Annotated in this window: 55 protein-coding genes and 2 riboswitches (1 of these 57 cut by a window edge); of the genes, 36 read left to right on the forward strand and 19 right to left on the reverse strand. The window is 40.3% G+C overall.

The window, feature by feature from the left end; translation table 11 throughout:
- The first annotated feature begins 173 nt into the window (after positions 1–173).
- The 11 genes from bioW (at position 174) to ACSVDJ_RS01810 (ending at position 10,780) form a co-directional block, all read left to right on the forward strand.
- Entirely contained in the window at positions 174–941 is a 768-nt protein-coding gene (gene bioW, locus ACSVDJ_RS01760; RefSeq protein ID WP_439170422.1) for a 6-carboxyhexanoate--CoA ligase, read from the forward strand.
- A gap of 16 nt (positions 942–957) precedes the next feature.
- Positions 958–2,127: an 8-amino-7-oxononanoate synthase gene (gene bioF / locus ACSVDJ_RS01765; RefSeq protein WP_439170421.1), complete on the forward strand. Its 1,170-nt coding sequence runs from the start codon at positions 958–960 to the stop codon at positions 2,125–2,127.
- Between the two features lie 18 nt (positions 2,128–2,145).
- A complete protein-coding gene (locus ACSVDJ_RS01770) occupies positions 2,146–3,345 on the forward strand; it encodes a cytochrome P450 (RefSeq protein WP_439170420.1) in 1,200 nt (399 codons plus the stop codon).
- A 68-nt stretch (positions 3,346–3,413) separates the two neighbouring features.
- Positions 3,414–3,511: riboswitch (TPP riboswitch) on the forward strand.
- Positions 3,512–3,725: 214 nt separating this feature from the next.
- A complete protein-coding gene (locus ACSVDJ_RS01775; RefSeq protein WP_439170419.1) occupies positions 3,726–4,490 on the forward strand; it encodes a thiazole synthase in 765 nt (254 codons plus the stop codon).
- A gap of 15 nt (positions 4,491–4,505) precedes the next feature.
- Positions 4,506–5,618, forward strand: a complete 1,113-nt coding sequence (gene thiH, locus ACSVDJ_RS01780) for a 2-iminoacetate synthase ThiH (protein WP_439170418.1) — start codon at positions 4,506–4,508, stop codon at positions 5,616–5,618.
- Positions 5,619–5,628: 10 nt separating this feature from the next.
- Positions 5,629–6,249 (forward strand): thiamine phosphate synthase, encoded by a 621-nt coding sequence (locus ACSVDJ_RS01785; protein WP_439170417.1) that lies wholly within the window; start codon positions 5,629–5,631, stop codon positions 6,247–6,249.
- The gene (thiS, locus tag ACSVDJ_RS01790) at positions 6,246–6,449 is read left to right on the forward strand and encodes a sulfur carrier protein ThiS (protein WP_439170416.1); all 204 of its coding nucleotides are present in this window, start codon (positions 6,246–6,248) and stop codon (positions 6,447–6,449) included. Before ACSVDJ_RS01785 ends, thiS begins: the two co-directional genes overlap by 4 nt.
- A 4-nt stretch (positions 6,450–6,453) precedes the next feature.
- Positions 6,454–7,467: a ThiF family adenylyltransferase gene (locus ACSVDJ_RS01795; protein ID WP_439170415.1), complete on the forward strand. Its 1,014-nt coding sequence runs from the start codon at positions 6,454–6,456 to the stop codon at positions 7,465–7,467.
- A 166-nt stretch (positions 7,468–7,633) separates the two neighbouring features.
- Positions 7,634–8,854: an MFS transporter gene (locus tag ACSVDJ_RS01800; RefSeq protein ID WP_439170414.1), complete on the forward strand. Its 1,221-nt coding sequence runs from the start codon at positions 7,634–7,636 to the stop codon at positions 8,852–8,854.
- 220 nt (positions 8,855–9,074) lie between these two features.
- Complete coding sequence (locus ACSVDJ_RS01805) at positions 9,075–9,899, forward strand: ABC transporter permease subunit (RefSeq protein ID WP_439170413.1); 825 nt, start codon at positions 9,075–9,077, stop codon at positions 9,897–9,899.
- Positions 9,896–10,780: an ABC transporter permease subunit gene (locus ACSVDJ_RS01810; RefSeq protein ID WP_439170412.1), complete on the forward strand. Its 885-nt coding sequence runs from the start codon at positions 9,896–9,898 to the stop codon at positions 10,778–10,780. The genes ACSVDJ_RS01805 and ACSVDJ_RS01810 overlap by 4 nt, the downstream gene beginning before the upstream one ends.
- Before the next feature lie 34 nt (positions 10,781–10,814).
- Here the strand turns inward: ACSVDJ_RS01810 and thiD are convergent, their stop codons facing one another.
- From thiD to ACSVDJ_RS01825, 3 genes are all read right to left on the reverse strand, one after another.
- Positions 10,815–11,639 carry a bifunctional hydroxymethylpyrimidine kinase/phosphomethylpyrimidine kinase gene (gene thiD, locus ACSVDJ_RS01815; protein ID WP_439170411.1) on the reverse strand — a complete coding sequence of 275 codons (825 nt, stop codon included), beginning with the start codon at positions 11,637–11,639 and terminating at the stop codon, positions 10,815–10,817.
- Positions 11,640–11,763: 124 nt separating this feature from the next.
- Positions 11,764–12,183, reverse strand: a complete 420-nt coding sequence (locus tag ACSVDJ_RS01820; RefSeq protein ID WP_439170410.1) for a universal stress protein — start codon at positions 12,181–12,183, stop codon at positions 11,764–11,766.
- Between the two features lie 15 nt (positions 12,184–12,198).
- Entirely contained in the window at positions 12,199–13,662 is a 1,464-nt protein-coding gene (locus tag ACSVDJ_RS01825) for a SulP family inorganic anion transporter (RefSeq protein WP_439170409.1), read from the reverse strand.
- 155 nt (positions 13,663–13,817) lie between these two features.
- Here ACSVDJ_RS01825 and ACSVDJ_RS01830 point away from each other — a divergent pair, with 155 nt between their 5' ends.
- From ACSVDJ_RS01830 to ACSVDJ_RS01840, 3 genes are all read left to right on the forward strand, one after another.
- On the forward strand, positions 13,818–14,360 hold the full coding sequence (locus tag ACSVDJ_RS01830; RefSeq protein WP_439170408.1) for a recombinase family protein: 543 nt from the start codon (positions 13,818–13,820) through the stop codon (positions 14,358–14,360).
- A gap of 34 nt (positions 14,361–14,394) precedes the next feature.
- Positions 14,395–15,237: a polysaccharide deacetylase family protein gene (locus tag ACSVDJ_RS01835; RefSeq protein WP_439170407.1), complete on the forward strand. Its 843-nt coding sequence runs from the start codon at positions 14,395–14,397 to the stop codon at positions 15,235–15,237.
- Positions 15,238–15,335: 98 nt separating this feature from the next.
- Positions 15,336–16,055 carry a YebC/PmpR family DNA-binding transcriptional regulator gene (locus tag ACSVDJ_RS01840; protein ID WP_439170406.1) on the forward strand — a complete coding sequence of 240 codons (720 nt, stop codon included), beginning with the start codon at positions 15,336–15,338 and terminating at the stop codon, positions 16,053–16,055.
- Between the two features lie 36 nt (positions 16,056–16,091).
- Here ACSVDJ_RS01840 and ACSVDJ_RS01845 read toward each other — a convergent pair whose 3' ends face one another.
- Positions 16,092–16,541 (reverse strand): DUF3278 domain-containing protein, encoded by a 450-nt coding sequence (locus ACSVDJ_RS01845; RefSeq protein WP_439170404.1) that lies wholly within the window; start codon positions 16,539–16,541, stop codon positions 16,092–16,094.
- A 1-nt stretch (position 16,542) separates the two neighbouring features.
- On the reverse strand, positions 16,543–16,737 hold the full coding sequence (locus tag ACSVDJ_RS01850; protein WP_439170403.1) for a helix-turn-helix transcriptional regulator: 195 nt from the start codon (positions 16,735–16,737) through the stop codon (positions 16,543–16,545).
- Positions 16,738–17,027: 290 nt separating this feature from the next.
- Between ACSVDJ_RS01850 and ACSVDJ_RS01855 the strand changes: the two genes are divergently transcribed.
- The 3 genes from ACSVDJ_RS01855 (at position 17,028) to ACSVDJ_RS01865 (ending at position 20,007) form a co-directional block, all read left to right on the forward strand.
- On the forward strand, positions 17,028–17,876 hold the full coding sequence (locus ACSVDJ_RS01855; RefSeq protein ID WP_439170465.1) for a flagellin N-terminal helical domain-containing protein: 849 nt from the start codon (positions 17,028–17,030) through the stop codon (positions 17,874–17,876).
- Between the two features lie 322 nt (positions 17,877–18,198).
- Entirely contained in the window at positions 18,199–19,629 is a 1,431-nt protein-coding gene (locus ACSVDJ_RS01860; protein WP_439170402.1) for an MDR family MFS transporter, read from the forward strand.
- Positions 19,630–19,650: 21 nt separating this feature from the next.
- Positions 19,651–20,007, forward strand: a complete 357-nt coding sequence (locus ACSVDJ_RS01865) for a DMT family transporter (protein WP_439170401.1) — start codon at positions 19,651–19,653, stop codon at positions 20,005–20,007.
- A gap of 51 nt (positions 20,008–20,058) precedes the next feature.
- On the opposite strand, the gene ACSVDJ_RS01870 is transcribed toward ACSVDJ_RS01865, so the two are convergent.
- Complete coding sequence (locus ACSVDJ_RS01870) at positions 20,059–21,108, reverse strand: LuxR C-terminal-related transcriptional regulator (RefSeq protein WP_439170400.1); 1,050 nt, start codon at positions 21,106–21,108, stop codon at positions 20,059–20,061.
- 135 nt (positions 21,109–21,243) lie between these two features.
- Here ACSVDJ_RS01870 and ACSVDJ_RS01875 point away from each other — a divergent pair, with 135 nt between their 5' ends.
- From ACSVDJ_RS01875 to ACSVDJ_RS01895, 5 genes are read left to right on the forward strand one after another with little or no spacing between them, the layout of a single operon-like run.
- Complete coding sequence (locus tag ACSVDJ_RS01875) at positions 21,244–22,236, forward strand: ABC transporter substrate-binding protein (protein ID WP_518619858.1); 993 nt, start codon at positions 21,244–21,246, stop codon at positions 22,234–22,236.
- The gene (locus ACSVDJ_RS01880) at positions 22,211–22,966 is read left to right on the forward strand and encodes an ABC transporter permease (RefSeq protein WP_439170398.1); all 756 of its coding nucleotides are present in this window, start codon (positions 22,211–22,213) and stop codon (positions 22,964–22,966) included. The genes ACSVDJ_RS01875 and ACSVDJ_RS01880 overlap by 26 nt, the downstream gene beginning before the upstream one ends.
- Positions 22,966–23,640 carry an ABC transporter ATP-binding protein gene (locus ACSVDJ_RS01885; RefSeq protein WP_439170464.1) on the forward strand — a complete coding sequence of 225 codons (675 nt, stop codon included), beginning with the start codon at positions 22,966–22,968 and terminating at the stop codon, positions 23,638–23,640. The genes ACSVDJ_RS01880 and ACSVDJ_RS01885 overlap by 1 nt, the downstream gene beginning before the upstream one ends.
- Positions 23,624–24,334 (forward strand): class I SAM-dependent methyltransferase, encoded by a 711-nt coding sequence (locus ACSVDJ_RS01890; RefSeq protein WP_439170397.1) that lies wholly within the window; start codon positions 23,624–23,626, stop codon positions 24,332–24,334. Before ACSVDJ_RS01885 ends, ACSVDJ_RS01890 begins: the two co-directional genes overlap by 17 nt.
- A complete protein-coding gene (locus ACSVDJ_RS01895) occupies positions 24,331–25,443 on the forward strand; it encodes a saccharopine dehydrogenase family protein (RefSeq protein ID WP_439170396.1) in 1,113 nt (370 codons plus the stop codon). The genes ACSVDJ_RS01890 and ACSVDJ_RS01895 overlap by 4 nt, the downstream gene beginning before the upstream one ends.
- An 88-nt stretch (positions 25,444–25,531) precedes the next feature.
- On the opposite strand, the gene ACSVDJ_RS01900 is transcribed toward ACSVDJ_RS01895, so the two are convergent.
- Together ACSVDJ_RS01900 and ACSVDJ_RS01905 are read right to left on the reverse strand one after the other, a co-directional pair.
- Entirely contained in the window at positions 25,532–26,881 is a 1,350-nt protein-coding gene (locus ACSVDJ_RS01900; protein ID WP_439170395.1) for an MATE family efflux transporter, read from the reverse strand.
- A 74-nt stretch (positions 26,882–26,955) separates the two neighbouring features.
- Positions 26,956–27,786, reverse strand: a complete 831-nt coding sequence (locus ACSVDJ_RS01905) for a MerR family transcriptional regulator (RefSeq protein ID WP_439170394.1) — start codon at positions 27,784–27,786, stop codon at positions 26,956–26,958.
- 162 nt (positions 27,787–27,948) lie between these two features.
- Here ACSVDJ_RS01905 and ACSVDJ_RS01910 point away from each other — a divergent pair, with 162 nt between their 5' ends.
- The 3 genes from ACSVDJ_RS01910 to ACSVDJ_RS01920 all read left to right on the forward strand — a co-directional run bounded on the left by ACSVDJ_RS01910 (position 27,949) and on the right by ACSVDJ_RS01920 (position 30,101).
- The gene (locus ACSVDJ_RS01910) at positions 27,949–28,770 is read left to right on the forward strand and encodes a DNA alkylation repair protein (protein ID WP_439170393.1); all 822 of its coding nucleotides are present in this window, start codon (positions 27,949–27,951) and stop codon (positions 28,768–28,770) included.
- A gap of 4 nt (positions 28,771–28,774) precedes the next feature.
- Positions 28,775–29,335 carry a signal peptidase I gene (gene lepB, locus ACSVDJ_RS01915; protein ID WP_439170392.1) on the forward strand — a complete coding sequence of 187 codons (561 nt, stop codon included), beginning with the start codon at positions 28,775–28,777 and terminating at the stop codon, positions 29,333–29,335.
- A 178-nt stretch (positions 29,336–29,513) separates the two neighbouring features.
- The gene (locus ACSVDJ_RS01920; RefSeq protein ID WP_518619864.1) at positions 29,514–30,101 is read left to right on the forward strand and encodes a DUF2238 domain-containing protein; all 588 of its coding nucleotides are present in this window, start codon (positions 29,514–29,516) and stop codon (positions 30,099–30,101) included.
- Here ACSVDJ_RS01920 and ACSVDJ_RS01925 read toward each other — a convergent pair.
- The 6 genes from ACSVDJ_RS01925 to ACSVDJ_RS01950 form a co-directional block, all read right to left on the reverse strand.
- A complete protein-coding gene (locus ACSVDJ_RS01925) occupies positions 30,091–30,405 on the reverse strand; it encodes a DMT family transporter (protein ID WP_439170390.1) in 315 nt (104 codons plus the stop codon). The two genes, ACSVDJ_RS01920 and ACSVDJ_RS01925, sit on opposite strands and share 11 nt — an antisense overlap.
- Positions 30,405–30,746, reverse strand: coding sequence for a DMT family transporter (locus tag ACSVDJ_RS01930; RefSeq protein ID WP_439170389.1), 342 nt, complete (start codon positions 30,744–30,746; stop codon positions 30,405–30,407). Before ACSVDJ_RS01930 ends, ACSVDJ_RS01925 begins: the two co-directional genes overlap by 1 nt.
- 54 nt (positions 30,747–30,800) lie before the next feature.
- Positions 30,801–30,900, reverse strand: a riboswitch (guanidine-I (ykkC/yxkD leader).
- Positions 30,901–31,015: 115 nt separating this feature from the next.
- A complete protein-coding gene (locus tag ACSVDJ_RS01935; protein ID WP_439170388.1) occupies positions 31,016–31,996 on the reverse strand; it encodes a FecCD family ABC transporter permease in 981 nt (326 codons plus the stop codon).
- On the reverse strand, positions 31,993–33,012 hold the full coding sequence (locus ACSVDJ_RS01940) for a FecCD family ABC transporter permease (protein ID WP_439170387.1): 1,020 nt from the start codon (positions 33,010–33,012) through the stop codon (positions 31,993–31,995). Before ACSVDJ_RS01940 ends, ACSVDJ_RS01935 begins: the two co-directional genes overlap by 4 nt.
- 1 nt (position 33,013) lies before the next feature.
- On the reverse strand, positions 33,014–33,964 hold the full coding sequence (locus ACSVDJ_RS01945) for an ABC transporter substrate-binding protein (protein ID WP_439170386.1): 951 nt from the start codon (positions 33,962–33,964) through the stop codon (positions 33,014–33,016).
- Positions 33,965–34,069: 105 nt separating this feature from the next.
- Positions 34,070–34,861 (reverse strand): helix-turn-helix domain-containing protein, encoded by a 792-nt coding sequence (locus ACSVDJ_RS01950; RefSeq protein ID WP_439170385.1) that lies wholly within the window; start codon positions 34,859–34,861, stop codon positions 34,070–34,072.
- A 394-nt stretch (positions 34,862–35,255) separates the two neighbouring features.
- Between ACSVDJ_RS01950 and ACSVDJ_RS01955 the strand changes: the two genes are divergently transcribed.
- The 7 genes from ACSVDJ_RS01955 (at position 35,256) to ACSVDJ_RS01985 (ending at position 41,518) form a co-directional block, all read left to right on the forward strand.
- Positions 35,256–35,795 carry a nitroreductase family protein gene (locus tag ACSVDJ_RS01955; protein ID WP_439170384.1) on the forward strand — a complete coding sequence of 180 codons (540 nt, stop codon included), beginning with the start codon at positions 35,256–35,258 and terminating at the stop codon, positions 35,793–35,795.
- Between the two features lie 211 nt (positions 35,796–36,006).
- On the forward strand, positions 36,007–36,864 hold the full coding sequence (locus ACSVDJ_RS01960) for a DMT family transporter (protein ID WP_439170463.1): 858 nt from the start codon (positions 36,007–36,009) through the stop codon (positions 36,862–36,864).
- 77 nt (positions 36,865–36,941) lie between these two features.
- Positions 36,942–37,736 carry a DUF3221 domain-containing protein gene (locus ACSVDJ_RS01965; protein ID WP_439170383.1) on the forward strand — a complete coding sequence of 265 codons (795 nt, stop codon included), beginning with the start codon at positions 36,942–36,944 and terminating at the stop codon, positions 37,734–37,736.
- Positions 37,737–37,791: 55 nt separating this feature from the next.
- Positions 37,792–39,183, forward strand: coding sequence for a YcdB/YcdC domain-containing protein (locus tag ACSVDJ_RS01970; protein ID WP_439170462.1), 1,392 nt, complete (start codon positions 37,792–37,794; stop codon positions 39,181–39,183).
- A 129-nt stretch (positions 39,184–39,312) separates the two neighbouring features.
- Positions 39,313–39,852, forward strand: a complete 540-nt coding sequence (locus ACSVDJ_RS01975) for a sigma-70 family RNA polymerase sigma factor (RefSeq protein WP_439170382.1) — start codon at positions 39,313–39,315, stop codon at positions 39,850–39,852.
- The gene (locus tag ACSVDJ_RS01980) at positions 39,853–40,251 is read left to right on the forward strand and encodes a PadR family transcriptional regulator (RefSeq protein WP_439170381.1); all 399 of its coding nucleotides are present in this window, start codon (positions 39,853–39,855) and stop codon (positions 40,249–40,251) included.
- Positions 40,244–41,518: an FtsW/RodA/SpoVE family cell cycle protein gene (locus tag ACSVDJ_RS01985; protein ID WP_439170380.1), complete on the forward strand. Its 1,275-nt coding sequence runs from the start codon at positions 40,244–40,246 to the stop codon at positions 41,516–41,518. The genes ACSVDJ_RS01980 and ACSVDJ_RS01985 overlap by 8 nt, the downstream gene beginning before the upstream one ends.
- A 193-nt stretch (positions 41,519–41,711) precedes the next feature.
- Here ACSVDJ_RS01985 and ACSVDJ_RS01990 read toward each other — a convergent pair whose 3' ends face one another.
- Together ACSVDJ_RS01990 and ACSVDJ_RS01995 are read right to left on the reverse strand one after the other, a co-directional pair.
- The gene (locus tag ACSVDJ_RS01990; RefSeq protein ID WP_439170379.1) at positions 41,712–42,359 is read right to left on the reverse strand and encodes an MOSC domain-containing protein; all 648 of its coding nucleotides are present in this window, start codon (positions 42,357–42,359) and stop codon (positions 41,712–41,714) included.
- A 208-nt stretch (positions 42,360–42,567) separates the two neighbouring features.
- On the reverse strand, positions 42,568–43,359 hold the full coding sequence (locus ACSVDJ_RS01995; protein ID WP_439170461.1) for a TIGR00266 family protein: 792 nt from the start codon (positions 43,357–43,359) through the stop codon (positions 42,568–42,570).
- Positions 43,360–43,826: 467 nt separating this feature from the next.
- On the opposite strand from ACSVDJ_RS01995, the gene ACSVDJ_RS02000 reads away from it, so the two are divergent.
- On the forward strand, positions 43,827–44,213 hold the full coding sequence (locus ACSVDJ_RS02000; protein WP_439170378.1) for a MerR family transcriptional regulator: 387 nt from the start codon (positions 43,827–43,829) through the stop codon (positions 44,211–44,213).
- A gap of 66 nt (positions 44,214–44,279) precedes the next feature.
- Here the strand turns inward: ACSVDJ_RS02000 and ACSVDJ_RS02005 are convergent, their stop codons facing one another.
- The 3 genes from ACSVDJ_RS02005 to ACSVDJ_RS02015 all read right to left on the reverse strand — a co-directional run bounded on the left by ACSVDJ_RS02005 (position 44,280) and on the right by ACSVDJ_RS02015 (position 46,697).
- Positions 44,280–44,705: a hypothetical protein gene (locus tag ACSVDJ_RS02005; RefSeq protein WP_439170377.1), complete on the reverse strand. Its 426-nt coding sequence runs from the start codon at positions 44,703–44,705 to the stop codon at positions 44,280–44,282.
- 88 nt (positions 44,706–44,793) lie between these two features.
- A complete protein-coding gene (locus ACSVDJ_RS02010) occupies positions 44,794–46,014 on the reverse strand; it encodes a CynX/NimT family MFS transporter (protein ID WP_439170376.1) in 1,221 nt (406 codons plus the stop codon).
- On the reverse strand, positions 46,011–46,697 hold the full coding sequence (locus ACSVDJ_RS02015; RefSeq protein ID WP_439170375.1) for a FadR/GntR family transcriptional regulator: 687 nt from the start codon (positions 46,695–46,697) through the stop codon (positions 46,011–46,013). Before ACSVDJ_RS02015 ends, ACSVDJ_RS02010 begins: the two co-directional genes overlap by 4 nt.
- A 142-nt stretch (positions 46,698–46,839) precedes the next feature.
- On the opposite strand from ACSVDJ_RS02015, the gene ACSVDJ_RS02020 reads away from it, so the two are divergent.
- The 3 genes from ACSVDJ_RS02020 to ACSVDJ_RS02030 form a co-directional block, all read left to right on the forward strand.
- Complete coding sequence (locus ACSVDJ_RS02020; RefSeq protein ID WP_439170374.1) at positions 46,840–48,039, forward strand: class I SAM-dependent rRNA methyltransferase; 1,200 nt, start codon at positions 46,840–46,842, stop codon at positions 48,037–48,039.
- Positions 48,040–48,283: 244 nt separating this feature from the next.
- Positions 48,284–49,186 carry an ABC transporter ATP-binding protein gene (locus tag ACSVDJ_RS02025; protein WP_439170373.1) on the forward strand — a complete coding sequence of 301 codons (903 nt, stop codon included), beginning with the start codon at positions 48,284–48,286 and terminating at the stop codon, positions 49,184–49,186.
- A gap of 1 nt (position 49,187) precedes the next feature.
- Positions 49,188–49,829, forward strand: partial view of an ABC transporter permease gene (locus ACSVDJ_RS02030; RefSeq protein ID WP_439170372.1) — the 5' portion only. The gene runs 96 nt beyond the window's last position; 642 of the gene's 738 nt are visible here — the first part of the coding sequence; the start codon lies at positions 49,188–49,190; its stop codon lies beyond the right edge, outside the window.

Consider the following 49,829-nt stretch of genomic DNA (forward strand, 5'->3'; position numbering starts at 1 on the left):
AAAGCTGACTTTTAGACAGCTTTTTTTGTGTGGATGAAAGAAGAGCGGCTAAATTCGTAACCAATTCTATTCACTAGATGAACCATTTCTCTCAATAAATATTGAAAAATGTAAACTTAAATATTATCATAGTTTACATATATCAATTTTGGTTAACTATCGGGGGTGAAAGAATGCAGGAGGAAGTGTTTTATAGTGTTCGAATGAGGGCGGCTAAAGGTGGGGCTCATGAGCAAGGTGGCAAGCATATTTCAGGTGGGGAGATGCTGTCAACTTATGAAAATATGAGACAAGCGGTCAATCATTTACTAGACAAGGCATTAACTCATTCCAGAGGAAATCCGGATTTTGTGCAAATTCAATTTGATGCTATTGACGAGCCGATTAAACGAATCGAACCATTGTTGACCCGGAAGAATAAAGTGGAGTCAGTGGAAACGGGACAAATATTGGCGCGTGAGCTGTTAGAGCAATCTGGAATCAAAAGAGCAGTGATCGACAAAGTGTATGAAAAGCTGATGAGTGATCATGGGATGAGAGGGGCTATATTGGTTGATGTTCATTCGGGTGAACGAATCGATGATCGTCAGCAACAGGGTGTGCGTGTATCACGCATGGACTGGGTGAAGGCTAATTTTGAAAAATGGGCAGACCAATTTCATGAGCCGAGCCATTTGCGAGTGAAGGAAGCACTCGTGCTGGCTACAAAGGTGAGTGCGCATCCAGCGACTATCGCCGAATTATGTTGGTCTGATGATCCTGAATATATAACGGGGTATGTGGCCAGTAAAACGTTAGGCTACCAGCGTATCTCACATTTAAAAGAGCATGGAGATGAGCAAGGCTGTCGTATTTTTTTCGTTGATGGATCATATGATATAGGTTCTTACATACACTTCTTAGAAAAACAACCGGTTCTTATTCAATGGAAGGAAGAATAATAAGGGGGATTCGGTTATGGCACTAAACGAATGGTTAGGTAGTCGTCTCGATGAAACAAAGGCATCTAATTTGTATCGTCAACTGCGAACGATGAGTACAGCTCCTCATTCAGAAAGGATAATGGAAGGACAAAGGCATCTAATTTTTTCGTCTAATGATTATTTAGGGTTAGCTAATGAACGATGTTTAGTGTATGCTGCGGAAACAATTTTACATGAATTTGGAGTAGGTAGTAGTGGTTCCCGGTTAACGACAGGTCATACGGAGTGGCATCAAAAACTAGAAGAACGGATTGCCGACTTTAGGCAGACAGAAGCGGCGCTTTTATTTTCAAACGGCTATTTAGCGAATATCGGCGTGCTTTCTTCCTTGCCTGAAAAAGGAGATGTGATTCTTAGCGACCAATTCAATCATGCCAGCATTATTGATGGTTGCCGATTATCAAAAGCCGACACAGTCGTTTATGACCATATCAATATGCCGCATCTCGAACAGCGGCTACAAGAAACTCAAGTATACGAAAGACGCTTTATCGTGACGGATGGTGTGTTCAGTATGGATGGTACGATTGCGCCGATGGATCAAATTATGTCTTTAGCGAAACAATATCAAGCTTTTGTGATTGTCGATGATGCTCACGGCACAGGTGTGCTAGGTGAAAAAGGGCAAGGGACGAGTGAATTTTTTAATGTGCAGCCAGATGTCATGATCGGTACGTTAAGTAAAGCGGTGGGGACAGAAGGTGGCTTTGTTGCTGGCTCAAAGGTGTTGATCGATTTTTTGCTCAATCATGCGCGTACTTTTATTTTTCAAACGTCGATTCCTCCGGCTATTTGTGCAGCTTCTTATGCTGCATTTGAGCTGATCGAACAGGGGCGTACAAAGCGACAACAATTATTTGCGAAAATAATAGAAATCAAAACAAGTTTAGAAGAAATGGGCTTTATCGTAAAAGGAGGCGACACACCCATCATTCCAATTATTATTGGAGAAAATGATGTGGCTCTTGCTTTTGCGAAAAAATTAACAGAAAGCGGCATTTACGCACCTGCTATTCGCCCGCCCACTGTACCGGCAGGAGAAAGTCGCATTCGCCTAACCGTCACTGCGGATCATACAGATGAAGATATCCAAACTTTGTTACAAACATTTCATCTCATTGGAAAAGAGTTATGCGTCATTTAATCAATTGGAGGGTCAAATATGGCAAATGATGTACTCGTTTCACCCGCAATTTTAGCTTTGCCTCAGTCAATAGAAAATCCATACCCCATTTATAATGAGCTACGATCACAGAGCCCTATAATGAAAGGAGTGGCTCTTAAACAACCAGGGTGGTATGTGACTGGATATGAAGAGGCGATAACGATATTGAAAGAAGGTCGCTTTGAAAATCGAATTCCGTTGCCTCAAACAACGAAAAAATTTGAACAGCTAAAAAACGTTCAAAACGATATGATGCTTTTTAAAAATAATCAAGATCATCGGCGGTTACGCTTGTTAATCAGCCAATTTTTCACGCCGACTGCACTGACTGATTTATGTCCTTACATAGAACAAACAACTCATGACTTACTAGATGAGGTGCAGGATCAAAAGCGAATGGATATCATTACGGATTTTGCGTTTCCGTTAGCTAGTTTGATTATTGCCAAAATCATCGGGATACCTAAAGAAGAACGCGATCAATTTAGAGGTTGGGCGATTCGTTTAATTGAATCGATTGACTTTACACGCTCAAGAAAGACGTTAGTTCACGGAAATGAGACGATGAAGAGCTTGATCGATTACTTTAATATTCTTATTCAAGCAAGAAGAGAAATGCCTCGGAAGGACTTAATTAGTCAGTTGCTAGAGGCAGAACAGGATCATAAATTGTCAGATGAAGAGATACTTTCTGCTTGTATTTTACTCGTCATTGCTGGGCATGAGACAACCGTCAATCTCATTAGTAATTCCGTTCTAGCTTTACTACAAAATCGTGAGCAGCTCCTGCTGTTAAAGAAACATCCATCGCTCATTACATCCGCTGTTGAAGAATTTCTGCGTTATGAAAGCCCGACACAAATGGTCGCTCGGGTGGCTGTGGAAGACATCAACATATATAATGTTTGCATTAAAAAAGGCGAGCAAGTATACGTTTTAATCGGAGCGGCGAATCGTGATCCGAGAACATTCACGAATCCTAATGCATTAGATATTACTCGCAACCCTAATCCTCACCTTGCATTCGGAAATGGCTCGCACTTCTGTATCGGTGCAATGTTAGCGAAATTAGAAGCACAAATGGCGATTCAGCCGCTCATCCAACGATTTGAAAACCTTCAATTAGAGACAGAACAACTGCAATGGAGAAGGTTAATTGGTTTTAGGGCATTAAATCAATTGATCGTTACATGGTAGCTGATGTGCAAAAAGGCTCTTAACAAAAGCCACTATGAGCGTTATACTATTAATAATTGAATATTACAAATGAAAGCTAGGGGTGCCGTTATGGCTGAGAGGATTGAATCCAACTCTTGAACCTGATTTGGTTAATACCAACGGAGGGAAGCTTACTTTTTTATGCTTATTTTTTGTATGCGTAGAAACTGAGCCTGCCGTTGTGGCAGGCTCTTTTTTTGAGGAAAAAGCTAAGCTTTGCCCCGCGCCTTTCGCTTTTAATAGTGTCTAGCTACAGGCGTTATCGGCTCGAGGTCAAAAGCCAATCTGTCCAAAAGGTTAAAGAGCAACCTTTCAGCCAGCTCGTCTTTTGCTTTTAATTCAAAAAGGGAGAGAAGAACATGGATGAATTGTTTATTGGTGGAAAGAAGTTAACGAATCGATTGTTTACAGGCACAGGTAAATTTGCTGATCACGCGGTGATGAGACAAGCCTTTGAGCAGTCAGGTACGGAAGTGGTTACGGTTGCTTTAAGAAGAGTGGATTTGGGTGCAGGGCAAGAAAATATTTTGCATGATATTCCAAAGGGAGTCACATTGCTTCCTAATACCTCTGGTGCGAGAACGGCGGAGGAAGCGGTCAGAATCGCTCGTTTAGCTCAAGCGGCAGGGATGGGCAATTGGATTAAAATCGAAGTGATTTCCGATCAAAAGTATTTGTTGCCGGACAATGAAGAAACGATCAAAGCGACAGAGATATTGGCGAAGGAAGGGTTCGTTGTACTTCCTTATGTTAATCCAGATTTGATGACGGCGAAAAAGTTAGCCGATGCTGGTGCAGCCGCTGTCATGCCTCTTGGTTCACCGATTGGCTCGAACAGAGGAATTAAGATGAAGGAAATGATTCGAATTTTGATTGAGGAGAAAACATTGCCAATCATTGTGGATGCTGGAATTGGCCGACCGTCTGAAGCGGCTGAGGCGATGGAGATGGGGGCAGATGCTGTACTAGTCAATACAGCGATTGCGACGGCGAATGATCCGGTCAATATGGCAGTCGCCTTTCACTTAGCTGTCCAAGCTGGAAGAAAAGCATATTTGGCGGGATTAGGGCCTGTTTCTCAACAAGCGCATGCTTCTTCACCGTTAACTGGATTTTTAAATTAAAAAAGGGGGGGCATCATGAGTTTTTACGATCTATATAACGATATTAAACATGAGCCGTACGACCAATTATTTGAACGTATGACACTAGTAGATGTCGATCGAGCCTTATCAAAGTCAACTCTTGATCAGTATGATTTATTGGCTTTATTATCACCAGTTGCTGGGTATCGATTAGAGGAAATGGCTCAGAAAGCCCATCAGCTAACAACTCAGCATTTTGGAAAAGTGATTGTGCTATTTGCACCGCTTTATTTAACCGATTACTGCGTCAATAAATGCACGTATTGTAGCTTTAGCTTTGATAATGACTTTCCAAGAAGAAAATTAACGGCTTTAGAAATCGATCAAGAGGCAAAAGCGTTAAAAGAAATGGGCATTCAGCATGTGATTTTGCTAACAGGAGAATCACGCATTCATTCGTCCGTGGATTACTTAATCGAAGGCGCGCAAATATTGAAGGAGCACGCCGCTTCGATTTCGATTGAAGTACAGCCGCTCGATACGACAGAATACGAACGATTATTTCAAGCAGGAATCGACGGACTGACGGTCTTTCAAGAAGTATATAATGAAGAGATTTACAAACAGCTTCATGTGAAAGGGCCGAAAAGAAATTACCAATATCGCCTCGATGCCCCGGAGAGAGGATGCCAGGCAGGCATGCGTTCCGTCAATATCGGCGCATTATTAGGGCTGGATGATTGGAGAAAAGAGTCTTATTTCACCGCTCTCCATGCGCAATATTTACAGAAAAAATATCTCGAAACGGATATTGCGGTTTCTTTTCCACGTATTCGCCCGAATCTAGGTGGGTTCGCTCCGAAAGTAGAGGTCAGTGATCGAGACTTAGTGCAAGTGATGCTTGCGTTCCGTTTATTTATGCCGCGTGCTGGCATTACATTATCAACGCGAGAAGAAGCGGAATTTCGCGATCATTTAATCAAGTTAGGTGTGACGAAAATGTCCGCCGCTTCCTCAACCGTTGTTGGTGGCTATGCGACGACCGTTGAAGAAGAAAATAGCCAGTTTGAAATCTCAGATGCACGTACAGTGGAAGAGGTAAAAGCGAGGTTGAAGCAACTAGGCTATCAGCCAGTAAGTAAAGATTGGGACATTCTAACGGTATAGGAGGATGGAGATGTCTTTTCAACTTCATGCCATAACAACAGGAACACTAGAGCAACAGCAAGCAGCAAATATCGCCGCAAAAATTCATCCGTTTGTCGATTATATTCATATTCGTGAAAAGCATCGCTCAGCGAAAGAGCTATTCGGATGGGTGAACAGTTTTGTTGAGGTAGGGGTGCCTGCTAACAAGATGATCATTAATGATCGGCTAGATGTGGCGCTCGCCTCAGGAATAGCGGGTGTACAGTTGACAGAAAATAGCTTGCCTGTCGTTGCAGTGAAACAAATCGCCCCTTCTCTTATGACAGGGTGCTCCGTTCATGATCCAGAAGCGGCAGCGGCACAATCAGAGCATAGGGCTGACTTTATCCTACTTGGACATATTTATGAAACGACGTGCAAGTCGTCACTTTCGCCTGTTGGTTTATGGGCAGTAAAAGAAGCTTCGGTTTTATCAAAAGCACCTATCATCGCCATTGGGGGGGTTATACCTTGCCATGTGAAGGAATTAAAGCAGGTTGGAGCAGCTGGTATCGCTGTTATGTCGGGAATCTTCGGTCATGCTCATCCGCTAGAGCAAGCGATTGCCTATCGTGAAGCGATACAGAAAGAGGAGGGGACTTTCAAATGAATGTCATCATTAATGGAAAACAAGAAGAACTTCACCTTGATTCACCGACTGTTGCGATGTTGCTGAAAACATATACTCTCGATGGCAAAGCGGTCATTGTTGAACGAAACGGGGAGATTGTTTCAAAGGTGGATTTAGACACGACTCCAATTGCTGATGGGGATCGGATTGAAATCGTTCATTTTGTCGGTGGGGGATAAGGTCATGAATGATCGTTATTCTAGACAAGAGCTTTTTTTACAAGAAAAAGGTTCCTTTACGAATAAACATGTTTTGTTAGTTGGGGTAGGTGCGTTAGGTTCGGCGTTGGCAGAAATGCTTGCTCGTGCTGGTGTTGGTCATATTACACTGATTGACCGAGATTATGTTGATTGGACCAATCTACAAAGACAACAGTTATTTACTGAACGGCATGCCAAGGATCGACTTCCGAAAGCAGTTGCAGCGAAGCAAAGATTAGAAGAGATTAATTCCGATATTCAAATTACAGCGATTACAGCAGATGCAGGGCCCGAGGAGCTAGAGGAGCTGATCAACAAGCAGTCGCCAAACCTACTTTTAGATGGGACGGACAATTTTGAAACTCGCTTTATGATCAATGATTTATCGCAAAAATATCATATTCCTTGGATTTACGGAGCTTGTGTTGGTAGTCAAGGAATCAGCTTTCCTATCATACCTGGAGTCGGCCCGTGTCTTCATTGTTTACTCGATGTGTTGCCAGCGGAAGGGATGACATGTGATACAACCGGCGTGATTGCACCAGCTGTCCAAGTGACTGTCGCTTATCAAGGAGCGGAGGCATTGAAAATTCTTTCAGGAAAGCTGGATGATGTTCGCCAAGAGCTCGTTGCTTTTGATCTATGGAAAAATACATTTTCATCGATTCCGGTTGCTTCTTTGCGAAAGAAAGACTGCCCTTCATGTGGGAGTCAACCACACTATCCCTTTTTGCAAAAGGAAAACCAAACGAGAGTGGCTGTACTATGTGGAAGAGAAACGGTGCAAATTCGCCCGCCAGAAGGAAGAAGCTATCAACTAGCTGAGCTGGCCGCCTTGCTTCAAAAACAAAACATTGATGTGAAATCAAATGGATTTTTGTTATCAGCGAAACTCCCTAATTACCGAATTGTGTTGTTTCAAGATGGACGGATGTTGATTCACGGAACGAAAGAGATAGCCGCCGCGAAAAAGCTATATCATCAATTGCTTGGCTAACATGATAATTCCTAATAAGAGAAAACTCTCTTATTAGGAATTTTTTATTTCGAATGTCGAATCATTTTAAGTGCTGAAAAAAGTAAAATGTGTTACACTCTTTTTCATTGAATGTAACGAAACATGATTAGGGAAACCTATGTAATAAAGTGATATGAGGGGGGAGATGCTGTTGGCAATAGAACGAAAAAATAAATTTGCGTTATGGATTTTGATGGCGAACATGTTTATTGTGATGACAGGTATCGGCCTAGTTATTCCGATTATGCCAACGATTATTCATGAGTTTGATGCTGGAGGAAAAACGCTTGGCTTATTAATTGCTACGTTCTCGCTTGCCCAGTTTCTCTTCTCGCCGCTTGCTGGTGATCTATCGGATCGATTCGGTCGAAAAAAGATCATTATCATTGGTCTTGTATTATTTTCTTTTTCACAGTTGCTATTTGCTATTTCTGAACATTTATCGGTATTATTTATATCCAGAATGCTTGGTGGTATCGGAGGAGCATTTATCGTGCCTTCCATGATGGCTTACGTTGCTGATATTACAACGATAGAAAATCGAGCGAAGGGTATGGGGAGTTTAGGAGCTTCTATGTCGTTAGGCTTTGTCATCGGACCGGGCATGGGGGGCATATTAGCAGAGTTTGGGTTGCGAGCTCCTTTCTTTACTGCAGCAGTAGTGGCTGCTCTGGCGGCGGTTCTATCGATATTCTTTTTACCAGAAACTCATCAAGCTCTAAAGGAAAAATCGAAAACTTCTGCTGTACGGAAAAGAGAGAGCTTATTGAAACAGCTTGCTTACTCAGTAAAAACACCTTATTTTCCTTTGTTGATCTTGATGTTTACTTTATCTTTCGGCTTAGCTAACTTTCAATCGACGATTAGTTTATTTTCTGATATTAAATTTAGCTTTACACCAATGGATATTTCCATCTTAATCGTTGTTGCCGGCTTAATGGGTGTCATCGTGCAAGCATTTGTTCTAGAGCGGCTGATTAGACGGTTTGGAGAAAGTTGGATTATTAATGTTAGTCTTGTCGTTGCTGCTACATCGATGCTCTCATTGTTATTAGCTCAAGGGTTTTGGTCGGTGTTAGTGATTTCTGCTATATTTTTTAGCGCTGCTTCTCTATTACGTCCCGCCATTAATACGATGGTATCGAAAATGGCTGGTGCTGAACAAGGATTTGCGGCTGGAATGAATAATGCTTATATGAGCATCGGAAACGTTGTTGGCCCAGCTATTGCAGGTGCGCTATTGGACATTAATTTAAGCTTGCCTTATATTTTCGGATCAATTATTATCATGGTTTGTTTGTTCATTAGTTCGAAGTGGGTGAAATCAAGCATTGATAAGGAAAAATTAGAAGAGAATATGGGCTAGAGCCATCGTTCCAATTAATGAAGAGGGAGACTTATGTTTTTTCTAAGTCTCTCTTTTATTTTCTATAGATCGTTCATTTGGTTGCTGTATCCAAAAAAGTTAATGCTTTATGGTAAAATAATGATATTCAATGAAGTAGCCGCCAATCGTATAAGCTACTTGTATCGGTTTTATTTTTTGAAAATATATTTTTTGAAAATATATTCAAGGGGGGATATATTTGGCTAAATATATGATAACGATTTGTGTATTTTTTTTGATGTCACATCTTATTTTGCTGATGGGAGGACAACCTTTTTTACCTACTCTTGCGGAAACGTTTCAGCAATTACAGTCGCCATTATCAATGACTTATATGAGTCGCTCTGGTTTTACAGAGCATCCTTTATTTCCTTATTTACTTTCTTTATTTTCGTATTCTTTCTCTATATTTTTTCTTTCTTTAGGAATCGCTCTTTTAGGAACTTTTATCTTATTAAATTTCTATTATTATGTTTCTGAACGTTGGAGACGTGCTTTGAGAAGAGGATTAACAGTAATAGAGTCGATTCCTGATCTTATGATTATTTGGACTATTCAGTTAGTAGTTATTTATATTTATCAATCAACAGGGATGAAATGGTTGAGTATTGCAGATTCAGGGGATGGTCGTCCAATTGTGTTACCTGTGTTTTGTTTGACGGTCATTCCAATGATTCAACTCACGAAAATGGCGATCCATTATCTACATGATGAATCAGGGAAAACCTATATTGAATTTGCTTATGCAAAGGGGATCGATCATCATTTGATTTTTTATAGGCATTTATTCCGTAATATTATACCGCCACTTTTTTATCACTCTAAGTCGGTATTTTTATTTATGTTATCTTCGATGCTGATTATTGAATATGCGTTCAATATTAACGGTTATATGTCATTTTTGCTACGTAGTATTATGACGCCAGCTACGTTGTTTGTTTGGCTTTCTTTGCTGTTCACTACTTTTTTTCTTTACTTCCAGGTGGGTTCTATTTGGTTAAAGAAGAGGGGGGTTAGGCTATGAAGAATGCGTTTCAATCTAAAGGATTCTTAGTGGGGTTCATTGGTATCATGTTGTTATTAGCAGTTAGTATATGCATCCCATTTGTAGAAGACGGAACCAATCCCTCTGTTCAACAGAAGGAAGATGGAACTTGGCTGTCAGCCCCTTACCACCCAAAAGATTTTCCGCCATTTGGGAGTGATAAATATGGTAATAGTATGTTTTACAAAGTTATGGATGGAGCAAAATATACGCTCAGTTTAATGTTAGTGGTCAGCTTTCTTCAAGTGATGTTAGGGTTGACTCTCGCAGGTATCCTCGTTTTATGGGGAGGGCGGTTCAAAAAGCACATATATACTATATTGGAATCCTTTCAATATATTCCTACCATTTTTCTAGCTATTATTTTTATGATGCCAATGATGATGATAGAGTTGGAAGGTGTGAGCTTTCCAATATTATTGTTGCAATGTATGATTATCGTTCTTGTCATGTTGCCTTCAGTAACCGTATTAATTGCACATAAGATTGAGTTGACTATGAAGGAGTTATACATAACAACTTCTCTTCTGCTTGGAGCAGGTAAATATCATTTGTGGAGAGTGCATATTTGGCCATTCTTAAAAGGCCCAGTTATTATTTTATTTCTCCAACAGTGTGTACAAGTTTGCTTATTATTCATTTATTTAGGGTTTTTTAATATTTATCTAGGCGGGCAAGTGGAGAGATCCGGGATTGAGAAAGCAGAACATCGCTCCTTGAGTAATGAATGGAGTGGCCTAATCTCTATGGATCGTTTAGAAGTATTTGTAGCACCTTGGATTGTTCTTTTGCCAGTAGCTATGTTTTCTTTAACTATCTTTCTGTTAAATGTGATGAAGGAAGGATTAACAAAGAAATAAAGGAGAGCTTCGAGTGAAGCTCTCCTTTATTTCTTTATTCTACGGTCACTTTACAACCTGTTTCATTATATTTGCCGTAAGCTGCATGGTTCGTTGGTCCGACGCCTCGCTTAAAGCTAAAGGAATAACGGATAGCGGCGGTAATGAATTGTTTCGCTTTCTCCACCGCTTCCGGTACGGTACTCCCCTTAGCTAGTTCAGCTGTAATGGCTGCCGAATAGGTGCAGCCTGCTCCGTTTGTATGAATCGTATCAATGCGTGGGGCTTCTAATAAATAAAATTGTTTCCCATCAAATAGGACGTCAATGGCTGGTCCTTCTAAACGTCCACCTTTGACGAGGACATATTTTGGTCCGAGGTGATGTAGCGCTCGTGCAGCTTCTTTTAACTCTTCGACAGATGTTAGTGGATCGATTTCTAATAGTTTTGCTGCTTCTGGCATATTCGGTGTAATGATCGTCGCTAGTGGCAAAAGCTTTGTTTTCATCGCATCAATGGCATCGTCCTTGAGTAAGGCAGAGCCCATTTTTCCAATCATTACTGGATCCACAACAATATTAGCTACATCGGCTTCCTCAACCCACTGTGCTACTTTTGTAATAATTTTCTCGGTGAAAAGCATACCCGTCTTCAACGCATCCGCGCCAATGTCGTGTAAGGCGGTATATACTTGTGCCTCAATCGCTTCAATGGATTGAGGAAAGACCCCTTGATCGGTGCGCGGATGGCTAGCGACAATTGCTGTAATTGCACTCATGCCAAATACGTCTAGCTCTTGAAATGTTTTGATATCTGCTTGAATCCCAGCTCCGCCTCTAGCGGCTGAACCGGCAATCGATAATGCTCGGGTAATCGTCATGAAAATCTTGTCCTTTCCAAATACGTGGTAGCTTCATTATATAGGTGATGTGTAAAGGGAAGCAATGTATCGTGATAAACAGCAAAACGGACTGTTGCAATGTTCTAACAGTCCGTTTTAGTTACTATTTTACAATAAGAACAGGCCCGTTCACTCGTTTGACGACTTTGTGGCTGACGCTACCTAACACCATTTCTTGCAAGGAGTTAAGGCCGCGGCTTCCGATAATTGTCATATCGAAGTTTTCTTTATTGGCGTAATCAACAATAGTAGGGGCGGGTTCACCATGTAATATATTCAGTTGATAATTGATATTGCTTGCTTTTAGCTGTTCTTCAATCGGTAACAGTCGTTGTCTTCGAGCAAGCGTTAACTCTTCTTGGCTTTGTGCATGAAGCACTTCATTTTTTGCTTTCGCATAATCAGCGACGAACACGAGGTCAATGGCACAGCCACTTGCGAACGAAGCGATTTTGATTGCTTCTTCGGTAGCGCGCAAAGAATGCTCGGATCCATCGACAGCTAATAAAATACGTTTATACATACTATCACTCTCCATTTAGTGGGTCGATACTTTTGCTTGTAAGTCATCATAGATCGCTAGCTGATCTACAAGCTTTTTACTGGCGGAGTTGAGGTTCTTGACCGTTACGTGATTGTTGTTCTCACGGTATTTCATCACGACTTTGTCGATCGCACCGACAGCGGAATCATCCCAAATATGGGCGTTAGAAAAATCAATAATGACTTTGCTATTTTCCGTGTTAAAATCAAAGGAGTCGACAAACCCTTCGACGGAGGCAAAAAATAATTGACCTTCCACCGCGTAGATAAGCTGGTGTTTTTCTTTCAAGCCGTTAACTTTAATTTTTGAGATTTTTGCAACAAAGAAAATGGCGCTTAATAGGACACCTGCAATAACCCCTTTAGATAAGTCGTGCGTAGCGACGACGATGCTGACGGTTGCTAACATAACAACGGCGTCACTTCTCGGTGCTTTCTTTAAGTAAGAGAAGGATGACCAGTCAAATGTGCCAACTGACACCATAATCATAATCCCAACAAGAACAGGCATCGGGATTTGTACGACTAAATCACCTAAAACAATGATTAAAAACATTAAAAATAGACCAGCAGTTAGTGTAGATAATCGGCCACGTCCACCTGATTTGACGTTAATGACGGACTGTCCGATCATCGCACACCCAGCCATTCCACCGAAGAAACCAGTGGCAATATTGGCGATACCTTGTCCACGGGCCTCTCTGTTCTTCTGACTGTCTGTCCCTGTCATATCATCGACAATCGAAGCTGTTAATAATGTTTCTAACAAACCAACAATGGCTAGAGCGATTGAATAAGGGAAAATAATTTGCAACGTTTCTAATGTAAAAGGAACATCAGGGATGAAAAACGACGGCAATGTTTGCGTAATATTTCCTAAGTCACCGACTGTTCGCAATTCCACTCCGCTAAAAAGCGCTACAGCAGTTAAAGCAACGATAGCAATTAACGGTGCCGGAACCGTCTTAATGAATCTCGGTAACGTATAAACAATGACTAACGTGATCGCAACAAATACATACGTCATATTGGAAATGCCAATAAAGTGAGGCACTTGTGCCATGAAAATTAAAATAGCTAGTGCATTTACGAAGCCAATCATGACGGCGCGTGGAATAAATTTCATCACTTTAGCGACTTTAAATACCCCGAATAAAATTTGAATGACTCCGGTTAAAATCGTAGCGGCTAATAAATAATTTAATCCATGCTCTCTCACTAACGGAGCCATGAGCAAGGCCATTGCGCCAGTCGCAGCAGAAATCATCGCTGGTCGACCACCGACGAAGGCGATAATGACAGCGATACAAAAAGAAGCATATAGCCCAACCATCGGATCGACTTCTGCGATGATAGAAAAGGCGATAGCTTCTGGAATTAAAGCCAGTGCGACGACAATTCCAGCAAGGATATCAGCTCTCACATTGGAAAACCATTCTGTTTTTATTTTTTCAATCACTATGTTAACACCTCATTTATTAATATCAATCTTGTTCATTCATAAAGAGAAGTGTAACATCTCGAGTTTTAAAATAGAACCCTTTTGGGAATAAAAATTCGTAAACATTATGTTAAGATGAAAGAAAACTTCACCAAAAATGAAGGAGAAAAAAGATGCTTATAGGATATATGCGACCATCTCAAGACGACCCAACTTGTTCGATTCAAGAGAACTTATTAAATAACTATTCGTGTCAAAAAATATTTATCGAGGAACATTCATCAGCGAAACGAAGAACCCAGCTAGATCATATGATGGCTCATCTTGAACCAGATGATAAAATTATTGTAGAAAAATTATTTGTGTTAGCGGATTCGACCCGTCATTTAGTCGAGCTGTTAGAACAAATCGATGAAAAAGGTGCGTTTCTTTGTACCTTGAAAGAGGGAATTGATACGAGTGATGAGCGAGGCTATTCATTTAAAGCGATTGTCCATCATTTAGCTGCCTTCCAAAGCGATGTCATCAGTGAAAAAACGAAGCAAGGATTATACGAGGCAAAACAAAAAGGTATCACCACTGGACGACCGCGAAAGCCGGATGAAAATGTTAAACGAGCCATCGTGATGTATGAAAGTAAAAAATACAGCTTAGCAGAAATTAAAGCAGAAACAGGTATTAGCAAATCAACGCTGTATCGTTATTTAGAGAACTAATGTCTAGTTTGAGATTAAAGAATGAGGGGAAAATATGAAGGCAGGATTTTTACTAATCAGTACGTGCTTATCTTTATTGCTGCTTCAAGGGTGTAGTCAAGAAGAGGAGCAAGCAGCGATTCCAGTAGAGAAAAAGGAAGTAGTAGAAATTTCAGAAAAGGTGCCGGAAGAAGCAGTGAAGCCGATTGACTTAAGTGCTTTTGAGCGCAAGCCAATGCAATGGGGCGAACAGGTGGATGGAGTAAGGACGAGAATGAAAACGAATGAGAAGAAGGTCTCACTCACGTTTGATGCCTGTGGAGGGGCTCATGGTAGTGGCTATGATGAAGAACTTATCTCCTTTTTACGAGCGGAACAGATTCCGGCTACGTTGTTTTTAAATGAACGATGGATTCATACGAATGAAGCGCTTTTTTTAGAATTAGCGGCCGATCCTTTGTTTCAGATCGAAAATCATGGAACGGAGCATGCTCCGTTATCTGTGGCAGGTGGGGAGGCGTGGGGGATTAAAGCAACCACCTCGCCCCAAGAGGCCTACGATGAAATGATGAACAATCATAAAACGGTCAAAGCATTGACGGGAAAAGAGATGACGATGTTTCGATCGGGTACAGCTTATTATGATGAGGTGGCTGTTCAGTTAGCTGAGGAGCTCGGATATCAAGTAGTTAATTATGATGTGCTCGGTGATGCGGGAGCGACATTTTCTAGTGAGCAAGTGAAACAAGCGTTAACGGGTGCGAAGGCAGGTTCGATTGCTCTTTTACATATGAACCAGCCACAAAGCGGAACGGCTGAAGGGGTCAAACAAGCAGTGCCAGTTTTACGAGAGCAAGGTTTTGAGTTTGTGTTGCTTGAAAATGAAATACTACAATGAAAGTAACTACGGTTTTCCAGAAAAAAATGTTGAAGAAGTTACCCACTTTTATAATATAATTATGGGTGCAGACTTAATTCAGAAAGAGAGTGGTCATAATGGGCCGTAAATGGAACAATATTAAGGAAAAAAAAGCGTCAAAAGATGCCAATACTAGTCGGATCTACGCGAAGTTTGGACGGGAAATTTATGTGGCAGCAAAGCAAGGCGAGCCAGATCCGGAATCTAATCAGGCATTAAAAGTGGTGCTTGAGCGTGCAAAAACGTACAGTGTGCCGAAAGCAATCATTGATCGGGCGATTGAAAAGGCGAAAGGTGGTTCAGAAGAAAACTTCGACGAGCTTCGTTATGAAGGCTTCGGACCAAACGGATCAATGGTGATTGTCGATGCATTAACGAATAACGTTAACCGTACAGCATCAGAAGTTCGCGCAGCCTTCGGTAAGAACGGCGGAAACATGGGCGTGAGCGGATCAGTTGCTTATATGTTTGATGCAACAGCCGTTATCGGTGTAGAAGGAAAAACGGCTGATGATGTGCTTGAGTTATTAATGGAAGCAGATGTCGATGCACGCGATATTTTAGAAGAAGACGAAGCGGTGATCGTTTACGCTGAGCCTGATCAATTCCATGCGGTGCAAGAAGCATTCAAGCAGGCAGGAGTGACGGAATTTACAGTCGCTGAATTAACGATGCTTGCGCAAAGTGAAGTTCAACTGTCAGAAGAAGCTCAAGCGCAATTTGAAAAACTGATCGATGTATTAGAAGATTTAGAAGATGTTCAACAAGTGTACCACAACGTAGACTTAGGGGAATAATGTAGGAAAGCAGACCTTAATATGGGTCTGCTTTTTTTATAAAAGCTCTTTATTTTTTCGATAAGAACGGCGCAAGGAAATATAATTCATGAGAAAAAGAAAAATAGCAGCAAGTGTAGCCTGTCCAACTGCATCCCAGTTTCTCATTCCGAAGATAAAAGCAGCAATAGTAAAGAACCCGAAAAAAGCAATTGATTGTAAAATAGCGAGTCGTTTTTTTCTCTTAAAAGCTTGTTCGGTCATTACATCTGAAAATTCAATGCCAGACAGCATATATCGAATGAGCATATAATATAGAGACACTGCGAAAGGAATGAGTAGAGCAATAAATGGGTCTAACTCAAAATTGGACATCACACTTTGCGAAATGAGTAGTCCAAAAAGTAATAAAAACATGATTACGGCTGACTCTGCTAAGAAGAAAAGCACCTTTCGTTCTTTATATTCATCATCTGGCAGAAATATTGATATCCACGATTTTTCCACTTCATTCAACCTCCCAAAATAATTCATCTAATGTTTTGCCTAGTGTTAACGCAATGGCCATGCACAATTGCAAACTGGGATTATATTTCCCTTTCTCGATAAGACCGATTGTCTGTCGTGTTGCTTTCACTTGTTGAGCGAGTTGTTCTTGGGTGACCCCTTTTTCAACGCGAGCCAACTTCACCCGATTTTTCATTCCATCACCTACTATTCTTTTGAAAAAAGACATATATATATTGCTTTATGAAATTTATATATTGCATTTATAGAACGAAAAAGTCAAGGGAATATTTTCTAATCTTATTTTTGAAGAGTATGATCGAGAAATTTAAAAAAGGAGTTTATTTACTCCCCTTGTATATATTTAGAAAATGCTTATCCAACCGATATAAAGAACATACACCAGGAAATGACAACGGATAGCAAGAGGGAGAGGAGGGCGATGTTGTCAATGTAAGATGATTTTTGACAACAATGATGATTGATATGAGAATTAATCATAATGTAATGGCGATGTATTCTTATCGGATGTTTAACAAGGCGTTAGCTGCACAAGGTCGGGCGATGGAGCGATTGTCTTCGGGGTTGCGGATTAACCGAGCGGCTGATGATCCGGCGGGACTGGCGATCTCTGAAAGAATGCGAGCGCAAATTCGTGGGCTGAATCAAGCTTCGCGCAATGCGCAAGATGCTATTTCTTTAATTCAGACGGCAGAAGGTGGGCTAAATGAAACGCATGCGATTCTTCAGCGGATGCGCGAGCTTTCTATACAGGCAGCCAACGATACCCTTAGTGAGGGAGATCGATTAGCGATCCAAGAAGAAATTGATCAGTTAACGGAAGAAATTACGAGAATCGGCGGCGATACAGAATTCAATACGATGAAGTTGCTCGATGGTTCGAAAAATGAATTTCACATTCAAGTCGGGGCTAACGCTGGGCAAACAATGACTCTTGGAATGTCTGACATGCGAGCGGAAGCGATCGGGTTAATTGGCTCTGGGACAGGGTACACAACAAACGGCACACTTGATATGTCCTCCGCTGATTCTGCTTCATCCGCCAGTTCGATTATTGATAAAGCTATCGAAAAGGTATCATCTCAACGATCTAGACTGGGTGCTTATACAAGAAGGCTTGAACACACGATCAACAACTTAGAAAACACAGCAGAAAATTTAACCGCGGCAGAATCACGTATTCGGGATGCCGATATGGCAAAAGAGATGATGGAATACGCCAAGCAATCTGTCTTGGCGCAAGTCGCAATGGCGATGATGGCTCAAGCTAACCAGCAGCCGAGCTTGATCTTGCAGCTGTTGCGAGGGAACTAAAGGTGATCATCCGACAAAACTCGGGGAGTGACAGGCACCTTATTATTTGTTTTAATAGAAGTAACTAAACACGGAAGGTGGAAGAGCACATGATTTTATAATCCTATTACGAGAAAAAACATTCGTTATTATCTTTGGAATGGTTTTTTGAATAGGATTTGTAATGTGCTGATGTAAATGATAAGAAGTCTGTTTAGGTTTCTTTTGTTTATTTTCCCCATTATACCTCCTATTCGAAGATGGATAGGAGGTTTTTGTTCGTGCATATAAATAGATGGGCTATTTCATGACTAATTAAGAAATTCTTATGTGGGAGGATTATATGGAGCCTAATATAAATAAAAAAGTGATATTAATTACTTTTATGATCGGTGCGTTTTTTGCGATATTAAATGAGACTTTGCTTAATATTGCATTAACACAGTTAATGGAAGTATTTCATGTTGATGCACCAACTGTTCAATGGTTGGCAACGGGGTTTATGCTTGTGATGGGTGTGTTAATGCCTATTTCTGCTTTGCTCATTCAATGGTTTACGACGAGGCAAATGTTTATCGGTGTGATGACTGTTTTTTTAGTGGGAACGGTTATTGCAGCTTGTGCAGTGAATTTTCCTATGCTGTTAACGGGACGCATGATTCAAGCAGTGGGGACAGGATTATTAATTCCTGTGATTATGAATGCTTTACTTTTCCTGTATCCTCCTGAAGGGCGCGGGAAAATCATGGGAACATTTGGTTTAGTTATTATGTTCGCTCCTGCACTCGGTCCGACTTTATCAGGAGTGATTGTTGATTTATTAGGGTGGCGTTGGTTATTTATTTCTGTCATTCCATTTGCCCTCTTCTCCATCGTATTTGCATTTAAATATTTACAAAATGTAGGGGAAGTGACTCGTCCTAAAGTAGATGTTCTCTCTATCATCCTTTCGACGATTGGAATCGGCGGAATTGTTTATGGCTTTAGTAGTGCAGGGGAGTATTCAAACGGTTTTTTATCGATAACGATTCTTTCTATTTTGTCGGTTAGTGTGATCAGCTTGATTTTATTTGTACTCCGTCAGGTAAAACTAGAGGAACCGTTGTTGGACGTTCGTGTGTTTAAGTATAAAAATTATACGCGCGGAGTTATCCTTTTTGTCATTGTCATTATGGCGATGTTTGCTTCTGAAATCGTCATGCCGATGTACTTACAAGGTCCTCTAGGCTATTCAGCGAAGGTAGCAGGGTTATTATTATTACCGGGTGCGTTATTGAATGGTCTTATGTCACCAGTAATGGGGACTTTGTTTGATAAGTACGGTCCAAGGAAATTAATTATACCTGGTACGATTGCGTTAGTGATGGTGATGATTTTCTATAGCAATATTAGTCCATCTGTTTCGACTTGGTCGTTTGTTTTAGTGTATATTATTTTGATGCTATCGGTATCGGCGATTATGATGCCTGCTCATACGAATGCTTTAAATGAATTACCGAAGCATTTATATCCCCATGGAACAGCGATTTCTAACACATTGCAGCCCGTCTCTGGCGCACTGGGAGTATCAATCTTTGTCAGTATTATGACGCAAGGAAGTGCAAGTCATCTGAAAGAACAATCAGCTCCTATAACTAAACAGTTAGTGAATGAAGCGATGACGATCGGTGTTCATCATGCTTACTGGTTTGCTTTAGGGTTATGTGTTTTAGCGTTTTTGACTGCTTTATTTATTAAAAAAGCAGTCGCACCTGATTTTGAGGTAGAGAAGTAAGATAAAAAAAGGAGTAGCTACATGCATTGGATGTATTTGTCGTTAGCAATTGTATTCGAAGTGATCGGAACAATTTCTATGAAACAATCACAAGGATTAACAAAAATGCTTCCTAGTTTGTTAATGATCGTGTTTTATCTAGGAAGCTTTAGTTGTTTAGCTCTTGCTTTGAAGGCAATTGAAGTATCTGTCGCTTATGCGATTTGGTCGGGGGTTGGGATTTCAATTATTAGCATTATCGGTATTCTTTATTTTGGAGAAACGATGAATATGTTGAAAGTGGTAGCGATCTTGCTGATCATTGTTGGAGTGGTGACATTGAACTTCGCCTCTGCTCCTGCTGAAAAGGAACAGGCTGTTATAGAAGAGGGACAGTAATTGAAAGAAAGGCTATTGTTGAAGTTATTTGACAATAGCCTTTTTTGATTTTTACTTCAAAACATACTGGGAAAACATTTTCCAAACTAACTCTCTTCGACTCGCCACACCTGTTTTATAGAAGATCGATTTCAAGTGATCTTGAACGGTATAAGCAGAAATGTGAAAAGCAGCAGCAATTTCTTTTGTAGAAAAGCCTCGGATCACTTGGCCGATGATCTCTTTTTCACGCTGAGATAAATGATAGACCTCTTCAATGAATGGCAGGATATCAGAGGGAGAGGCAGGCTCAAAGGAAACAGCAATTTGTTTTGATTGATCAAAGTGATGAAGACAACTTGCTCGGATCAATAAGTAAGGATGACCAGGGATCGACAAAAAGACTTGAGCGGTTGCTGGCTCTACTTCCTCCAAAGCGCGGGAACAGATCGCTCGGATCGGTCTTGGCAGTGTTTTATCATCTATTTTTTCCAAACGTCGTAGGACTGCTAGCCAATCTTCTGCAATGACATCACATGATAAAGGGTGAAGGTCATCGGATAATATCAGAATCCCATTTCTCTGAACTTGATGATTGGCTTCTTTGTGTGAAAGCTCTAGCCGATATTGGCGTAAGGCGCGACCTATGAAAGGAGTGATCGTCGATAGTAAGCTGCGATCCTCTTTAGTAAAAAGAGGCTGCTGTTCTCCTCGAAATAGAGTTAAATACCCCCAGCATTTCCCCTCACTCATTAGTGCAGCACGCAGTTCGTCGCGAAATCCAGCAGGCTGCAAAATCGTCCGATAACGATGACTTTGTTCAAGCTGTCCTTCCGTTGCTTCGCTTAAGGTGGCAACGGTTGTTTGTGATTGCACCAACTCGTCGTAATGATTGAAGTCGTTTTGTGAGAATTCGTATTTAAATATGAGTGGATGGATCTTTTCAACGTTATCCTCTGTGATGGCTCCTGTAGACAGCAGTGTATTTGGATCGACCATTGTACAGCAAGAGGCAGCGAAAGGAATCACTTTTCGTAGTTCTGCGATGATGTTTTCTCGATAGTGCTGAGAGGTTGGTGATGTGCGCTCTAGTTTGGTAAATTGTTGAACGATGTTATTCATAACATCCTCCCCATCTTGTCTTTTTAAAGTAGTAAAACCCCATGTTTATGGGATAGAATTTTTCAGCTATCTTATTATAATTGAGAATAATTATTAATTAATTTTACAAAAAAGATGAGGAGTTGAAAAGAGAATATGCCAAGAATACGGCTTCATTCATTTAAAATCTTATGTCTATGCTTTGTTCTCATGATGGTAGCAACAGGATGCAAGGAAAAAGAGCGCACTGAGCCAGCGAAGCACTCAACAAAAAGTAAAGAATCAACAGTTACCCTAGCTTCTCCAAAAGCTCCGGCAGTTTTTCCGGTATTAGTAGCTGCTGAGCAACAGGATGCTCAACTACATATTGATGTGAAAACATGGGATACTTTAGAACAATTTCTCGCTCAAGTTCAAGAGGAAGAGGCACAATTTTTTGCTGCCCCGCTTAATGTCGGAGCAAATATGTATACAAAAGGGATTCCGCTTCAGCTTATTCATGTTAATACTTGGGGTTCGATGTATTTAGCCTCTATTGATTCAGAAGTAAGGAATTTAAGGGATTTAGAAGGAGAAACGATCTATTTACCGGGACCAGGTGGACCTCCTAGTGTTTTGACGGAATTTTTAATAAATAAAGAACAGTTGGATGGGAAAATTCAATTAGCTTATGGAGCCATTCCGGATATTATGCAACAGCTAGCTAACGGTACGATTAAGCATGCAGTGTTACCTGAGCCAGCTCTTAGTGGTTTAAGGGTCAAATTGCAAAGGCAGTTGCATGAAGTTGTGGATTATCAATCAATGTGGAAAAGTACATTTGGAGAAGATTTGCCTTCGACAGGCATCTTTGTTCATAAAGAATGGGCAGAGAAGCATCCAAAAGAGATTGCTGATTTTCAAGAATTATATAGTAAAGGTGTTGAAGACATACACCAGCAGCCTCAAAAGGTATTAAAACCGGCGGCTGATTTACTTAGTATGCCAGAGCCAGTGATTTCTCAATCGATGGACAAGATTATACTTGGGTTTAAAGATGCCACTACTGCAAGGCAGGAGGTCGAACGTTATTTTGATGTTTTATTACAAATAGCTCCTGAAGCAGTTGGGGGAAAACAACCAGATGACGATTTTTACTACGATTTATAATCATTGGCGGTCTTTCTTCACTTTTATGATATTGATTGTACTATGGGTACTAGTTGCCAAGCAGTATCCAGCTGTTGTCATTCCAGGTCCATATGAAACGGTGCAAGCTCTAGAAAAATTGATAAAAACCGGAGTGTTATGGGATTCGTTGTCGATCACATTGCTGCGGTTCGGAGTGGGGTTTAGTATAGCTCTTTTTCTAGGGTGTGGACTAGGTGTATTGTCTGGGCTCAATACAAATGCCTGCGCATTTATCAGGCCAGCCGTTTTGCTATTGCAAGCGATCCCCCCAATTTCATGGATTCTACTAGCAATCATTTGGTTGGGGGTTGATGGTGGCTCACAAGTTTTAGTGGTGACGATCGCCTTATTTCCAGTGTTTTTCTTCAATTCTGTGGAAGGAATTCGTCAAGTTTCGAAACCGCTTTTAGAAATGGCCTATGTATTCCGAGTCAGCCGATTGAAACAAATCCGGGATATTTACTTGCCAGCATTACTTCCTTTTTGGCTGTCAGCATTGACTATTAACATTGGTGTTGGATGGAAAACGGTTGTTATGGCAGAGCTGATCAGCGGATATACAGGGATAGGTGCTTCGATGAATAGTGCCCGAATTTATTTGGAAACGGCGGAGGTTATGGCGTGGACATTTGTCGTTGTTTTGCTAGGTATGGGCATTGAAGCAACTGTTCGCGCGTGTATATCGAGAAGAAAGAGGAATGGGATTTGATGAAATTAGAACAATTAACAATCATACGTGGAAAAAGAACGATATTTGAAAACTTCACATTGGATTTGGAGCGCGGGAGTATTACTTGTATGATGGGACCTTCTGGGATTGGAAAAACAACGTTGCTTCGTGTGTTAGCAGGTTTGGAGAAACCGCAGAGAGGAAAAGTTTCGCATCTTGAACAGATAAAAGTAGGTTGCGTGTTCCAAGAACCAAGGTTATTGCCGACTAGAACCGCTTTAGAAAATGTGATGTGGGTAGGAGAGAATCTTTTACAAGAGGAGCAGCAGGCACGAAGATTGTTGGAAACGGCCGGATTAGCGGATTGGGTACATGCTTATCCTAGTCAATTAAGTGGCGGTATGAGGCAGAGAGTATCTCTTGTTCGAGCATTTTTTGCTCGTTCAGAATTTTTACTATTAGATGAACCCTTTCAAGGACTAGATATGGCGACTAAAACAGATATGCAACGATTATTATGGCAGCTATGGAGCGAATTCCGACCAACGATTTTGTTGGTGACACACGAAATAGAAGAAGCGGTACAACTAGGTTCACGAATCATTATGCTTGAAGGGAACCCCGCGAAGGTTCAGACAGATGTTATGGTGCAGGATAAAAATAAAATTGTTCATCTATTAAGGGAGAGGATAGAAAATGCCAGAATTCAATAACTTAAACTGGAATCACTCAGATGTCTATACGTATCAAGAAAAGATCACGTTGAAAATTCCTAGCTATGAGTTGCTATATGATATGATGGAGCGTTTGCTCGCCGTTCAGCTGGCGAATCAACAAGCGAGTGTTCTCGTTGTTGGTGCTGGAGGGGGACAAGAGCTTATGACGCTTGGTGAACGTCATCCCGATTGGCTATTTACCGGTGTGGACCCATCAGCAAAAATGCTAGATGTGGCACAGAAAAGAGTGAACTTATCTGGAATGGAGTTACAAGTGGAATTAGTGGAAGGAGAAGTGGATCAGCTAGATCAACGTTATACGGCTGCTACGTGCATGCTCGTTCTACATTTTCTTGATATGGAAAAAAAGCGTCTTCTTTTAAAAAATATCGCTGACCGGTTGGAAGTAGGTGCACCGCTGTTTATCGCATCGATTAACGGGGATTCAAGATCGCAAGCTTTTGAGTGGCAAATGCAAGCTTGGAAACGTCATATGTTGGCGAATAGTATACCTGAACAGGAATGGGAGCGGTTCAAGGGGTCGATTGGTGAAACGACTCATCCGATTCCATCGTCTGAAATGGAGGATTTAATCGAGGGAGCTGGTTTTATGAATGTCACACGATTTTTTAGTGCGTATTTAATCGACGGTTGGTTTGCTATTAAAGGTGGTGACAACGACAAACGATGAAACAAGATATTGTAGTTGTTGGCGGGTACGGTCATGTGGGAGGACAAATATGTAAGATGTTAGGGGAGGTTTATCCAGGTCGTGTCTATGCAGCAGGGAGACGACTAGAACAGGCGGAGCGCTTTTGCCAAACGATGAATGGAAAGGTAAAGCCTCTACAATTAACGACAGATGAGTCAGTTGATTGGCAGTGGCTTGAGCGAACAAAATTAGTCATTATGTGCATTGATCAGGAAAGTCCAGCATTCGCTAGAAAATGTTTAATGAACGGCACTCATTATGTGGATATTTCCGCAAAGGGTTCGTTTTTATCTCAGTTGGAAAAGCTGAATGCTGAGTCTTATGAGGCAACGGGGATACTAAGTGTTGGATTAGCCCCCGGTTTGACGAATTTATTAGCGCAACAGGCGAAGTTGGTGTTCGATCAGACGGATCGTATCGACATTGCTATTATGCTAGGCTTAGGAGATAGCCACGGGAAAGCGGCTATAGAGTGGACGATAGATCAAGTGAACAGTCGTTTTGAAGTGATGCAAAATAATCAATTAGTCGCTGTTGATAGTTTTACAGATAGGCAACTAACTGATTTTGGTTCAAGCTTGGGCAAGCATGTAGCATACCGCTTTCCTTTCTCTGATCAGCAAGCTCTTCCCCGTACTTTGCATGTCCCGACGGTAGCTACACGTTTATGCTTTGATTCTCGGTGGATGACTACTTCGATGGCCTTATTACGCAGAATGGGGGTAAGTCGCTTTCTTGAGAAAAAAGCTGTGCGTTCCTTGATGGTTAAGTTGCTAAGTTCATTACGAATAGGAACGGCACAATACGCAGTAAAAGTGGATGCATATGGCTTTAAAGAGGGAGAAAAGAAACGAGTTGGTTTATCTTTACACGGAGAAAACGAATCATTGATCACAGCTCAAGTGGCTGCTGCTGTAGGATCTTCTTTATATAGTAGTTATCTTCCAAACGGAGTTTACCATTTAGATCAGTTATATGAATTAACCAATCAAGCGGATACTCTCTATTTACAGCGGAAAGGAACGAATGAGCAGTTTTTTATTAGCCGCTCGTGTATTGTTAATTATGGGATCAATAATGATGTTTAATAATAAAAGAAGAAAAGGACTAGGCTTTTCTTATAAGCAACCTACCCCTGTTTGAGTCATTCCAAACAGGGGTATTTTTAGGTCAAAGTTATGCAGTAGTTTTTACGTGCTCCACTGGTACAGGATGCCGCCAACGATTCATGATAAATACGATCAAAGCGGCTAGTGCTTCAGCGACAGGTAGTACGAGCCAAATGCCGTTGACACCAAACCAAGCTGGTAAAATAAATAGTAAAGGAACGACAAGAAATAATCCTCGGGATAAAATGATCAGCACCGATTTTCTAATTTGTCTAATCGATTGAAAGTATTCTGCGTAGACAATGTTATAGCCTAGAAATAAATAATGGATAAAGAATAAAGTCATTCCACTGATAGTAAGCGTCAGCAATTCTTCAGACTCAACTTGAAACAGCATGACGATGTAATCGGCAAAGAGCCAGCCTGTGCCAACCGCAATGATCCCCATGATGATCGCAGTTTTAACGGTTAACTGTAAGCTTAGTTTCAATCGGTCATAGAGTTTAGCTCCGTAATGAAAGCTAGAAATAGGCTGTAAAGCTGCCCCTACGCCGAAGAAAACAAGCAGCATCATCGAATGGATACTATTCACGATGGCAAAAGCAGCAACTCCTATTTCTCCAGCGTAACGAACGAAAGCGATGTTAAAGCCAATGGTAATTAGCGCCATTGAGAACTCAGTTGTAAAGCTAGGAAATCCAATCGTTATGATTTGGCATACGGTTTTCTTTTGGAACCGAATGGTCGTCCACTTTAACAAACTATCTTTTCTCAAGAAGTGAGTCATCAAAACAAGAAAGCCGATAGCTGCTGAAAGGATCGTTGCAGTGGCCGCTCCTTTCACACCCCAGCCATAAATAAAGATAAACATATAATCAAAAATGATGTTACAAACAGCGGTCACGATTAATCCTGTCATTGCAAGATTCGGGTTGCCATCATTACGGATAAAAATGCTCAGGATATTTTCTAGCACATAGATCATGCCGAACATTAATAAAACTTGTAAATAGTCGAGTGTATAAGGCAAAACCACTTCATTAGCCCCAAATAAATAGGCAAGCTTCTCTATCTTCCAGAGGCAGATCATGAGTAAACCACTGACGATTATCATTGCCAGTGTCATCGATTGTGAAAAAATCGAGCGAGCTTCTTCTATTTTATTTTGGCCTAAGGAGATGGAATATAAAGTTGCTCCCCCCATACCGATCCATAAAGAAATTGAAAAGAAAATTGAAAAGGCTGGCAAAGCAACATTGACACCTGCTAAGCCATTCGCGCCGACCCCGCGGCTGATCATAATTCCATCGATGATAATATTGATGGACATTAACACCATGCCTAGAACAGCTGGGATTAAATAAGAAATAAATAATTGGTTTATCGGTTTTTCTTTTAAATTGATGGTTGTACTCATGCGATCATCTCCCTTTCTCTGTGTCCACATTTTAAACCTTCAAGTAACTTGAAGGTCAAGAGGGAGGATCGCAGTTATTTCTTTGCTACGGGAATTTGAATTTCTGTTAAAAAATCAGCTTCGTTGCTTGTTACGGCTAGGTCAATTAGCCCTAACTCAATAGCTGATCCAGTGATCTCATAGTTTTGTTGCTCAATTTCACGCAGCATACTTTCATAAGTGTGTTTTGTTTTTTCATAAGGACCTTGATGGTACATGCAGGCGTATGTTCCTTCTGCAATAGTATCTAAATGTTCGATGCTGTCTGGCAAATGTTCAAGCAGAATAAAAATACTGCTATACAATTGAAATTCATTTTGTAATAGTGATTTTTTAGCTATCGTTACCCCAATGTCTCCAGAGAAAAGAGCAACATTAGCGATTTGTAGTTGTTGCTGTAAAGAGTGAATATAAAATTCAAACATCTCGTCCGTGGCATTAGAAGCTATAGGCATGGAGATTATATGCCTTTTAGGAAGCTTATTGAAGAATAAGGAGATTGAAGGCTTCTCTAAAGATTTTTTTATCAAGTGCATTTTATTGTCCATTTTCGCCAGCATATACTCTATTTCTTTTTGTTTTTTCACCATTATTTGTGACTGTTTCTCTAAAAGATCGAGTGCGGTTGCTGGTGTTCTCTCGTCAACAAAACGCTTAATCTCTTTTAACGGAATGTCCAGATGACGCAAAAATTTGATCGTTTCCAGCATAGAAAATTGATCGATAGTATAGTAGCGATATTGCGTGCTGGCATCCACCATTTTTGGCTTGAAAATCTCTTTTTCATCATAATAGCGCAAGGTCGATTCTGCGATACGATGCATTTTTGCCATCTCACCAATGGTAAAATGTTGCTTTAATAACATAATCATTGCTCCTATTCATAGAAGGTTAGTTCTTATTTGAACATTTATATTTTCTCCTCTATTATAGTAATTACCAATGTTTTTATAAAAAGATAATGATTAGAAATAATATAGGGAAATAGTAAACTATGTTTGAGTTGAGATAATGAAGGGGTGAATGATATGGAATCTATTATGGATCGTAAAGGGGCTACTAAAGCTGCGAATATTCCAGAGCAGGTGCTGAATTTACTTAACTTAGGCGGAATTGAAAGTGTCAATTTGACCGAATGGTTAGCAGTAGATCAAAAGGTGTTACTGAAAAATGTGTTGCCTGCAGTTGGATTGTCAGAGCATTTGGATGATCTTTTATTCAAATTAGAAGTGGCGAATATGACGAATGGCATGAAAGCGATTCGGATGATCGGAGAAAACTTGTACGAAATACTCCAAAAAACAGATCGGGAAACGGCTGATCAAAAGTTCTCCTTACTCGCCAATCATTCATCAGACAGCGTTCGGTGTTGGGCGGCCTTTATAGTTGGTTCGACTATGGATGCCGGTATTGACCAGTTGCTAGTTAAGATTAGGAAATTTGCTGCTGATCATCATTTTGGTGTAAGGGAGATTGCTTGGATGGCTGTTAGAGAGGCACTTGCAAAAGAGCTTATAACTAGTATCGAGTTATTGACAGAATGGGCGGGGGAACCTGATGAGAATATCCGCCGATTTGCTGTTGAATCGATCCGGCCTCGCGGTGTTTGGTGCAAACATATTGGAGAATTAAAAGACGAACCGCAAATCGCTCTTCCCATTTTAGAACAAGTGAAATCTGATAAATCGAAATACGTGCAAGATTCGGTTGGCAATTGGCTAAACGATGCGAGTAAGACACAGCCGGAATGGGTGCTCTCCGTTTGCGATGAATGGGAGAAGGTATCAGATACGAAAGAAACAAAACGAATTGTGAAAAAGGCGAAAAGAACGATCATGAAAAATCAATAAGGAAGTGTTAGATGTGTCGAAAAATCATGCAAAAGAAGAATGGAAAAGTTGGTTGAAAACTTTTTTAGTAGCGTTTGGACTAGCGATGGTAATCAAGACATTTATGTTTTCTCCATATTTGGTTAAGGGAGCATCGATGGAACCGACTTTGCATAATCAGGAAAAAATCTTTGTCAATAAGTTAAAATCTGTGGATGACTTGAAACGAGGAGACATTATCATTGCTAAAGGAGAAGACAGTGAGGAGCATTATGTAAAAAGAATTATTGGCTTACCTGGAGATGAGATTGAAATGGTCGATGATCAATTATTTGTGAATGGAAAATTGCAGAAGGAACCTTATCTATCAGAGAATCGCCAAATCGCCAAACAAAAAGGAATGCTTAGATTAACGGGAGATTTCGGACCAATTTCTATTTCTGAAAATGAATATTTTGTCATGGGGGATAATCGTTTACGCAGTAAGGATAGTCGCAATGGGCTAGGGTTGATCCATAAAGAAAACGTTGTGGGAAAAGGGGAAGTTGTTTTTTATCCCGTTTCACATTTTAGAGGGGTAAATTAAGAAAGAAGGGTATTGCTCGCTTGAGTGATGTCCTTCTTTTTTTGTAGTTGCAACAGGAGCGTACGCCTGATTTTGATCTTCCTTTCGGATAAAAAATCGTTTTTTTCACATACTACAAGCAATCATCTTTGGCATTGGAGTGAAAAATTTGCCTCAAAAAAGTAGAGTTCATCTATATTTGCTTTTGGTTGTGATCGCTGTTTTCATCTGGTCCATCATCAAACCAGCAAGTTATTCATCATGGGCATTAGAAGTAGTCCCTGCACTAATTGGCTTGATCGTCGTCGTTGCGATCTATCATCGTTTTCGTTTTACTACGCTTTCTTATACAATCATGGCGATATTAGCGATGTTGATGTTTGTCGGGGGGCATTATACATATTCTCACGTTCCTCTTTTTGATTGGCTTCAAGATCAGTTCGATTTAAAAAGAAACCATTATGATCGCTTCGGTCATTTGTTAAAAGGAGTATCCGTCATTGTGATTAGAGAAATTATGTTGCGAAAAACACCATTAACTGTAGGGGGATGGCTATTTTCCATCGTCATAAGCATTACGCTCGCTATTTCCGCTTTGTATGAAATCATTGAATGGTTGGCTTTTAAAATAGCGAAAGGCGGAAAGGTAACACAAGGATTCTTAGGCATGCAGGGGGATCAATGGGATGCCCAATGGGATATGTCCTTAACATTAGTCGGTTCGATCCTTGCGTTACTTTTCCTTTCAAAACTACATGACCGCTTGTTGAAGGAGGTCAAGAAATAAGCTTTAAACCAATCGCTGCTCCAAGCACCATGCTAATAAAAAGCAATCGTGGCCAATTTTTTGGTTCGTTGTATAAAAGCATTCCTAAAATCGCCCCACCAGCAGCGCCAATTCCTGTCCAGATCGCGTAGGCTGTGCCCATCGGTAACGATTTCATCGCTATAGCAAGAAATAGAAAACTTGCGCTAAAACTAACGATCATATATAGAAATGAGGACAAGTTTTTGTTTTGATGGAATTTATTAATCATCGCAACTCCAAGCATTTCAAACATACCTGCTAAAATAAGAGACATCCAAGCCATTAGGATTTCGCTCCTTCCGAATGCTCACTTTTTGTGACCAGCTTTAAGCCGATCACGCCGATTAATAATACGAGAATAAGCAACAGTTTCGCTATTTTAACCGGTTCTCCAAAAAATAAAATTTCCGACAAAACGGTTCCAGCCGTTCCTAGCCCTACAAAAACGGCATAGACCGTTCCAACAGGCAGTTTCTTTCCGGCCATAATCATCATATAAAAGCTAATGAAGATAGAGATTAACGTGCCAGCCCAAGTCCAAAAAGAATCCGCATGTTTCAATCCAATCACCCAGAACACTTCAAAAAAAGCGGCTATAAATATTTTCAACCAATCTTTATCCATTTTATCGTCCTCCTTAATATGTAAGCAAAAAAGCCTGAGAGATTATCAAAAATAATCTCCCAGGCTTTTATCCTTCCGTGACACAGCGAGTCGCCGTGAGCTTTCTCTCGGACCAGACCAGTTCATTATCTGCGGAACCCTAGAAAGCATATTTCGCAAATGGAATTCACCGTTTGCGCTTTATTCAATTTTGATATGGAATCTACTAACTACATAGTGATTTCTACGCTTTAGTTTGTCAAGGGCGGAGAGTGATAAGTATCTTTTTTTTACCCTTTCTTTCTATATTCCTTTCTTAATAAAAATATAAAATAAGGAGCACCGATGAGGGCGGTCATTACACCGACAGGAACCTCTCTAGGAATAATGAGCATTCTGCCTATGCTATCACCTAATAACATTAAATTAGCGCCAATTAATGCTGCTAACGGAATTAATAGCTGATGTCGCCCACCGACAAGCTGACGAGCGATATGCGGAGCAATTAATCCAATAAAACCGATAGAACCTACTGCTGCTACTGAAACACCTGCTAATGTAACAGAGAGTAGCAATAACCAAAAACGTTGTCGAATTAGATCAAGCCCTAAAGATTGGCTGTATTCATCACCTAACTGAAAAATATTTAACTTAAGGTATTGCCCCCATGCAACGGGAAGAAGAATGATGATCCATGGAAAAAGGGATAGCACCTCGCCCCAACCTCTACCCCACAAACTCCCTGACATCCATAATAACGCCATATTAATATCAGTAGGGTATTTAACGAGTAAGTATTGAATGCCTGCTTGAAAAATTGCTCCTAATGCTATACCAACTAATGCAAAGGATGCTGGACTTAATGTCAAACGCTTACTCAAAAGCAAAAGCAGAAGAAACACTAAAAATGCCCCCATTAAGGCGGAAATTGGCAAAACATATTTAGGAGCACTAGGAAACAGAAAGATGACTAATGCGGCAAAAAAACCCGCTCCTTTCGTTAGACCGATGACATCAGGGCTTGCTAAAGGGTTGCGAACAAGGCTTTGTAATATGACGCCTGCTACTGCTAATCCAAAGCCTGCAAGAATACTAATGACAGCACGAGGCAATCGGTATTCCCAGATAATAAAAGTGAAAGGGGTATCCATTTGAAATAGACTAAGCCATAAATCTTGAATAGGAATAGAAACGGCGCCAACACTTAAGGACAAAAGAAAAAAAGTTATTAGCAATGCTGAAGAAAAAATAAATATGAGCGTTTTTTTCATGAGATGGCTCCTCCTTTTTTACGGGCTAAATAAATAAAGAAAGGTCCACCAATAATTGCTGTTAAAATCCCGACTGGTGATTCATAAGGGTAGGCAATAAAACGACTGAAAAAATCAGCATAAATAAGTAGCAAACCACCTAAAAGTCCAGTCAATGGAAAAAGCACCCCTAGCTTGTTGCCGACTAATAAACGTGCAATATGAGGAACTAACAGTCCCACAAAAGCGATTGGTCCACAAATAGCGACGGCTGATCCTGCTAACAAGGTAACGATGAGTAGCGCCATCCATTTGACTAGCAAAACCCTTTGCCCAAGACCAATAGCTACCTCATCATCAATAAGTAAAAGTTTAAAAGAAGGCAACATTAATAATAAAGCAACACTCCCAATGATAGACCAAGGGAAGATCGTTTGTAGATCTGACCACCCTGCTTGATCGACAGCTCCAACTAACCAGAAGATCATGCTGTCCGTTGAATGTTGATTCATGATCATCAATCCTTCTGTTAAAGAAGATAAAAGAAAATGAACAGCAATTCCTGCTAAAGCGATTCGAACTGGCTGTTTTTGCTGAACTCCTACTAACGACAAGACGAGAAAAGCACCGATGATGGCTCCAATGAATGCTAAGTAAATAGAAAAGGTTAAAGTTAAGCTCGGAAACAAAATTAATCCAAGAACAACAGCTAAGGAAGCTCCAGCATTTATACCAAAAACGTGTGGCGATGCAATTGGATTTTTCGTCACAAGCTGGGTCAGTAGCCCTGCTAACGCCATATGATAACCAATCACAAAAGCCATAAATGTTCTTGGCATTCTTAATGTTTGAATATAAAGATGCTCTTTGTCGTGTCCTTGATAGGTCACTGCCTCTAATAAAGTACGCCATGAAATGGTCGCTTGTCCCCATTTCAAACTAATGAAGAAACCGATGACAATGAGAAAAAATGTGATGGAAAAAAGCAAGAGCAGAAACATTTTAGGTTTCTGCTTTCTAAGGGAAAACGTATTCATTTTACTGTTCTCCTAAATGCTTTACAATGTCCTCAATCATTTTTTCAGAACCAATCAACCCGCGTGATAGCGCCCAATCTCTACGTTCTACTACAAATACTTGATCGTTCTTCACAGCATCAATTTCTTGCCATAAAGGGTTGTTTTCCCATTCATCTACAATCGTTTCTTCTGTAGCTGGTAGCAAGAAAATAGCTTGTGGATTCGTTTCAACCAATTGCTCTAAGCTTAATTTCGGATAAGAATCCTCACTTTGCACGGGATCATTAAAGCCGATACTTGTTAAAAAAGAGCCTGTGTAAGAATGATCTGAATGGGCAAAGAACCCTTCTGGATTTGTTACAGCAGGTAATACAGTTAGAGCAGTTTCCCCTAATTTTTGCTGTGCTTCTTCCATTTTTTGTTGATGTTCTTCTAAACGTTGTTTTCCTTCTGCTTCTTTTCCTACAGCTTTTGCAATCACTAAATAATTATCAAGCATTTGTTTATAATCTGCTTGGTGGTCGTCTAAAACAATAGTTGGTGCAATGTCATTTAATTGATCATAAACGTTTTTATGGTGATTTAAATCAGCAATAATTAAATCTGGTTGCAAAGAACTGATCATTTCAATATTTGGTTCGTAGCGAGAGCCAATTGATGTGTAGTCCTTTAATTGTTCTCTTACTGTATCCATGAAAAGCTCCGGATTATCATCATCTGCTACACCTGTTGGTTGAACACCAAGAGTGATCAGGGCATCGGTGTAACTAAATTCTAAAGCAATAATTTTTTCTGGTTTTTTATCAAGCACAGTCGTTCCGAGGGCATGTTTAATCTCAATTGTCTCTTTCGTCTTTTCAGGTGTGTCTTCTTTCGTTTCTTTTTTATCGGAGTTGCCGCAAGCAAATAAACTTAAAATAAGTACGCTAATAAAAGCAAAGCTGAGCATCCGTTTTGTCCAATGGTGCATATGTTATTCCTCCTAAAGTGATTTTGATAATTATTATCATTTAGATTGTATGTGTTATTACCGCCACTGAACATATCTTTATTTAAGAAGTAACATGTCAAATTTTTAGATTTTCATATTTCGAAAAGCCGTTGGCGAACACCCTACCTCTTTTTTAAAACTGCGACTAAAGTGGAAATAATCAGAAAATCCAACTTTTGGTGCTATTTCTTTCGCCGTTAAATTAGATTGGAGTAAGAATTGCTTGGCCTTTTCAATTCGTAGCTTCAATAGATATGTTTTGACTGTCATTCCTGTATGTTTTTTAAATAACACTGTATAATGCCCTACACTTAATCCTGCTCTTTCTGCTAACAATGGCAATTTTATTTCTAACATATAATGTTGATTCAAATAAGAAACTGTCTCCTCAATATAATTCATGGTTGATGCTTTGTCTGTTTTCATTTCTGATTCATATAAGTAAATAAATAAAATTCGCTCAAGCATAAGCCGTTCTCGAAATTGTTGAACTTCGACTAGTTCCATAGTGTTTTCCTTACTACGTATTCGAATAAGTTCGTCCACCATATAATATATTTTCTCTTTGCTAGTGGAAAATACTGGACCATGCAACGCCAACTCTTGATTTTCAGGAAAAAGTTGATAAGTGATCAGCACATAAGTAGCAGACTTGGTTTTGGGGGTTTCTATAAGGACTGGTTCTTTATTAGCATGTAGCATAAAACCGTCTACACAAGTAATCGGAGGCTCATTCTCCACTGTAATGGTGATATGTCCTTGTTTAACGATGATGATCGTATGTTTCCCTTGCTTAGGTGTATAGGTTTGTGTGGTAGAAAAACATTTTATGTCCTTTAAAAAGGGAATACTCGTTAAAAGCTGTTCAAAGCCCATATCTGCAACATCCTTTTGTTTAAATAGTTGAAAATGCAAGAAGAGATCAAGCCTTTATAGCAAGATCTCTAAGTGAGTGCGCATTCTTTACATAAATTATTGGGTCAAATCACTAGGATATCCAGGTCACTAATCAATAATAATGCTTGCTTTAATTTTTTGAAAACAATTCTCATTACTGATTAAATCTTATCCTTTTGAATACAGACTGTCAATGAATGATTAATGGTAATCATCTTTTTCACATACTATCAATAAGTAAAGAAATTGTATTGTCTGATTGGAAAAAATGGGAGGAGACAGGCATCTATTTTGACGTTTTTAATGAAAATTATTATCATTTAAGGTAGGTATAATATAAAATTGATTAATAAATTATTAGGAGGTTATTAGAGTGTCTATTGTTAAAACGATTCGTGAGAGAAGGTCTGTTAAAAAAGGATATAAGGATGATGCGGTTTCTACAGAGTTGATAGTGGAGCTGCTAAATGATGCGGTGTGGGCACCCAATCATGGGTTGAGAGAGCCGTGGCGTTTTATTTTTGTACCAACGGAAAATAAAGAAGCATTTATTGAACAGTTAATTGTTACATATCCAAAAGATATGCATGAAAATAGAAGAAATTATTTTAGTCAGCCAGCAGCCTTTTTAGTCGTTGTGATGAAAGAGGACCCACGTCAGAAACAATGGGAAGAGGATTTTGCGGCGACGAGTGCGTTAATTCAAAACTTTCAATTGCTCGCTTGGGAACGTGGCTTAGGTGTGGTGTGGAAAACGAATCCGCATAACTGGGATCCAAAGGCAAGACAATTAATGAATGTACAGCCTGGAGAAAAAGTTGTCGGCTTTTTGCATTTAGGTTATTTTGATTCAGAACAGATTCCAGATGGAAGGCCACGAACGCCAGTCGAAGAAAAGCTGACGATTATGTGAAAAAGAAGGTGCCCTAGTGGTGCCTTTTTTTATCATTTATCCCGCATTAATGGGCTGTAAGACTCCCACTGATTGAAGGTTCACTTTATAAAAGTTAGAAAATTCTGTATAATGTGATGTAAATGAGTCTCTTTGGGGCAAAGAGGGGTGTGAGTGTGTGGGAGTGCAAGCTGAAAGTGTTGCGAAATTGCATGAGCGTAAGGAAGCAGCGATCCATCCGTTTGTGTTTGGTTTATTAGTGGTGCTGACGACAGCTTTAATGGGTTCTTCTTTTGCGGTGGGAAAAATCGGACTCACTTATGTATCGCCGTTGTTACTTGTGGCGCTTCGCTTTTCGATTGCTGGTGCGGTGATGGTTATTGCGGTTCGTGTATTGAATCGTCCGCACCCTCGGACATGGAAGCAATGGCTACAAATGGCGACCATCGGTTTTTTTCAAACGACAGCGGTGATGGGCTGTATCTTTATGAGCTTGCGAACGATCACTTCAGGAGAATCAGCGATATTAACGTTCACGAATCCATTGCTTGTTGTGTTATTAGGGACAATTATTTTCAAAATTAAGTATCGGGTATTGCAGTGGCTTGGTGTCGTTTTTGGCATTTTGGGCGTGTTTATTACGATGGGTGGACAATTAAATCTAGAGGTTGGAACGGTGTACGGTCTTTCTTCGGCAGTCACTTGGGCAACTGCTACCTTATTAATTAAAGCTTGGGGGTATAGATTAGATACGTGGGTACTTACCGCTTATCAAATGCTCTTTGGTGGCCTCATTTTATTCATCGCTAGCTTTTTATTAGAAACACCTTCGATTGATATCAATCTGACTTCTGTAGCGATTGTACTTTGGTTAGCTTTCATGGCTTCTATTGTTCAATTTGCCGGCTGGTTTTATTTAATCCAAAAAGGAGACCCAGGAAAAACAAGTGCTTTTCTTTTTTTAGCTCCGTCTTTTGGTGTACTAACAGGTTGGCTGCTGCTAGGAGAACAGCCACAATGGTATATTATTCTTGGAGGAGCATTTATTTTTGTTGGGATCTTTATGGTCAATTGGAAGGCCAATAGATAGTGTGGTCTTTTGTTTGGAAAAGCCGGTACTTTATTTAGTATAATAATGTTAAAAATTACAAAAAAGGAGAGCTCTTGATGAGAAAGATCATAACAGTAGGTGCTGTACTCTGCTTTTCTATGATTTTAGCAAGCTGCAATTCTTCAGGAGAACATAAGAAGAACGGCAATGATCAAGCTCAGGAGGAAAATGATCAATTGATAAATGAAGTGAATCGAGTGATAGCAGGAATGGCAAAAGAACATGCAACGCCAGAGCGAGTATCATTTGAAATATCGGTGGATACGGTAACAGGGACTGTGAACATTTTGCATGATTTTTTAACAACGGAACAACAAGAAGTGCTTCAAAAACAATTCTCCAATAATAAATTAGAATTTGAACAAGACGGCCGATTAGTTCCGTTACCAGGAGAGTCAGATGTTTCTTACCCTTCGAAGAAAATGACAACCACCCTATCTCAGGAGGGTGGCTATGTGATGAGCGTTTCTGAAAATTCGATGCTGGTGGTTAGTGCGATATCGAACAGTGAACGCAAATATTTCGATGCCATTTCTTATCGTTTCCCACAAGCAAATAAAAAGCTGGAAGTCGGTCAGCGAGTGCTAGTAGAACCTGCGGGGCCTATTATGGAATCGTACCCTGGACAAGGCTCGGCAAAGTATGTAGAAGTATTGCCGACCTATCAACCCGAACATGCCGATTTAACAGAAGCGGAAGTTATACATCAAGCGATTAAGCAATCGAAGCGAGAAGGTGGAAGTGTTCTAGCGGTTAGTCAGTTAGCATTCGATTCGAAAAACGATCAGTGGAAAGTGGAGTTTACACAAGAGGAAGAAGTGTTTGAAGTAGTTATAAAGGATAAAAAATAGTCGCCAGAAGCACACTGTATTATTATAAAAAGGAGAATTTGCCAACTTGGAAAAAATGATTAGTTATTTACAAGCGAACATAGCGGAAGAAGTTTATATTGAAGCGAGCGAGTATGATGAGGAGAATTGGGAGATTTTTAGAAAAAGTGACGAGGAAGCGTTAGGGGAATTTCGTTTAGATGAAACAGGAGGGCTTCGTTTTTTCACCATATATGAAGAGGTGGAATGTGCTTCTCCACCACTAGGAATGGAAGAAATTCGAGAACAAGCAGAAGCTTTTATAAACGTATTTTGCTCGGACGCCCTACACATGCTCCACTTTTCATGCATGATCGATTGGGATGAAACGTATAAGTTTATTTATGACAAAAAAGATGAGCGATTTGGCTTGTTCCTACCTAATTCGGGAGTGGAAATAGATGTAGCGAAGGATGGGCGAGTACAGCAATTTTCTTCGCGAGTAGCAGAGTGTGTAGTGCAATATCCAACTGCACTCATCTCTAAAGAAACGGCAAAATCGATCTATATCGACAATCTTGAGTTTGAGTTAGTGATCGCCCAACTAGATAAAGAACAGTATGCTAATGGAGACGATACGTATCATTTATGCTATGCACCGATTGATTATGTGATGGAAGTGGAGCCGGATGGTGCGTTGCAAACGATCGAGGAGTATGGTGGATTTCCCGAAAAGTATGAGGCAATTGAGAAGCGGATCGTTCCAGAAAGTGAACTGCACTCGATCATTGGCTTGAATGATCAATATGCGAAAATAGCGGAGACCATTGAGGATGAAGAAAGAGTAGAATGGTGGTCGAGAGAGAAGATCACCACTAGCTTGCTCGATATAGACGATTTTGAAGGGGATGTGATCAAGGTAGGTTACGACAAAACTACCGGTAAGTTGCTCAGTGTGACGAATGCGGAATCTGTGCAAAAAGGGCACACCCCTTTAACGGAGAAAGAGGCAAAGGATCGAGCGTTACAATTTTTATTTGCTCGTTACCCGAAAGCTAATGAACAATTCATCATGCAACAAAGTCATCCTTCCCATCATTTGATCGTAGAGGAAGATGAGGAGCTAGCATGCGAATCTGAGTACGTTTTTTATTTTCAACGAATCTATCAAGGGGTCAAAGTAGATAGTTATTTATTAGCCATTCAAGTAGGACAACTGTCTGGAAAAATTATTCGCTTTAGCGCAGATACTATTGGAGACATATTAGTGACAGTAGAGCCAGTGATTTCACTAGCTGAGGCGAAAGGTATTTTACTCGAACAGCTAGAGATGGAATTAACATTTGGAAAACATATGGAAGGAGACTTGCCAGTCTATAAAGTTTCCTATCTTCCCGCTTTTCCAAATACGTCTGGTCACATCCGAATGATTGACGCGATAACGGGTGAAGCATTCCATGTAGAGACGGGGATTGTGGAAGAGGGGTAATATGTAGAAAAAGCACATGTGTTCATTAAGGCATGTGCTTTTTCTGTATGTAATGAAAAATAGTTGCCTTTTGGGAAACCGAATCAGCCACTGCTTCGTCTAATCAATAGGAGGTTAGGAGGGGATAACTTGGAAGAAATATTTATGGAGGCATTTCAAGAAAAAGATCATGATCTATTATTCGATCAAATCATGACTGAGTATGGCCAAAGTGTATTAGAGCTAGCCTACTCTTATGTGAAAAATAAAACGGTGGCAGAAGACTTGACGCAAGAGATTTTTGTGAAATGCTACCGAGCGCTTCATACTTTTAATAAAAGAGCAAAAATGAAAACATGGCTATGGCGTATTGCGATTAACCATTGCAAAGATTATTTAAAAAGCTGGCACGTTCGCAACGTACAAGCTGTACAAACGGATCATTTGTTGCATGCATCAATGAAAGATGATGTGGAAAAGGCCGTCATTCAAAAAGATGAACGTCAAATGATTATGGAAGCAACATTGAAATTGCCTATTCAATATAGAGAGTTAATTTACTTATTTTATTATGAAGAATGGACGATTAAAGAAATAAGTGAAGTGACGAATATCAAGCAAAATACGATCAAAACGAGGCTTCGACGAGCGAAAGAATTATTAAAAGCTGAATTAGGGGAGGTAGAATAGATGGAAGATCGTTTGAAAAAGTTGAAAAAATCCCAACAGCAAGAGACGTTTCATGGATTAAAGTTCACGGACGAGCTTCGACAAAGCATCTTTCAAGCAATTAAGGAGGAAACAGACGAGGACATTCTTTTAGCGATTCTCCAACTGCTTACTCGTCAAAAAACGGGCTTCGAGTTACTTACCCATCTACGCGGCCGCGGAATAAAAAGATTTGATCAAAATGAAGGCTTTTTATATACCTTCCTCCATTCATTAGAACAAAAGGAATACATTTTATCGCAATGGGATGATGAGAAAAATAAGCAATATAGCTTGAATTCAAAGGGACGGAAGCTATTAAAGAAAGCAGAGACAAAATCGAAGCAAGAAGTGTCGAAAGGAGTAATTCTGTATGAATGAGAAAGCTTCGTTTTTTCAAGAGTTGAAAAGTCATATTCGCTCAAAGGAAGCGCAACAATACGTCGCGTTAGAGTTAGATCAGCACATAGAAAGCACAACAAGAACATTGATGAATCAAGGAGTGTCAAGAGAAGAAGCAGAAAAAGAAGCTGTTGAGCAAATGGGAGACCCGATGAAATTAGGTGTGGAGATGAATAAGCTCCATAAGCCAAAAGTGGAGTGGGGATTGGTGGCGTTCTTTGTGATCGCTGCTGGGCTTGGGTTTTTGCCGCTTATGTTGCTTCGTGATATGGAGGGCTTTATAGAAAGAAAAGCGTTCTATGTTTTATTAGGCATGATTTTGATGACAGCTTGTATGTTCTTTGATTATCGCAAATTACAAAAGTATGGTTGGTGGTTTTATGGGCTTGGGACATTTATATTGTATTTTGTGTTTGTTCAAGGGTGGCCTTATGAGCCGTTTTCGGTGACGATAAATGGAGCTGTGTACTTAGTATTAGGTCCAATCTCGACCGATTCAACGAGTATCCTTCCATTCTATTTTTTTGCTTGGGCTAGTTTTTTGAACCGATCGATGTCGAAGTGGAAACTTATTGTGCTATTCGCTCTTCCGTTAATTTTGTTTTCTCAAGCTGCAAGTGGTGCTAATGCGATGATGTATACGGCGATGGTCGTTGTGATGTACGGTTGGTCCATTCGTCGTAATAGAAAGTCATTAGGTGCTTTAGTGCTTATCACTCCATTTGTAGCAGTAGGTAGTTTATTAGCTTTTTTGTCAATAATGAACGAGTATCAGTTGGGAAGGTGGCGAGCCTTTTTACATCCAGAGGAACATGTCGATTCAGGAGGCTATATCCCTTTGTTGATCAAGAAGTTCATTACAGAGGCAAGTTGGTTTCCGCAGTCTATTCCAACAGACAATTCTTTCGTTCCAGAAGCTCATACAGATATGGTGTTAGTGACGTTAACTTACGGGCTAGGTTGGGGGTTCTTATGCTTCCTTCTCGTCGTCCTGATTGGATTTGCGGCTAGGATGCTATGGATGACAGGAAAAATCAAAGATCCCTTTGGGCAATTATTAATCATTGGCGGGTTGATGCTTTATGTTGCACCGCTTCTGTATAATCTGTTGATGATCGCGGGTTGGTTACCTGTAACAGGTGTATTCGTTCCGTTCATTAGCTATGGAACCATTGTGGTTTGGTTATATGCATTCGTGATTGGTATTATGCTAAGTGTGTTTCGGCGAAAAAGTTTTGCTGTTTAAAAGGGTTGCGAAGGTCGAAGAAGTGGCTTCAAGGTTGAAGAAAGCTGTCGTAAGGTCGGAGAAAGTTCTTACAAAGTTGAAGAAGTAGCCCTATCGTCGAAGAAAATCCTCAAAAAGTCAAAGAAACCGCACAAATATCGAAGAAAGCACATGAATGGAGCACTCATCACGCCACTCATGTGCTTTCTGCTTATCAATCAATTAATCTTTCTAATCGTTTTTCAAACTGCTTACGCCATTCTGCTGCTAGCTCTGGAACGGCTAACACTTGTTCCATGCCTTCGATATCCTTTTGACGATGAAAATAAACTTGATTGGCAAATAGTATCGACACTTTTTGAGGGTGGGGCTCTAGCAAGGTAATGCTCGAATCAGCTCGCACCGTTCCTTCTTCTAGGACGCGACATAAGTAACCAGTAAAACCGGTTTCAACGATTCGTTTAAGAAGGGGAGGGATGCTCGTTCTCTTTGTAATGGTGCTACACGGCACTCGCCCTTGCGTAACTTGGATGACGGCGTCTCCTATTTGATAAATATCACCAATATGAATATCTTGCTCTAGCATATTCGTGACAGTTACATTTTCACCGAATGTCGCCGTAGGGAGCGTCGTTTGAAATTCTTGTTCCCATAGCTTGTAGTGCTCATGCGGATATACACAAACCGCACGATCAGGGCCGCCATGATGTTTTAAATCGGCGACACCATCGCCAATAAATCCATCTTGCGTTAAAAAAGCTTCCTCAACACTTTCCTTGCAAATACCTGTATTCATTTCTTTATCTTGACCGTACTTCATCTTTTTAGGTAATCCAGTTGCAAAATTTACTAGCTCAATCATATTAAGATAGACTCGCTTTCTTGTTTTATTTTTAGAAGATTTAGAAAATAGTAGATGCGCTTAGAGTAGTTTTCTAATCGTTAAGTTTCATTTGTTCATTTAATGATTATTCTTATGCAGTTATCATAGAAGTAATTATACAACAAATCTCTATTTGAAATTGAAAAAAATCACCCTAGAGTAGATTCTAGAGCGATGAGAGTGCTAATTAATCATCACTAAACATATTGAAAAATCCGCCGATGCCGCCTTCACCTTTAGAAGAGCCTCCTGTTTGTGGTGCGGATGCAAAGACGCGGCTCGCTAAGCGGCTGAATGGCAACGATTGTACCCAAACCGTACCTGGGCCTCGTAATGTCGCAAAGAATAAACCTTCGCCGCCGAATAAAGCTGTTTTGATGCCACTAACTGCTTCGATATCGTAATGAACGTCTTGCGTCATTGCGACTAAGCAACCCGTATCAATGCGAATCAGTTCTCCAGGGGCGAGCGTTTTTTTATGTATCGTCCCGCCAGCGTGAACAAAGCTCATTCCGTCTCCTTCAAGCTTTTGCATAATAAATCCCTCGCCACCGAAGAAGCCAGCACCTAGCTTTCGCTGTAATTCAATGCCGACAGAAACGCCTTTCGCTGCTGCTAGGAACGCATCCTTTTGACAAATAATTTTTCCACCGAGCTCGCTTAAATCCATCGGAATGATTTTCCCAGGGTAAGGAGCGGCGAAAGAAACATGCTTTTTTCCGCTTCCTTCATTCGTAAATGTCGTCATGAACAAGCCTTCTCCTGTAATTACCCGTTTACCAGCACCGAGTAACTTACCCATTAACCCACTGCCTTGATTAGAAGAAGCATCACCAAATACCGTTTCCATGCGGATACTATCTTCCATCATCATTAAGCTACCAGCTTCTGCAACAACCGTTTCCTGTGGATCAAGCTCGACTTCAACAAATTGCATATCATCGCCATAAATTTTGTAATCAATTTCGTGGTTATTCATCATGTAGCCTCCTTTTTAGTAAAATATACGAGTTTTTCCATGAAAGGTTTCATTTATTTGTCGGTAAAGACCATTTTATAGACAAAAGCCAATTCTGTGTTTTTTAAAGTAGGAAGCTTTCCGTTTTCGCTGCTATAGGTTGAGAAATTGTCTTTTGTTAGCTTGATTTTATCCTCAATTAGTATGTTGTAGGAAAAAGTTTCTATTTCATTTGGGTGGATGGTAGACACTACGCTATTCATCCAGTTAGAATCATTAACACAATAAAGAAAACTAAAATTTTAGAAAAATATTTCAAATCTCTGCCCCTTTTTATATTTATTATTATACAATAAAACTACAAAAATGGAGGTTTGTGGTTCAAGAAGCTTCAGGGAGTGACAAACTTCGAGGAGTGATAGGTGCTTCATGTCGAATGTTTATTTAAAGTTTGATGGAAATAGATAATAAAGTAAATGGGAGGCAGTATGTATTCAATTGGCCAGTTTTCAAAAATATGCGAGATGCCAGTCAAAACGATTCGTTATTATAGCGATCTTAATTTATTAGTACCATCTTACATAGATCCAGAAACGAATTATCGATATTATGACCATGATAAAGTTCAAGCAATGAAAAAGATTAAGCTGTTGAAAAGTTGTCGATTTACGTTAGCGGAGATTAAAGAGTTTATGGCAGAAGCTGATCCGATGAAGTGGAATGCCTCTATTGATTATAAAATTAAACAACTAGAAAGCGAACGAGATCAGTTTTTACAAATGATCGAGCAAATGAAAGAGTGGAAGAATCAAATACAAGCGGAAGGTTCATGTGCCTGTTCATGTGTAAAGAAACCTCATTCTAGTCAAAGGTGAGAAAATGTAGTCTAAATCAAGAAACATCCCTGCCAATCGTTGTTTGCAGGGATGTTGAGGAAGCTGTTACGTAGATATTTCTAGTTTTTCTTTGAAATCAGTGATTTTCTTCTTCGTATCGGTCATCAATGATGTTATTTTTTGTACATTAGATGTTTCTTTTTTTGCTTCGTTAATAAGTGGATATAGGCTTTCTTCGATGTTTTTGTAGTCTTCAGGGAAGGCTTCTTCTACTTGTTTTTCAATCTCATCCCAATTCTCTTCCAGCTGTTCTCCGCTACTTTGAATCTTCTTTGTCTCATTTGGAGATTGCTTCACTACTGTACTCAAGTCCTCTAAAGAAGTCTGTACTTTGTCGATTCCTCTCGTTAAATCGGGCATTTCTTTACTCGTTTCTACCGCTTCTTTGGCTGAATCAAGCTCGTTATTAAAATTACAGCCAGCCATCACCATAGCGAAAAGTATTACTAATACATAATTAAACTTTTTCATTAGGCCCTCCTTGTAGACACCTTTTTTCTACTAGTGTTAACAAGTTTCTATAGGTTTAAACAAGAGAGAATATCGAAAAAAAATCACCCTATTTCACATAGCCTTTTTTACCAGCGCCCATTCCAAAAATAAAAATAAGTAGGGAAACAACTATCAGCATAAGTAAAGGAATAGTCCAACTATGCGTGATGTCGTGGAGCCAACCAAATAATACCGGGCCGGTAGCGGCTAGAAGGTATCCTAGTGACTGGGCCATACCTGATAGTTCAGCGGCTTCTTGGATGGTTTGTGTACGAAGGCTAAAGAACATCATTGCTAAACTGAAGGCAAATCCTCCGCCAATCCCGATCATGATCACCCATAAAAGAGTGAACTGAGTGCTTCCATACAATATGCCACATAGACCAGAAATAAATAATCCAGCGGTCAAGGCAACTAATAGGCGCTGACTTTGTAGACGTCCAGCCCAAATTGGGACGATAAAAGTGAAAGGCAGTAAAGCAAATTGCATAATAGAAAGCATCCAGCCAGCTTCGTTTGCGTTCAGACCTTGTTCTTTTAAGATTTCTGGCAGCCAGGCAATTACGGTGTAAAAGATTAAAGACTGAAGACCCATAAAAAAGGTGACTTGCCAAGCTAAGCGCGAGCGCCATAAATTAGTGGACTTTTCTCTCAGAGTTGTTTGGACATTCGTTCTTGCTTTTGGTCGTGATTTCAATTGTGGAATCCAAAAGAAAACGGCTAACAAAGATAAAATTGCCCAGCAACCGAGAGCACCGCGCCAGCCTAAACCTAGAAGTGAAGAGAGCGGGACACTAACACCGGTTGCTACTGCCCCACATAAGTTCATAGAAACAGCGTAAATACCTGTCATTACTCCGATGTTTTTGGCAAAGTCCCGTTTGATCAAGCTCGGCAGTAAGACGTTGGAAACAGCGATGGCTAAACCGAGTAAAATAGTGCCAGTAAATAAGGGAGTGACTCCACCAGTAGAGCGTATTCCAATTCCAAAAGTTAATAATAACAAAGAAGCGAATAATGTGCGTTCTAAACCGAAGCGCTGCGATAATTTCGGCGCGAACGGTGATAAGAAGGCGAAAGCAAGGAGCGGTACGGTTGTTAACGCACCCGCTGAAGTATTCGATAAATGTAAACTGTCACGAATGGAAGCGACTAATGGACCTACAGACGTCAACGGGGCTCTTAAATTGGCTCCAAGTAAAACAATGCCGATCAAGAGCAACCAGGTACCTTGTTGAATGGTTGCTCTCGATGGATCTAGTTGCTTCGCTGCTTGATGTGTATTCATGATAATTTCTCCGTATCTATTTTAAACTGGGTCATGTAAGTATTAACAGCTGCCATGGCTTGTTGGCGATCCTGGTTAATAATCGCGTCCACAAGTTGGCTATGAATGTGCAGCTGAGTCTCTAAACAAGAATTGATTTCTACCAAATGGTGAACAGAATCATGAAGGGACACCGTCATATGATCGTATAAATCGATGAGCAAATGGTTATGAGTTGCTTCGGCGATGGCTTTATGCAACTGAATATCTGCTTCAGCATAAGCTTCATGATCCTTTGATTTGGCCGCTTCTTTACAGGCAGACAAATAAGTTTTCAATTGCTCCATATCTCTTTTGCTTCGTCTAGCGGCCGCTAATTGTGCGGCTTCTCGTTCTAAAGCGTGGCGCACTTCTAATGTTTCTAACAAGTTAGCTTGTTGGATTCTGCGATGGAGTGCCACCTCTAACACGCTAGATGAACAGACAAAGGTGCCGCTCCCTTGCCTTGTTTGCAAAAGACCCGCATGTACAAGCGATCGAATAGCTTCTCTCAATGTATTCCGGCTGACAGCAAACTGCTCCATTAATTCCAGCTCTGGAGCGATGCGGTCGCCGACTTGCCATTCTCCTGATTCAATCAGGGCTTCCATTTGAGAAATGACCTGATCTACAAGCGACACTCGTTTTGTTTTTGATATATTCATAGTAACACCTCAAATTTGTAGGATGATTGGTTGTTTTGATAATTTACTACATGAAAGTAAAAAAGTAAAGTGAAAGATGCCTTAAACCCCTGCATTGTGCCATAATAAATAAGAAGCAATTAGAAACAATGATGGAGGAACTATGACAAAACTTTTAACGATAAAAATAAATAGAAAATATGCGGCTAAAATGAAAAAAGGTTATCCACTAATTGAAAAGGAAGCTGTTGATAATGAAAAGTTATTGAAGCACGAGGGCGAATTACTGCGACTAGTGGATGAGAAAAATCATTTTATTGGCATCGGCTATTATGGCATTCAAAACAAGGGGCTCGGTTGGGTGATCAGTCATAATCAAGAAGAAAGCGTGGACGAAGCTTTTTTTACAAAGAAAATTCAGGAGGCTTTTACCCATCGACAACAGTTGTTCGCTGACCCTGATACGACAGCTTTTCGCGTGTTTAATGGGGAAGGTGATGGTCTTGGTGGTGTGACGATTGATTATTACGACGGCTATTATCTCATTCAGTGGTATAGCAAGGGCGTGTATTCGTTTAAAGAAAACATTTTAGCGGCGCTTGCTCAGACGACGGAGTACAAAGGCGTCTATCAGAAAAAACGCTTCAAAGAAAAGGGACAATATATTGAAGAAGATGACTTTGTTATGGGGGAGCGCGGAACATTCCCATTGATTGTCAAAGAAAATGGCGTGAAGTTTGCCGTCTACTTAAATGATGGGGCGATGACTGGGATTTTTCTTGATCAACGAGAGGTGCGCAAAGCCATTCGCGAACGCTACTCGGATGGAGCCGAAATGCTGAATATGTTTTCCTACACAGGCGCTTTCTCGGTCAATGCGGCCCTTGGCGGAGCCAAAATGACAACAAGTGTGGATGTAGCTAATCGTAGCCGTCCAAAGACAATTGAGCAATTTGCAGTGAACGGCATTGATTATGAACGGCAACAAATTGTTGTCGATGATGTGTTTCAATATTTTAAATACGCAGCTCGCAAAGAACGGACATTTGATCTAGTTGTCCTTGACCCACCGAGCTTCGCTAAAACGAAAAAACGGACATTTAGCGCAGCTAAGGATTACACGACGTTACTTAAAGAGACAATTGCCTTAACAAAAAATCAAGGCGTTATCGTCGCTTCCACTAACTGCAGTTCATTTGATATGAAAAAATTCAAACAGTTTATTCAGACGGCATGCCAAGAAACGGGTACCAACTACACTATTCTTGAAGAGTACAGCTTACCTGCGGACTTTCGGACGACACGCTCGTTTCCGGAAGGTGATTATTTGAAGGTAGTATTTCTTCGAGTGAAGAAAGTATAAAGACATGAAAACACCGCTAATCCACGAATAACTATTCGGGGTTAGCGGTGTTTTTGGTGTTAACCCGCTGATTAGACTGCTTTTCAGTCGGACAAGAGTAATAATCAGGCGGTCAACTATAAATAACAGTCGAAGCCTCAACAGATAGAAAATGACAATTGTCATTTTTTGTGATGACATTTACTACTAATCTAGAGAGTTTAATCATCATACACTTAGTTTAACGAATACGGAGGTGCTGAAGATGACTGAAGTCGTTAAGGTAGAACGGGTGTCAAAATTATTTCGTGATAAAAAAGCCGTGGATGATGTGTCGTTTTCTATTCATTCAGGAGAGATTGTAGCCATTCTTGGTCCGAATGGTGCGGGAAAGACAACGACTATTTCGATGGTTTTGGGGCTTTTAAATCCGTCTAGTGGAAATGTCCAAGTGTTTAATCAGCTGCCTAAGGAGAAAAGCGTTCGAGAAAAACTAGGGACGATGCTACAGGATGTCAGTGTGATGCACGGGTTAAAAGTCAATGAATTGCTTGATTTAGTTCGTCATTATTATCCTCATCCACATTCTTTAGCAAAATTAATTGCTTTAACGGGATTAAATGAAGTCGATTTAAAGACACGAGTGGAAAAGCTTTCGGGTGGTCAAAAACGACGCCTTAACTTTGCCTTGGCATTAGCGGGAAATCCAGAGCTCCTTATTTTAGATGAGCCTACGGTTGGGATGGATTTGAGTTCCCGTAAGCACTTTTGGGAAACGATTCAACAGTTGGCTGAGCAAGGGAAGACGATCATTTTTTCAACGCATTATCTTCAGGAGGCGGATGATGTGGCTAAGCGAATTTTGTTGTTTAAAGAGGGGCGGATTATTGCTGATGGAAAACCTGTGGACATAAAAGCTCAATTTTTAACTCGAACGGTTTCTTTTCAAGCTAATACCACCATTTCATTAGCGCAAATAAAAGGTTGGTCCAGTGTGAAACAGGTACATCAGAGAAATGGTAGATTTTATATTGAAACAAATGATTCAGATGAAATATTAGCTCGGCTGTTTGCTGAAAAAACGGGTGCTCGTGATATTCAGATTGAACAAGGAAGATTAGAAGCGGCGTTCGAGCAGCTGACGGCTCGTGAAGAGGAGGTAATATAAAATGAAAGTATTGTTCATGCAATGTAAGGTGGAAATCATTCGGATTTTGCGCAATCCTTATTTTGTTTTTTGGTCTTTATTAATGCCAATCTTCTTCTATATTGTGTTTACAAAAGTGATTAATACGGACGTACCGAATCCTGGGCTTTGGCAAGCACATTATTTAATGTCGATGACGGCTTTTAGTGTGATGGGTTCTGCGATTATGACGTTAGGCATTCGAATGGTGCAGGAACGATCACTTGGTTGGTCAACTTATATGCGAGTGACACCACTTTCTAACACGATCTATTTCATAGCGCAAATGGTGGGGCAAACATTGATTCATTTACTTTCGATTATTGTCATTTTCACGGCTGGTGCCTTTGTTAATGACGTATCGCTTACCGCTTCGGAATGGCTGTGGAGTGGACTGTGGATTTTAATAGGAGCTTTTCCGTTTTTAGCACTAGGAACTTTGTTTGGAGCGATGAAAAAAGTAGAAACCGCTTCTGGTGTGAGTAACCTTTTGTATATCATTCTAGCGATGGCTGGAGGGATGTGGATGCCGATGGAAGTCATGCCGAAAATGATGCAAAACATCGGTGAGTGGCTGCCTTCCTATCATTACGGAAATGGGGCTTGGGAGATTATTCGTGGTGGG

Source organism: Bacillus sp. Hm123 (assembly GCF_051842975.2).
Taxonomy (GTDB): domain Bacteria; phylum Bacillota; class Bacilli; order Bacillales; family Domibacillaceae; genus Bacillus_CE.

What these genes read in the sequence shown, in the direction of transcription:
- bioW (WP_439170422.1), top strand. Translation starts at nt 174, where the DNA reads ATGCAGGAGGAAGTGTTTTATAGTGTTCGAATGAGGGCGGCTAAAGGT.
- bioF (WP_439170421.1), top strand. Translation starts at nt 958, where the DNA reads ATGGCACTAAACGAATGGTTAGGTAGTCGTCTCGATGAAACAAAGGCA.
- ACSVDJ_RS01770 (WP_439170420.1), top strand. Translation starts at nt 2,146, where the DNA reads ATGGCAAATGATGTACTCGTTTCACCCGCAATTTTAGCTTTGCCTCAG.
- ACSVDJ_RS01775 (WP_439170419.1), top strand. Translation starts at nt 3,726, where the DNA reads ATGGATGAATTGTTTATTGGTGGAAAGAAGTTAACGAATCGATTGTTT.
- thiH (WP_439170418.1), top strand. Translation starts at nt 4,506, where the DNA reads ATGAGTTTTTACGATCTATATAACGATATTAAACATGAGCCGTACGAC.
- ACSVDJ_RS01785 (WP_439170417.1), top strand. Translation starts at nt 5,629, where the DNA reads ATGTCTTTTCAACTTCATGCCATAACAACAGGAACACTAGAGCAACAG.
- thiS (WP_439170416.1), top strand. Translation starts at nt 6,246, where the DNA reads ATGAATGTCATCATTAATGGAAAACAAGAAGAACTTCACCTTGATTCA.
- ACSVDJ_RS01795 (WP_439170415.1), top strand. Translation starts at nt 6,454, where the DNA reads ATGAATGATCGTTATTCTAGACAAGAGCTTTTTTTACAAGAAAAAGGT.
- ACSVDJ_RS01800 (WP_439170414.1), top strand. Translation starts at nt 7,634, where the DNA reads ATGCTGTTGGCAATAGAACGAAAAAATAAATTTGCGTTATGGATTTTG.
- ACSVDJ_RS01810 (WP_439170412.1), top strand. Translation starts at nt 9,896, where the DNA reads ATGAAGAATGCGTTTCAATCTAAAGGATTCTTAGTGGGGTTCATTGGT.
- thiD (WP_439170411.1), bottom strand. Translation starts at nt 11,639, where the DNA reads ATGACGATTACCCGAGCATTATCGATTGCCGGTTCAGCCGCTAGAGGC.
- ACSVDJ_RS01820 (WP_439170410.1), bottom strand. Translation starts at nt 12,183, where the DNA reads ATGTATAAACGTATTTTATTAGCTGTCGATGGATCCGAGCATTCTTTG.
- ACSVDJ_RS01830 (WP_439170408.1), top strand. Translation starts at nt 13,818, where the DNA reads ATGCTTATAGGATATATGCGACCATCTCAAGACGACCCAACTTGTTCG.
- ACSVDJ_RS01835 (WP_439170407.1), top strand. Translation starts at nt 14,395, where the DNA reads ATGAAGGCAGGATTTTTACTAATCAGTACGTGCTTATCTTTATTGCTG.
- ACSVDJ_RS01840 (WP_439170406.1), top strand. Translation starts at nt 15,336, where the DNA reads ATGGGCCGTAAATGGAACAATATTAAGGAAAAAAAAGCGTCAAAAGAT.
- ACSVDJ_RS01850 (WP_439170403.1), bottom strand. Translation starts at nt 16,737, where the DNA reads ATGAAAAATCGGGTGAAGTTGGCTCGCGTTGAAAAAGGGGTCACCCAA.
- ACSVDJ_RS01855 (WP_439170465.1), top strand. Translation starts at nt 17,028, where the DNA reads ATGAGAATTAATCATAATGTAATGGCGATGTATTCTTATCGGATGTTT.
- ACSVDJ_RS01860 (WP_439170402.1), top strand. Translation starts at nt 18,199, where the DNA reads ATGGAGCCTAATATAAATAAAAAAGTGATATTAATTACTTTTATGATC.
- ACSVDJ_RS01865 (WP_439170401.1), top strand. Translation starts at nt 19,651, where the DNA reads ATGCATTGGATGTATTTGTCGTTAGCAATTGTATTCGAAGTGATCGGA.
- ACSVDJ_RS01870 (WP_439170400.1), bottom strand. Translation starts at nt 21,108, where the DNA reads ATGAATAACATCGTTCAACAATTTACCAAACTAGAGCGCACATCACCA.
- ACSVDJ_RS01875 (WP_518619858.1), top strand. Translation starts at nt 21,244, where the DNA reads ATGCCAAGAATACGGCTTCATTCATTTAAAATCTTATGTCTATGCTTT.
- ACSVDJ_RS01880 (WP_439170398.1), top strand. Translation starts at nt 22,211, where the DNA reads ATGACGATTTTTACTACGATTTATAATCATTGGCGGTCTTTCTTCACT.
- ACSVDJ_RS01885 (WP_439170464.1), top strand. Translation starts at nt 22,966, where the DNA reads ATGAAATTAGAACAATTAACAATCATACGTGGAAAAAGAACGATATTT.
- ACSVDJ_RS01890 (WP_439170397.1), top strand. Translation starts at nt 23,624, where the DNA reads ATGCCAGAATTCAATAACTTAAACTGGAATCACTCAGATGTCTATACG.
- ACSVDJ_RS01895 (WP_439170396.1), top strand. Translation starts at nt 24,331, where the DNA reads ATGAAACAAGATATTGTAGTTGTTGGCGGGTACGGTCATGTGGGAGGA.
- ACSVDJ_RS01900 (WP_439170395.1), bottom strand. Translation starts at nt 26,881, where the DNA reads ATGAGTACAACCATCAATTTAAAAGAAAAACCGATAAACCAATTATTT.
- ACSVDJ_RS01905 (WP_439170394.1), bottom strand. Translation starts at nt 27,786, where the DNA reads ATGTTATTAAAGCAACATTTTACCATTGGTGAGATGGCAAAAATGCAT.
- ACSVDJ_RS01910 (WP_439170393.1), top strand. Translation starts at nt 27,949, where the DNA reads ATGGAATCTATTATGGATCGTAAAGGGGCTACTAAAGCTGCGAATATT.
- ACSVDJ_RS01925 (WP_439170390.1), bottom strand. Translation starts at nt 30,405, where the DNA reads ATGGCTTGGATGTCTCTTATTTTAGCAGGTATGTTTGAAATGCTTGGA.
- ACSVDJ_RS01930 (WP_439170389.1), bottom strand. Translation starts at nt 30,746, where the DNA reads ATGGATAAAGATTGGTTGAAAATATTTATAGCCGCTTTTTTTGAAGTG.
- ACSVDJ_RS01935 (WP_439170388.1), bottom strand. Translation starts at nt 31,996, where the DNA reads ATGAAAAAAACGCTCATATTTATTTTTTCTTCAGCATTGCTAATAACT.
- ACSVDJ_RS01940 (WP_439170387.1), bottom strand. Translation starts at nt 33,012, where the DNA reads ATGAATACGTTTTCCCTTAGAAAGCAGAAACCTAAAATGTTTCTGCTC.
- ACSVDJ_RS01945 (WP_439170386.1), bottom strand. Translation starts at nt 33,964, where the DNA reads ATGCACCATTGGACAAAACGGATGCTCAGCTTTGCTTTTATTAGCGTA.
- ACSVDJ_RS01950 (WP_439170385.1), bottom strand. Translation starts at nt 34,861, where the DNA reads ATGGGCTTTGAACAGCTTTTAACGAGTATTCCCTTTTTAAAGGACATA.
- ACSVDJ_RS01965 (WP_439170383.1), top strand. Translation starts at nt 36,942, where the DNA reads ATGAGAAAGATCATAACAGTAGGTGCTGTACTCTGCTTTTCTATGATT.
- ACSVDJ_RS01970 (WP_439170462.1), top strand. Translation starts at nt 37,792, where the DNA reads ATGATTAGTTATTTACAAGCGAACATAGCGGAAGAAGTTTATATTGAA.
- ACSVDJ_RS01980 (WP_439170381.1), top strand. Translation starts at nt 39,853, where the DNA reads ATGGAAGATCGTTTGAAAAAGTTGAAAAAATCCCAACAGCAAGAGACG.
- ACSVDJ_RS01985 (WP_439170380.1), top strand. Translation starts at nt 40,244, where the DNA reads ATGAATGAGAAAGCTTCGTTTTTTCAAGAGTTGAAAAGTCATATTCGC.
- ACSVDJ_RS01990 (WP_439170379.1), bottom strand. Translation starts at nt 42,359, where the DNA reads ATGATTGAGCTAGTAAATTTTGCAACTGGATTACCTAAAAAGATGAAG.
- ACSVDJ_RS01995 (WP_439170461.1), bottom strand. Translation starts at nt 43,359, where the DNA reads ATGAATAACCACGAAATTGATTACAAAATTTATGGCGATGATATGCAA.
- ACSVDJ_RS02000 (WP_439170378.1), top strand. Translation starts at nt 43,827, where the DNA reads ATGTATTCAATTGGCCAGTTTTCAAAAATATGCGAGATGCCAGTCAAA.
- ACSVDJ_RS02005 (WP_439170377.1), bottom strand. Translation starts at nt 44,705, where the DNA reads ATGAAAAAGTTTAATTATGTATTAGTAATACTTTTCGCTATGGTGATG.
- ACSVDJ_RS02010 (WP_439170376.1), bottom strand. Translation starts at nt 46,014, where the DNA reads ATGAATACACATCAAGCAGCGAAGCAACTAGATCCATCGAGAGCAACC.
- ACSVDJ_RS02015 (WP_439170375.1), bottom strand. Translation starts at nt 46,697, where the DNA reads ATGAATATATCAAAAACAAAACGAGTGTCGCTTGTAGATCAGGTCATT.
- ACSVDJ_RS02020 (WP_439170374.1), top strand. Translation starts at nt 46,840, where the DNA reads ATGACAAAACTTTTAACGATAAAAATAAATAGAAAATATGCGGCTAAA.
- ACSVDJ_RS02025 (WP_439170373.1), top strand. Translation starts at nt 48,284, where the DNA reads ATGACTGAAGTCGTTAAGGTAGAACGGGTGTCAAAATTATTTCGTGAT.